Origin of the sequence: Dactylosporangium sp. NPDC049742 (assembly GCF_040674675.1) — a bacterium.
GTDB lineage: Bacteria > Actinomycetota > Actinomycetes > Mycobacteriales > Micromonosporaceae > Dactylosporangium > Dactylosporangium maewongense.
Window position 1 is genome coordinate 23,709 of record NZ_JBFANF010000068.1, and the last position, 43,876, is coordinate 67,584.

Here is a 43,876-nt window from a genome sequence, read left to right on the forward strand (position 1 = left end):
CGTGCTGGGCGTGCTGGGCGTGCTGGGCGTGCTGGGCGTGCTGGGCGTGCTGGGCGTGCTGGGCGTGCTGGGCGTGCTGGGCGTGCTGGGCGTGCTGGGCGTGCTCGGGGGCTTGGGGTGCTTGAGGGCTTGGGGTGCTTGAGGGGCTTGGGGGCTCCTGCCCGCTTCCGGCCGCAAGCTGGGCGACTGGATCGTGCGGCGCGGGTGGGCCCGCACCTGAAGGCCGACCTGACCCGTTCCTGACCGCTCCCCGGCTGTGCGCGGGAGCTCTCGGGTGGCGGCGCCGGCGTTCCAGTCGCTGTCTGTCGGTGTTGGCCTGACCCGTCCCGCGCCAGCCTGGGCCCTGGGCTGTCGGCCGCTCGCCTGGCGATCGCGTCGGCTTAGGGGTCAGTTCAGAATGAGCTGGCGGAGGCAGATGACTGAGCAGGCCAGGCTGACGAGTGCTCGGTGGATGTCAGCGCGGCGTTCGGTTCGCGGTCTGAGCTTCTTGAACGCGTGCAGCCAGGCGATGGTGCGTTCGACGGGCCGGCGGTGTGTGCCGAGGTCGGAGCCGTGGGCGGTGTCGGGGCGGGCGATGTGCGGGGTCACGCCGTGGGCGCGCAGCAGCCGGCGGTACGTCAGACCAGACCGCGCACGGGTGAGACGGCGTCCAGCAGTGGCAGGAGCTGGGTGATGTTGTTGCGGTTGCCGCCGGTCAGGATCACCGCCAAGGGGATACCGGCGGCGTCGGTGATCACGTGGCGTTTGCTGCCCGGCTTGCCCCGGTCTACCGGGCTGGGACCGGTGAAGTCCCCCTTTGAGTGCCCGCAGATGCGACGAGTCGACGATCGCCGCGGAACGATCCAGGCTGCCGGCAGCACGCAGCTCGGCCAGGATCAGCTCGTGCAACTGTTGCCAGACCGCGCACGGCCGGGATACCGGAACCGCCGCTGCCGCACCGGGATCAGCGGCTCCAACCGCGACCACAGCCCATCCGTGAGCACCGCGTCAGACACGGCCCGAGCATCGATCACCTTGCCCGCTCAGGCAATCCGACATACCAGCTCATTCTGAACTGATCTCTTAGGCGGGTTCCGGGAGCGTCCGAGTCGGGGCATCCGTCGTGGCACTGCTGCCGGCCGCTCTCGGGTCCTCGGACTCCGGTCCGGCCGCCTGGGGCGTTGTCGTTGGCTGGCCGGCGCTGATCCTGGCTGGGGTCCGGGTCGGCGGGGGAAGCGGCGTTGCTGCGCTGGACTCGGCCGGGCTGCGGCGACCAAAGCCCTTACCGGTCGGCTCGGGGTTCCGCTTCCACGGCGGTGTCGAGGTGGCCGCAGCATGATCCCGGATGGTTGTGGTTCTGGCTGCCGGGATCGTTTGGGAGCAGGGGGAGTCAGCGGGTGGGGGTGTTGAGCTGGTCGTGGGCGAAGGCCTGGGGATCGGTGTCGGGGTCGCGGTCGAGTTGTTCGTCGACGGGGACCCACTGGTCCTCGACGACGGGTTCGGGGACGCCGACGCGCAGGGCCTCCAGCTGGGCGCCGAAGGCGATCCCCAGGAACAGGGCGATCCCCGTCAGGTTCGCCCACAGGAGTAGGGCCATGATGCCGGTGAGGGCGCCGTAGGTGGCGCCGAAGGCGTCGCTGCTGCTGACGTAGAACGCCAGGAGGGCGCTGATGAGCCACCAGAAGGCGGTGGAGAGGGCGGCGCCGAAGAGGAGCCAGGAGAAGGCGGGCTGGCGGCGGCGTGGGGTGAAGCGGAAGATGGCGGCGACCGCGGTGACGACGAGGGCGACGCTGAAGGGCCAGCGCAGGAACTGCCAGACGGCGTCGACGGGGGCGCCCCAGGAGGGGTAGTGGGCGCGGACGGAGCGGCCGAGGTCGCCGCCGGCCACCAGCATGAGGAAGCCGGCCAGGGCGGGGATGCCGGCGCCGGCGGCGAGCAGGACCGCGCGGCCGTACTTGAGGTGGGCGGGGCGGTCGCGTTCGACGCCGTAGATGCGGTTGGCACCGCGTTCGATCTGGGCCATCGCGGTGGTGAGGGCGACCATCCCGGTGAGCAGACCGGCGGTGAGGGCGAACTCGCCGATGGACTCGGCGCGCTCGGAGTCGGCGAGCAGGTCGTGGACGAGCTGGTCGCTGGCGCCGGGGGTGAGGGCGAGCACGGTGTCCGCGACGACCTCGCCGCCCTCGGCGACGCCGAGCTTGCTGACCAGACCGGTGAGGGCGATCAGGAACGGCACGATCGCGAGGCAGAGCTGCAGCCCGAGGGCGCGCGCGTGGCTGAAGCCGTCGCCGTACCGGAAGCGCAGGAAGGCGTCGCGCAGCAGGCACCAGCCGCCGTGTCGCCGCAGCGTGTGCCAGGCGTCGTCGGCGGAGAGGTCGTCGCGGGACATCAGGCGCGTTTCGGGGACCTGCCGGGTGCTGCTCACGCGGGTTGATTTCCCGTCGCGGCGGAACCGAAAACTTGCTTATGATCAATGGGCACGGCGATGAGGCGGACGCATCCGCGCCTGACGAACGCATGGTGGTGCTGCCGCTGAGCCGTTGCATCAAGGTCACGGCGGCATGCCGTGGCGAAGGTGTGGTGGCACCGCGACCGGCCCCATCGCCCACACCTCCGGGGAGCGGAGTCTCTCGGGAGGTGTCATGCATCGCATCCTGTCCAGCCAGCTTCCTCAGTACATCGGCGAAACGGTGAACGTCGCCGGCTGGGTCCATCGGCGGCGGCTGCTCGCCAAGGTCGCGTTCGTGGTCCTGCGCGACCGCGAAGGCCTGCTGCAGATCGTGTGCAAGGAGTCGGCGGTGCCGGCGGAGGAGCAGGTCGTCGCGGTGACGGGGCGGGTCGTCGCCAACGAGGCGGCGCCCGGCGGGGTGGAGCTGGTCGAGCCGGTGTTCACCGTGCTGGGGGAGGCTGAGCCGCCGCCCGTGGAGCTGTTCCGGCCGGAGCTCAACGCGTCGCTGCCGATGCTGCTGGACCACGCCGCCGTGACGTTGCGGCACCCGCAGCGCAAGAAGGTGTTCGCGGCGTCGGCGAAGGCGGTCGGCGCGTTCCGCCGGGCGCTGGACGAGCGGGGCTTCACCGAGGTGTTCACGCCGAAGATCGTCGGCAGCGCCACGGAGAGCGGCGCCAACGTGTTCGAGATCGACTACTTCGGCGCGAAGGCGTACCTGGCGCAGTCGCCGCAGTTCTACAAGCAGACCATGGTCGGCGTCTTCGAGCGGGTGTACGAGGTCGGCCCCGTCTTCCGGGCCGAGCCGCACGACACGTCCCGCCACCTGGCGACGTACACGTCCCTCGACGCCGAGCTGGGGTTCATCGAGAGCCACCGCGACGTCATGGCCGTGCTCACCGAGGTGATCCGGGCGATGGTCGGCGCCGTGCAGGAGTTCGGGTTCCAGGCGGCGGTGCCGGCGCAGATCCCGGTGCTGCACTTCGCGGAGGCGCTCAAGATCGCGGGCGCGCCGGAGGACGAGCCCGACCTCGCCCCGGAGCACGAGCGCGCGCTGGGGGAGTGGGCCGCGCGGGAGCACGGTTCGGACTTCCTCTACGTGGAGGGGTACCCGATGCGCAAGCGGCCCTTCTACACCCATCCGCAGCCGGGTGAGCCGCGCTGGTCCAACTCCTTCGACCTGCTGTTCCGGGGGCTCGAGCTGGTCACGGGCGGGCAGCGGCTGCACCGGCACGAGGACTACCTGGCGGCCCTGGACCACAACACGGGGCCGCTGGAGACGTACCTCGAGGCGTTCCGGCACGGCATGCCGCCGCACGGCGGGTTCGCGATCGGGCTGGAGCGGTTCATGGCCCGTCTGACCGGCGCTTCGAACGTCCGCGAGACCACGCTCTTCCCGCGTGACCTGCACCGCGTGGCCCCGTAATTCGATTGCCCGGTGGCAAGTGATGATCTATAATTGGTACATGTGTACTAACGGGGATGGCATCTGGGATTCACCGCGATGACGGTCGGTCGCGGGGGCGCACCACTGTGTGCCCCCGCGGCATCGGCACCCGGTCGGCCACCTCGGCACGTGCACGCCTGAGACAATGGACGGGTGATCCCCCGCGAGATCGTCCTGCTGGGCTCGACCGGCTCGATCGGCACCCAAGCGATCGACATCGTCCGTCGTAATCCCGACAAATTCCGAGTGGTCGCGATCGGCGCCGGCGGTGGCAACGTCCGCCTGCTCGCCGAGCAGGCGCTGGAGCTCGGTGTCGACGCGGTCGGCGTGGCGAAGGCCACCGCCGCGCAGGACCTGCAGCTCGCGTTCTACAGCGAGGCCGCCCGCCGCGGCTGGGCGACCGGCGACTTCCGGCTGCCGAAGATCGTCGCCGGGCCCGACGCGATGACCGAGCTGGCGCAGTGGCCGTGCGACATGGTCCTCAACGGGGTCGTCGGCTCGCTGGGCCTGGCCCCGACGCTCGCCGCACTGCGGGCCGGCCGCATCCTGGCCCTGGCCAACAAGGAGTCCCTGGTCGCCGGTGGTCCGCTCGTACGAGCCGCCGCCCGGCCGGGCCAGATCGTCCCGGTCGACTCGGAGCACTCGGCCCTCGCGCAGGGGCTGCGGGGCGGCACGGCCAAGGAGGTCAGGCGCCTGATCCTGACCGCGTCGGGCGGCGCGTTCCGCGGCCGGACCCGCGAGCAGCTCGTCGGGGTCACCCCGCAGGAGGCGCTCGCCCATCCGACCTGGGACATGGGCCCGGTCGTCACGATCAACAGCGCCACGCTCGTCAACAAGGGTCTCGAGGTGATCGAGACGCACGAGCTGTTCGGGGTGCCGTACCGCGACATCCACGTCATGGTCCACCCGCAGTCGGTGATCCACTCGCTGGTCGAGTTCCACGACGGCTCGACGCTCGCCCAGTGCAGCCCGCCCGACATGCGCCTGCCGATCGCGCTCGCCCTCGGCTGGCCCGACCGGGTCGCCGACGCCGCGCCCGGCGTGGACTGGACCAGCGCACACACGTGGGAGCTGCGCCCGCTCGACGAGGAGGCGTTCCCCGCGGTCGCGCTGGCGAAGGCGGCCGGGGAGGCGGGCCGGTGCCGGCCGGCGATCTACAACGCCGCCAACGAGGAGTGTGTGGCCGCGTTCACAGCGGGTGAGCTTCCATTCCTCGGAATTGTGGAGACTTTGGAGCAGACCCTTACGGACGCACCGGACTTTGCCGAACCAGGTACCGTCGATGACGTGCTCGCCGCCGAATCCTGGGCGCGGGCCTATGCGCGCGAGCGGATCGCGGGCGGGAAAGGGGCCTGATGGCGTTCACGGTGGGGATCGTCCTCTTCGCGGTGGGGATCCTGTTCGCGGTGTGTCTGCACGAAGCGGGGCACATGCTGACCGCCAAATGGTTCGGCATGCGGGTGACCAAGTACTTCGCCGGGTTCGGCCCGACGATCTGGTCGTTCAAGCGCGGCGAGACCGAGTACGGCATCAAGGCGCTGCCGTTCGGCGGCTTCGTGAAGATCGTCGGGATGACCCCTCAGGAGGACGACGTCGACCCGGTGACCGGTGTCTCCGGCGCCGACGACCCGCGGGCCATGTGGCGCTTCCCGGTGTGGAAGCGGACGATCGTGATGAGCGCGGGCTCCATCACCCACTTCGCGATCACCCTCATCACGCTGTGGGTGCTCTTCTCGTTCGTCGGCATCCCCGACCCGGAGACCAAGCAGGACTCCTGGCCGGTCCGCGTCGGCCCGGTCACCGAGTGCATCGCCACCAAGTGGGAGTACGACGCGAGCACCAAGCTGCCGAAGGCCTGCGACCCGGCCAAGGACCCGAAGAGCCCGGCGGCCCAGCTCGGCCTCAAGTCCGGCGACCTGATCACGTCGGTCGACGGGGTCGCCACGCCCAGCTCGGCCGTGCTGCGCGAGGAGCTCAAGAAGGCGACCAACAAGACCGTCACGGTGACGTGGACCCGCGACGGCAAGGAGCTCAGCGGCACCGCCAGCATCCCCGAGGCGCAGCGGCTCAAGCCCGACGTGGACAAGTCCAAGACCTACGACAAGATCACCGCGGCCGACCTGGAGCAGGGCGGCCTGCTGGGCATCAGCATCGCCCCGCGGACCTCGGACATCCCGCACGTCTCGTACGGCCCGGTCGAGGGCGTCGACAAGACGTTCACCATCACCTGGTCGCTGATCGACCGCACGTTCGCCTCGTTCAAGGACATCCCGGAGAAGGTGCCCAACCTGTTCAAGGCGATCTTCGGCGAGAAGCGCGACCCGGAGACCCCGGTCAGCGTCGTCGGCGCCAGCCGGATCGGCGGCGAGCTGTTCGAGCTCGGCGACTGGGCCTCGCTGCTGCTGCTCTTCGCCAGCCTGAACCTGTTCTTCGGCATCTTCAACCTGTTCCCGCTGCTGCCGATGGACGGCGGTCACATCGCGATCGCCTGGTTCGAGCGCGTGCGGTCCTGGTTCGCGGCCAAGCTGGGCAAACCCGACCCAGGTCGGGTGGACTACTACAAGCTGGCGCCCATCACGCTGGGCGTGATAGGCATCCTCGGCGTCTTCGTCCTGCTGACGGTGACCGCCGACTTCGTGAACCCGATCAGCCTCAAGTAGACGATCACAAGACCTGAAACAGGTGGCGCATTCCATGACCGCTGTCAGCCTCGGCCTGCCGGCCGTCCCCCCGCCGGCGCTCGCACCGCGCCGCAAGTCACGCCAGATCATGGTCGGCTCCGTGCCGGTCGGTGGCGGCGCGCCGGTGTCCGTGCAGTCCATGGCGACCACGCTCACCGCCGACGTCAACAGCACGCTCCAGCAGATCGCCGAGCTCACCGCCTCGGGCTGCCAGATCGTGCGGGTCGCCGTGCCCAGCCAGGACGACGTCGAGGCGCTGCCGGCGATCGCGAAGAAGTCGCAGATCCCGGTCATCGCCGACATCCACTTCCAGCCGAAGTACGTGTTCGCGGCGATCGACGCCGGCTGCGCGGCCGTCCGGGTCAACCCGGGCAACATCCGCCAGTTCGACGACAAGGTCAAGGAGATCGCCAAGGCGGCCTCCGACGCGGGCATCCCGATCCGCATCGGCGTCAACGCCGGCTCCCTCGACAAGCGCCTGCTGGAGAAGTACGGCAAGGCGACCGCCGAGGCGCTGGTCGAGTCGGCGCTGTGGGAGTGCTCGCTGTTCGAGGAGCACGGCTTCCGCGACATCAAGATCTCGGTCAAGCACAACGACCCCGTCGTGATGATCCGCGCGTACCGGCAGCTCGCCGAGCAGTGCGACTACCCGCTGCACCTGGGCGTCACCGAGGCCGGCCCGGCGTTCCAGGGCACGATCAAGTCGTCCGTCGCGTTCGGCGCGCTGCTCGCCGAGGGCATCGGCGACACGATCCGCGTCTCCCTGTCGGCGCCGCCGGTCGAGGAGATCAAGGTCGGCAACGCGATCCTCGAGGCGCTCGGCCTGCGCGAGCGCGGCCTGGAGATCGTCTCGTGCCCGTCCTGCGGCCGCGCCCAGGTCGACGTCTACACCCTGGCCGAGCAGGTCACCGCCGCGCTCGACGGGTTCCCGGCGCCGCTGCGGGTCGCGGTCATGGGCTGCGTCGTCAACGGTCCGGGTGAGGCGCGTGAGGCGGACCTCGGCGTCGCGTCCGGCAACGGCAAGGGGCAGATCTTCGTCCAGGGCAAGGTCATCAAGACGGTGCCCGAGTCGCAGATCGTGGAGACCCTGGTCGAGGAGGCGCTGCGCCTCGCCGAGGAGATGGGTGTCGATCTGCCCGAGGAGCTGCGCGGCCTCGGACCCTCCGTCACGGTCCACTAGTGCCTGACACGGGGACGGCGGCGGCGGGTATGTGCGGCTGTCCCCGGGTGCATCTGGCAGGCTTGTACGCATGCTAACGGTGGCGGCGAGGCTCCTCGGCGACGCCGAGCGCGGCGCGGTCGAGCGGCTGCTCGACGGCGACCCGTTCGGCGGCGCCCAGGTCGCGGAGCGGATCTCGATGGCCGGGCTGGCGTGGTGGCGACAGGACGCCCGGATCTTCGGTTACGGGTCGCGCCGCCACCTGGAGTCGCTGTGCTGGCTCGGCGCCAACCTGATCCCCGTCAACGCCTCGGCGCCGGCCGTCGCGGCGTTCGCCGACATGGTCGCGGGTGAGCCGCGCGGCTGCTCGTCGATCGTCGGGTCCGCCGACGCGGTCCTCGGCCTGTGGAGCCGGCTGGCACCCTCCTGGGGGCCGGCGCGTGACGTACGGCCGAACCAGCCGCTGATGGCGACCTCGTCGCCGGCGCCGGTGCCCGCGGACCCCGGGGTGCGCCTCGTCCGGCCCGACGAGATCGACCTGCTCTTCCCAGCGGCGGTCGCGATGTACACCGAGGAGGTCGGCGTCTCACCGACCGCCGACGGCGGCGAGCGCTCCTACCGGGAGCGGGTCGGCGAGCTCGTCCGGGCCCGCCGGGCCTACGCGCGGGTGATCAACGGCAAGGTCGTGTTCAAGGCCGAGCTGGCGGTGGTCACCAAGCACACCGCGCAGATCCAGGGCGTCTGGACCGCGCCGGAGTGGCGCGGCCGGGGGCTGGCCCGGGGCGGGATCGCCGCGATCGTGCGCGACGCCCTGCGGCGCGTGGCGCCATCGGTCAGCCTGTATGTCAACGACTACAACACGCCGGCCCGCGCGGTGTACGAACGGTGCGGGTTCCAGCAGGTGGGCACCTTCGCGACCGTACTGTTCTAAACCGCCATTTCCCGGCAAACTGCCCCCGTGTGCAGGATGATCAAGAGGCCACCCGGCTGAACAAGGGAAGCTTCGCATGGGCCACATCATCCGGCAGCTGACGCCCAACACCACGCGTTACTACTGGTACCCGGGGGACAAGAAGGAGTGGCTGCGCGCCCTCGTCGCCTGCGGGGCCGGCGGGGCGGTGTTCGGGCTGACGGTCCTGCTGACCAGGAGCGTCGTCGCCGCGACGGTGCTCGGTGTCTCCACGAGCGTCGGGTGTGCCTGCTTCAACCTCGGCCGCCGCGACACCAGGGCGCTCGACGGCCTCGACACCGCCACGATCACCCGCCGCGAGGCGGTCGCCGCCTCGGGCCGGGGCGCCTGGCGCGGCATGGTCGAGGGGGTCGCGGTCGCGCTCGCCGTGCTGCTCGTCGCGTACCTGCCGGCCCGCGGCCTCCTGGCCGACTGGCTGCTGCCGCTGGTGCCGGCGCTCGCCGCGGGGATCGCCCGCCAGGGCGGCCTGCTCAGCGCCCGCCTCACCCACGAGTCGGCGAAGGCCTCGACCCTGGGCCCCGGCTTCCGCAACCAGATCGCCCAGGCCGCCCGCCACTGACGGCGGTTCAGCCGGCGTACGCGGGGCGCTGGCGCAGCGAGCACAGCACCCACGCGCTGTGCGAGCCCGCCTCGGCCGTGTAGAAGATCACCTTCTGGCCGGCGTCGGCGATGTCGAGGACCTCGCAGTCGAAGACCAGCTCGCCGTGGACGGGGTGGTCGAGGCGCTTCGTCGTGGTGCGGCGGGCGCAGACCTGGTGCTCGTCCCAGCGGCGGGTGAAGTCCGGGCTGGCCGAGCGCAGCCGCGCGATGAGCGACTGGATGCCGGGGTCACCGGGGTACCGGACGGACGCCGCCCGCAGGTCCGCCACGCACTCGTCGGCGAACTGCGACGTCTCCGGCGCCGTCAGATCGGCGGGGCCGGTGAACAGGTTCCAGATCATGTTGCGCGAGCCGGGCATGACGGCGGCGGGGTCACCCATCAGGGCGACGGCCATCGGGTTCCAGGCGAGCAGCTCGTACTTCGCGTCGATCACGAACGCCGGGGTGTCGTCGAGGCGGTCCAGCAGGTGCAGGATGCCCGCCGACACGTGCGGCGACGGCCCGGCGGGGAGGGCGGGCTGCTCGCCGGAGACCTGGAAGAGGTAGGTGCGCTCGTCGTCCTGCAGGCGCAGCGCCCGGCCGAGCGCGCCGAGCACCTGCCGCGACGGGCGGGGGCCGCGGGCCTGCTCCAGGCGGGCGTAGTAGTCGACCGAGATGCCCGCGAGCCGGGCCACCTCCTCGCGGCGCAGGCCGGGGGTGCGCCGGCGGGCGCCGCCGTCGATGCCGACGTCGGCCGGGAGGACCTTCGCCCGGCGGCTGCGGAGAAACGCGGCGAGCTGTTCCCGGTCCATGCGTTCCATGCTGCCGGACCGCGCGGCAACCGGCCAGGCGCCAACCAGGGACCGCCGATCCGATGTTCGGCACGGCTCTGCCGCGATCGCCGCCCGGCGGGCAGCGTGGCGGGCATGGACGAACCACGCGTCGCCCTCGTCACGGGCGCGAACAAAGGCATCGGATTCGAGATCGCGAAGCTGCTCGGCACCAGGCACGGCATGAAGGTCCTGGTCGGCGCGCGGGACGCGGTGCGCGGCAAGGAGGCGGCCGCGGCGCTCGGCCCGTTCGCGACGGCGATCACCCTGGACGTGACCGACGAGGACAGCGTCGGCCGGCTGGCGGCCCTGGAGCGGCTCGACGTGCTGGTCAACAACGCCGGCGTGCTGCTGGAGCGGGGCGCGCCGCCCAGCGGGACCCCGGTCGACCTGCTGCGGAACACGTTCGCGACGAACGTGTTCGGCGTCGTCGCGGTCACCAACGCGGCGCTGCCCGCGCTGCGGCGCTCCGACGCGGGGCGGATCGTCAACCTCAGCAGCGGGCTGGGGTCCCTCGCGTTCACCACGGAGCCGTCGCACGTGTACGCGCAGAACCCGCTCCTGGCGTACAACGCGTCCAAGAGCGCGCTGAACGCGGTCACCGTCTCGTACGCCAACGAGCTGCGCGCGACGGCGATCAAGGTCAACGCCGCCGACCCCGGCTACTGCGCGACCGACATGAACGGCCACGCCGGCCCGCGGACCCCGGCGCAGGGTGCGATCGCGGCGGTCCGCCTGGCCACCCTTCCGGCGGACGGCCCGACCGGGGGCTTCTACGACGAGGACGGTCCGGTGCCCTGGTAGTCAGGCACCGTGATCAGGCACCGTGGGACGGGAAGCGGGCGAGGAACGCCGCGGCGGCGGCCGATCGGGGGCCGGTGCGGCGCCACGCGAGGCCGAGCCGGCCGCTCAGCGCGGGGCGCGTGATCCGCAGCGCGTGCAGCCCGTCGAAGCCGCGGGCGATCGACGCCGGCAGGATCGCCACGCCCAGCCCGCGCGCGGCCAGCCGGGCCACCACCTGCGGCGTCCCCGCCTCGAACGCCACCCGGGGCGCGAACCCGGCGGCCGCGCACGCCGACTCGAGGATGCCGCGGATGCCGGTGCCGCCGGGGAGGCAGACGAGGGGCCGGTCGCGCAGGTCCGCGATCCGCACCGCCGACCGCCGGGCCCAGGCGTGACCGGTGGCGACCGCGGCGTCGATCGCCTCGTCGGTGAGCATGCGCACGCCGAGGTCGGGCGGCGGGGTGTCGTACGCGATGACCGCCGCGTCCAGACGCCCGGAGAGCAGCCCCTCGACGAGCCGGTCGGTGGTGTCCTCGGTGAGGGTGATCTCGACCCCCGGGTGCGCGGCGTGGAAGTCGGCGAGCACCCCGGGCAGGTCGACGTCGTGCGAGGTCACGGTGCCGATCGCGAGCCGGCCGCGGGCCAGCCCGGCGAGCTCCGCGGCGGTCTGCCGGGCACCCTCGACGGCCGCGAGGGCCGCCCGGGCGTAGGGCAGGACCGCCGCGCCGGCCGCGGTCAGCCGGACCTCCCGGCCGGACCGGTCCAGCAGCTCCTGCCCCAGCTCCCGCTCCAGCTTCCTGACCTGCGCGCTCACCCCCGGCTGCGCCACCCGCAGCCGGGCCGCCGCGCGGGTGAAGCTCGCCTCCTCGGCGACGGCCACCAGGTACACCAGCTGATGCAGCTCCATAAGCACCGATGCTAGAAGTCAGCAGGAACCGGTCTTGGAGTTATACGTCGAACGGGCGCACGGTGGAGGCATGACTGCGACAGCGAAGACACCCGAGGACCTGACCCGCCTGTTCGTGGAGCGCGCCAACGCCGGCGACGCCGAGGGGCTCGCCGCGCTGTACGAGCCGGACGCCGTCCTCGCCTACCCGCCGGGCGAGACCACCGTCGGCCGCGACGCCATCCGGAAGGTCTGCGAGGCGATGATCGAGCACGTGCCGCACTTCGCGCTGGAGCCGCTCACGCCGACCGTCCTCAACGGCGACCTGGCACTGACCGGGACCCGGTCCGCCGACGGCAAGGGCGGCCGCGTCCAGGTCGTGCGCCGCCAGCCCGACGGCTCCTGGCTGCGCGTCATCGACAGGCCCGAGCAGCCCTGACCGGGCGGGCGGCGGGGCGGGCTCAGCGAAGCAGCCGCCGGACGCGGTCCGCGTCGGGTGACTCCAGCGTCGCGTAGATGCCCAGCGCGTCCGTCAGGTGCCGGCGGGCCGCCCCCGGATCGGCGCCCAGCTCCTCGGCGAGGTGCCGGCGGTGCCGCTCGAACTGCGCCAGCGCCTCCGTGGAGCGGCCGGCATCGCTGAGCGCGCGGATGAGCGCACCGGCGATCGGGTCGGCGAGCGGGTACCGCTCGGCGAGCCGGCTCAGCGGTGCGATCAGCTGATGGCTCATGCCGCTCGCCGACATGGCGTCCGCCCACTGCGTCACCACGTCGACGTGCTCCTGTGCGAGCGTCTCCCGCACCCGCGCGGCCCAGTCCCCGGGGACGCCGGTGAGCGGCTCGCCGCGCCACAGGTCGACCGCCGCTTGGAGGGTGGCGGCCCGGTTCTGCCCGGTGGCGGAGAGCAGCCGCCGGGACCGGAACACGTCGATCTGCTCGGCCTCCAGGCGCAGCACGTAGCCGCCGGCGGTCCGGGCGATCGGGTCCCCGGCGCCGCTGAGCGCCTGGCGGGCCGCCCACACGTAGGTGTGCAGCGTCCGGCGGGCGCCGGCCGGCGGCGCCTGGCCCCACAGGCGGTCGACCAGCGTGTCGACGGTGACCACCCGGCCGGCGTCCAGCGCGAGCGCGGCCAGCAGGCACCGCTGCATCGGCGTGCTGGCATCCCGTGGCTCCCCGGCGACGGTCACCTCGACCGGACCGAGCAGGCCGATCTGTGCGACTGCCCCGAGTGCCGGATGTTCCATCGAGGTGCATCGTAGCGACGGTTGAGGTCGCGTTGACATTGCCTTGACAGCGGGCGGTCAGGGTTTACGCAGACGGGCCGGCAGTATCGTGGCGACACGATCGGGGGGTGCGATACCGCCGGCCGCCCGGCTCCGCCGCTAGGCGCGCACCCGGAGCATCTTCGGGTCGTAGAGGGGCTCGGCGCGCACGACGGCGGGGGACCAGCGGTCGAAGACGGAGATCTCGACGGGGGTGCCGACCGGCGTCGTCGCCGGCAGGTACGCGTAGGCGATCGACGCCCCGACCCGGTAGCCGAACCCGCCGGACGTGACCCGCCCGCACGGCACGCCGTCGACGCGGACCGGCTCGCCGCCGAGGCAGACGGTGGCGGGGTCGTCCAGCACGAGGCAGCGCAGCACCCGGTCCGGAGCGTCGGGAAGGGCGTCCCGGCCGATGAAGTCCTTGGACCGCGCGACGAACGGGCCGAGGCCGGCGGAGATCGGGTCGGTGTCGGTGGTGAGGTCGGCGCCCCAGACGCGGTACCCCTTCTCCAGGCGCATCGAGTCGATCGCCCGGTAGCCGCCCGGTCGCAGCCCGAGCGGGGCGCCGGTCTCCAGCAGCAGGTCCCACAGCGTCAGCGTGTACTCGGCCGGTGCGTACAGCTCCCAGCCGAGCTCGCCGACGAAGGTGACCCGCTGGGCGAGGACCGGCACCGGGCCGACCGTCAGCCGTGCGGCCCGCATGAACGGGAAGTCCGCGTTGGCCAGCGACGCGTCGGTGAGCGGCTGGAGGATGTCGCGGGCCGCCGGCCCCCACAGGCACAGGCAGCCGTGCGCCGACGTGACGTCGTCCACCAGCACGTCCGGCCCCGCGAACCGGCGGATCCAGGCCGCGTCCCGCACCCCGCTGGCCGTACTGGTGACGATCCGGAAGTGCGCCTCGCCGAGTCGCGCGACGGTCAGGTCCGCCTCGACCCCTCCGCGGGCGTTGAGCATCGAGGTGTACGTGAGCCCGCCCGCCGGACGGTCGACGTCGTTGGCGCACAGCCGTTGCAGCAGCCGCAGCGCGCCCGGGCCGCGCACGTCGAGCTTCGCGAACGACGACTGGTCGAACAGCCCGGCGGCGGTGGCGGTCGCGGCGGCCTCGGCGGCGATCGCCGGCGACCAGTGCCGCCCGGCCCACCCGCGCGGCGCGGTGACGCCGGGCACGGCGAGCGCCGCGTTGACGCCGAACCAGTTCGCCCGCTCCCACCCGGCCTTCTCGCCGAGCGCGGCGTCGAGCGGGGCCAGGCGCGGCCACACGGGGGAGCGCCGCAGCGGGCGGCCGGCGGTCCACTCCTGCCCGGGGTACACCACGTCGTAGTAGCGGGAGTAGCCGTCGAGCGCCTTCGCCGCCGCCCAGCTGCGGCTCGCCGCGTGGGCGCCGAAGCGGCGGACGTCCATCGTGGACACGTCCCACTCCGGGGCGCCGCCGACGATCCACTCGGAGATCACCTTGCCGACGCCGCCGGCCGCGGCGAGCCCGTGCACGCAGAATCCGGCGGCGACCCAGAAGCCGGCCACCGAGGTCTCGCCGAGCAGGAACTCCCCGTCCGGGGTGAACGCCTCCGGCCCGTGCACGACCCGGTCCATGCCGACCGTGCGCAGCGCCGGGACGCGGTGCCGCGCGTTGCCCCACGACTCGGCGAACGTGTCCAGGTCGGGCTCGAACAGGGTCCGCGCCGCCGACAGCGGGTCGGGGTCGTCCCACAGCGCCGGGTGCCGCACATAGCCGCCGACGAGCAGGCCGCCGACCGGCGCGGGGGCGCCGCGGAAGTACACGATCCGGTCGGGGTCCCGGACCGTCGGGATGTCCACTGTGGAGTCGGCGCCGTCCAGCGCGCCGGTGACGACGTACTGGTGCTTGATCGGCACGATCGGGATGTCGACGCCGGCGAGCCGCCCGACGCGCCCCGCGGCGGCGCCGGCGGCGTTGACGACGACCTCGGTGGCGATCCGGCCGGCGCTGGTCGTGACCGCGGCGACCCGGCCGGAGACCGTCTCGACGCCGGTGACGCGGACCCCCGTGACGATCCGGACGCCGAGCGCGGTCGCGCCCGCGGCGAGCGCGGCGGCCAGCTGCGCGGGCTCCAGCCAGCCGTCGCCGGGCAGCCAGCCGGCGGCGAGGACGTCGCCGACGTCGAGCAGCGGCAGCCGCTCCTTCGCCTGCGCGGCGGTCAGCAGGTCGAGCTCCAGGCCGTACGTGGTCGCCGAGCTGACCTGCCGGCGCAGCTCCTCGACGCGTGCGGGGGTGGTCGCCAGGCGCAGCCCGCCGACGCCCCGCCAGCCGGGGTCCAGCCCGGTGAGGGTGCGCAGCTCCGCGTACAGGCCGGACGAATACATGATCATCCGGGTCTGGCTGATCGTGGAGCGCAGCTGCCCCACGAAGCCGGCCGAGTGCCAGGTCGTGCCGTCGGTGAGCTCGTGCTGTTCGAGCAGCACGACGTCGGTCCAGCCGAGTCGCGCCAGGTGATACGCCACGCTGCAACCGGCGACGCCGCCGCCGACGACCACCGCGCGGGCGGCTGCTGGAAGGTCCGACATTGCATGATTGTGATCCCGCGTGCCGGGCTTGTAAAAGGTCTGAAGCGATACCGGTAAACGCGAAGATCCCTCTTGACGACCGGCCGTGGCAGGCGTTAACTGTGCCCCACTATGACGTCGGTCACTACAGTCCCCGGGGTGTAAAAGGTCTGTAACCGGCGTGGACCGCGCGGCGAAGGGGCCGGGTGCCATGACTGCGGTGCCGTCCATCGCGGACCTGCTGGAGCGGGTCCCGTCGTGGGTGGGCCGCGCGGTCGAATGGCAGCGGCTGCAGGGCGGGCTGTCCCATCACATCTACCGGGTCGACGTCGACGGGGTGTCCTACGTGCTGCGGGTGCTGGAGCCCGCGGTGTCCGCCGCCGGCCTCGGCGTCCCGCCGGAGCAGGAGATCGCCAACACCGTGCTCGCGGCGCGGACCGTCGGCGCGCAGGTCTACGAGGTCCTGCCGGACGTCCCGGCGGTCGTCATCGAGTACCTCCCGGGCCGGACCCTCGGCGCCGCCGAGGTGCGCCGTCCCGAGATCATCCCGTCCATCGCGACCGCCTGCCGCCGGCTGCACGCCGGCCCGGCGTTCGGCAACGACTTCGACATCTTCGCCAAGCGGACCGAGTTGCTCGGCGTCTGCGCGCGGCACGACCTGCCGCTGCCGGACGGCTACCTGGACCGCTCGTCCACAGTGGACGCGCTGGAGAGTGCGCTGGCGGCGCGGCCGCTGCCGCGCGTGCCGTGCCACAACGACCTGCTCGCCGAGAACTTCATCGCCACCGGCGACGGTGTGCGGATCATCGACTACCAGCTGTCCGGCAACAACGACCCCGCATTCGAGCTCGGCGACATCGCCGCGGAGGCCGACTACGACCCGGATCTGGTCGGCCTGCTGGCGGGGGAGTACTTCGCCGACGCCGACGAGGCCCTCCGCGCGAGGGTCCGTCTGTATCAAGTCGCGTCCAACGTCACCTGGACGCTGTGGTTCACCGTCCACCATGGACTGTTCAAGTCCGCCGCGTTCGACTACGCGGCGGAGGCGGCCGAGAAGTGGGGTCAGGCCAAGGATGCCTTGGACGACGACCCCGGCCTCGGCAGGCTCCTGGCGGCGGCCAACGGAAGGAACCCCCACCCCTAAAATCCGAGGAGGTGCCCATGGCATCACCGACCGTCGACGCAGACGAACAGCGGCTCGCCGAGCTGGGCTACAAGCAGGAGCTGCGCCGCAAGTGGAGCGGCTTCTCCAACTTCGCCATCTCGTTCTCCATCATCTCGATCCTCGCGGGCTGCTTCACCACGTTCGGCCAGGCGTGGATGAACGGCGGCCCGGTCGCCATCTCCTGGGGCTGGCCGCTCATCTCGGTCTTCATCCTGATCATCGGCTTCTGCATGTCGGAGCTGGTGTCGGCGTACCCGACGGCCGGCGGCATCTACTGGTGGGCCGCCAAGATGGGCAAGCCGATCCACGGCTGGTTCACCGGCTGGCTCAACCTGATCGGCCTGATCGCCGTGACGGCGTCGGTCGACTACGGCTGCGCGACGTTCCTGAGCCTGGTGCTCGACGCGTACACCTCGTGGGACAGCGGCAACCTGTACCTGACGTTCCTGCTGTTCGTGGTGATCCTCGTGCTGCACGCGGCGATCAACATCTTCGGCCACAACATCATCGACGTGCTGCAGAACGTCTCGGTGTGGTGGCACGTGTTCGGTGCCGCCGCGGTCGTGCTGATCCTGGTGTTCGTGCCGGAGAAGCACCAGAGCCTGCAGTTCGTCTTCACCGAGCGCTTCAACAACTCCGGCTACTCCGACGGGCTGTACTGGTTCCTGGTGCTGCCGTTCGGCTTCCTGCTCACCCAGTACACGATCACCGGCTTCGACGCGTGCGCGCACGTGTCGGAGGAGACGAAGGGCGCGTCCACGGCCGCCGCGAAGGGCCTGTGGCAGTCCATCTTCTACTCGGCGATCGGCGGCTGGATCCTGCTGCTGTCGTTCCTGTTCGCGGCGACCGACGTCGACGCGATCACCGAGGCGGCCGGCTTCTCCGGCGCGATCTTCGAGACGTCGCTGAGCTCCGGCTTCTTCAAGGCGGTCATCCTCATCTCCACCATCGGGCAGTTCTTCTGCGGCATGAGCTGCGTGACGAGCATGTCCCGGATGACCTACGCGTTCAGTCGTGACCGGGCCGTGCCGGGCTGGCAGCTGTGGTCCAAGGTGGACCGCAACGGCACCCCGGTGAACGCGATCCTGGGTGCTTCCGCGGCCGGGCTCGTGCTCACCCTGCCCGCGCTGTACAAGAGCCCGACGGGCGCGCCCACCGCCTTCTACGCGGTGGTCTCGGTCGCGGTCATCGGCCTGTACCTGGCCTTCCTGATCCCGATCTACCTGCGCCTGCGGATGGGCGACAGGTTCGTGCCCGGCCCGTGGACGCTCGGCTCGAAGTACAAGGTGCTGGGCTGGATCGCGGTCATCGAGATCGCCGTCATCTCGGTCTACTTCGTGCTGCCGCTGTCGCCGGCCGCGATCCCCGGGAACAAGGACTTCTCCTGGCTCAACGTCAACTACGCGCCGCTGGCGATCCTGCTGGTCATCGGCGGCGCCGCGCTGTGGTGGACGCTGTCGGCGAAGCACTGGTTCAAGGGCCCGATCCGCACGATCGACGAGGCGATCGCGGAGGACACCGCGGCGTCCGTCGACTAGGGAATGATGTGGTCCGGGCGGCGCGCGAACGCCGTCCGGACCCATCGAGGCGAGGAGGGCGGATGCCGGTGGCCACTGAGCCCCTGTCGGGTGTGCCGATGTGGCGGCCGGTCCGGGGCGGCAACGCCTTCGAGATCACCGTGGCACGCCTGGCCCAGGCGATCCGGCTGGGTCTCGTGCCGGTCGGCGAACGTCTCCCGCCGGAGCGCGAGCTGGCGGAGCGCCTCCAGGTGAGCCGGGTGACGCTGCGCGAGGCGATCGCCGCTCTGCGGGAGGCCGGCTTCCTCGAGTCGCGGCGCGGGCGCTCCGGCGGCACGTTCGTGGTGCGCTCCACCGGCGACTCGCACCCCGACGCCGCCGAGCAGGACGCCGCCGCCCTCGCCCGCGAGATGGGCGACGCGCTGCACGACGCGCTGGACTTCCGGCGGGTCCTGGAGCCGGGCGCGGCCGCGCTCGCCGCGACGAGGTCGCTGTCCGCCGCGGACCGGGCGCACCTGGTCGCCTGCCTGGCCGCGGCCCGCACCCGCGACCCGCGGACCCGGCGGGTCAACGACTCCCGGCTGCACCTCGCGATCGCCTCGGCGAGCGGCTCCACGTCGGTGGCCGCCTCCATCGCCGACGTGCAGCTGCGCCTGGACCGGCTGCTCGCCGCGATCCCGGTGCTGCGCCGCAACCTCGACCACTCCGACGCCCAGCACGAGCGGGTCGTCGAGGCGATCCTCGGCGGCGATCCGGTCGTCGCCCGCACCGAGATGGAAGAGCACTGCGACGCGACCGCCGCCCTGTTGCGCGGTCTGCTCGGTTGAGTTTATGGTTTGTTTCTAGACCTTTAGGGGATGGGCGATGCTGACGATCGAGCAGCTGCGCGTTGCGGTGAGCGAGGGTGAGATCGACACGGTCGTCGTGGCGGTCACCGACATGCAGGGCCGGTTGCAGGGCAAGCGGTTCTACGCCCAGCACTTCCTCGACGAGGTCGTCGCCCACGGCACCGAGGGCTGCAACTACCTGCTCGCGGTCGACGTCGACATGAACACCGTCGACGGCTACGCGATGTCGTCCTGGTCCTCCGGCTACGGCGACTTCGCGATGATCCCCGACTTCGCCACCCTGCGCCGCATCCCGTGGCAGCCCGGCACCGCCCTGGTCCTCGCCGACCTGCGCTGGCTCGACGGTGAGTCGCCGGTCGCCGCCTCGCCCCGGCAGATCCTGCACGCGCAGCTCGCCGGGCTCGCCGACGCCGGCCTCACCGCCTACACCGGCACGGAGCTGGAGTTCATCGCCTACCGGGACACCTACGAGGAGGCGTACGCCAAGGGGTACCGCGACCTCACCCCGGCCAACGTCTTCAACGCCGACTACTCGCTGCTGCAGACCGCCCGGATCGAGCCGCTGCTGCGCCGCATCCGCAACGACATGGCGGGCGCCGGCCTGGTCCCGGAGAGCGCCAAGGGCGAGTGCAACCTCGGCCAGCACGAGATCGCGTTCCGCTACGACGAGGCGCTGCGCAACGCCGACGGGCACGTGCTCTACAAGAACGGCGCCAAGGAGATCGCGGCCCAGGAGGGCGTGTCGATCACCTTCATGGCCAAGCCCAACGCGCGCGAGGGCAACTCCTGCCACATCCACTTCTCCCTGAGAAGAGGCGGGCAGCGGGTCGACGAGCCGACCTTCCACCACGCCATGGCCGGCCTGCTCGCCACCATGCGCGAGTTCACCCTCATGTACGCGCCGAACATCAACTCCTACAAGCGCTACCAGGCGGGCTCGTTCGCGCCGACCGCGGTGCGCTGGGGCAACGACAACCGCACCTGCGCGCTGCGCGTCGTCGGCCACGGCCCGTCGCTGCGGGTCGAGAACCGGGTGCCCGGCGCCGACGTCAACCCCTACCTGGCGATCGCCGCGATGGCCGCCGGCGCGCTGCACGGCATCCGCAACGAGCTGCCCCTCGAAGACATCTACACCGGCAACGCGTACCAGGACGACACCGCGCCCCGGGTGCCCGCGACGCTGCGCGAGGCGCTCACCCTGTGGGAGGGCAGCGACCTGGCCCGCGCGGCATTCGGTGAGGACGTCGTCGCCCATTACGCCAACAACGCCCGGGTCGAGCTGGCAGCGTTTGACGCGGCGGTCACCGACTGGGAACTCCAGCGCGGCTTCGAAAGGCTCTGAACACGCATGCATGACGTCATTTCGCCGGTGACCGAGGAAGTGGTCGCCACGGTGCCATCCCTGGGCGTCGAGGAGACCGACGCCGCGATCGAGAAGGCCCACCAGGCGTTCCAGGCCTGGCGGGCCGTGGCGCCGGGCGACCGGGCCCGGCTGCTGCGCCGCTTCGCCGCGCTCGTCGACGAGCACAACGAGGAGCTCGCGCAGCTGGAGGTCCGCAACTCCGGGCACACCATCGGCAACGCCCGCTGGGAGGCCGGCAACGTCCGGGACGTGCTCAACTACTACGCCGGGGCGCCCGAGCGGCTGAGCGGGCGGCAGATCCCGGTCGCCGGCGGCATGGACGTCACGTTCTACGAGCCCCTGGGCGTCGTCGGGGTCATCGTGCCGTGGAACTTCCCGATGCCGATCGCGGGCTGGGGCTTCGCCCCCGCGCTCGCCGCCGGCAACACCGTCGTGCTCAAGCCCGCCGAGCTCACCCCGCTGACCGCCCTTCGCCTGGGCGAGCTGGCCCTGGCGGCCGGCCTGCCCGAGGGCGTGTTCACGGTGCTGCCGGGCAAGGGCTCGGTCGTCGGGGAGCGGTTCGTCACCCACCCGCTCGTGCGCAAGGTCTGCTTCACCGGCTCCACCGAGGTCGGCAAGCGCATCATGGCCGGCTGCGCGCAGCAGGTGAAGCGGGTGACTCTGGAGCTGGGCGGCAAGAGCGCCAACATCGTCTTCGCCGACGCGGACCTCGCGAAGGCGGCCGCCGGCGCGCCGGGCGCGGTCTTCGACAACGCGGGCCAGGACTGCTGCGCCCGGTCCCGCCTGCTCGTCCAGGCCAGCGTGTACGACGAGTTCATGGGCCTGCTGGAGCAGTCGGTGACGGCGTTCCGGTGCGAGGACCCCGCCCTGGAGACCGCGCAGATGGGGCCGCTGATCTCCGCGGGGCAGCTGGCATCGGTGCGGTCCTATGTGGACGGCGCCCTGATCACGGGCACCGCGCCCGGCGGACCCGGCTACTGGATGGCGCCGACCGTGCTCGCCGCGGAGTCGACGCAGGACCGGCACTGGCGCGAGGAGATCTTCGGCCCCGTCCTGTCGGTGCTGCGCTTCGACGACGAGGCCGACGCGATCCGCCTCGCCAACGACACCGAGTACGGCCTGTCCGGCTCCATCTGGACCGGCGACCTGGGCCGCGGGATCCGTGTCGCCCGCGGCGTCGAGGCCGGCAACCTCAGCGTCAACTCCAACTCCTCGGTGCGGTACTGGACGCCGTTCGGCGGCGTGAAGCAGTCCGGCCTCGGCCGTGAGCTCGGCCCGGACGCGGTCGCCGCGTTCAGCGAAGTCAAGAACGTCTTCTTCAGCACGGAGGTCTAAGTGCAGGCTCGTCTCCAGGACCGGGTCGCGGTCATCACCGGCGCCGGCAGCGGCATCGGGCTCGCCACGGCGCGGCGGTTCGCGTCCGAGGGCGCCAAGGTCGTCGTCGTGGACCTCAACCCGGACGCCGGCAAGGCCGCCGCCGAGGAGGTGGGCGGCGAGTTCGTCGCCGCCGACGTCTCCGACGAGGAGCAGGTCAAGGCGCTCTTCGACGGCGTCGCCGAGCGGCACGGGCGGCTCGACATCGCGTTCAACAACGCCGGCATCTCCCCGCCGGACGACGACTCGATCCTCGACACCGGCCTCGAGGCGTGGGAGCGGGTGCTGAAGGTCAACACCACCAGCGTCTACTTCTGCTGCAAGTACGCCATCCCGCACATGCGCGCCCAGGGCAAGGGCTCGATCATCAACACCGCGAGCTTCGTCGCGCTGCTCGGCGCCGCCACCTCGCAGATCGCCTACACCGCGAGCAAGGGCGCGGTGCTGTCGATGACCCGCGAGCTCGGCGTGCAGTTCGCCCGCGAGGGCATCCGGGTGAACGCGCTGTGCCCCGGGCCGATCGCCACCCCGCTGCTCATGGAGCTCTTCGCCAAGGACCCCGAGCGGGCCGCGCGGCGCCTCGTGCACGTGCCGATGGGCCGCTTCGGCGCCCCGGAGGAGATCGCCGGCGCGGTCGCGTTCCTCGCCAGCGACGACGCGTCGTTCATCACCGCCTCCACGTTCCTCGTCGACGGCGGCATCACCGGCGCGTACGTGACGCCGCTGTGACCGCACTGGTCGGCATCACCGCGTACGTCGAGCCGGCCCGCTGGGGGGTGTGGGACACGCGGGCGGTGCTCGTCCCCGAGGGGTACGTGCGGATGGTGCGGGCGGCCGGCGCCCGGCCGGTCATCCTGCCCCCGTCCGCGGACGACGCCGCCGACCTGGTCCGCCGCCTCGACGGTCTCGTCCTGGCCGGCGGCGCCGACATCGAGCCGGCGCACTACGGCGCGCCGGCCCACCCGGCGACGAAGACCCGCCCGGACCGCGACAGCGGCGAGCTGGCCGTGCTCGCCGCGGCGCTGGACGCCGACCTGCCGGTGCTGGGGGTCTGCCGCGGCATGGAGCTGCTCGCCGTCGCCTGCGGCGGCACGCTCACCCAGCACCTGCCCGACGTCCTGGGCAACGAGCGGCACCAGCCGAGCCCCGGCGTCTACGGGGCGCACCCGGCCCGCTTCGCGCCCGGCTCCCGGGCCGAGGCGATCTTCGGCGGGACGGCGGAGGTCAACTCGTACCACCACCAGGCCGTCGACGACCCGGGCGAGCTCACCGTCACCGGATGGGCCGACGACGACGTGATCGAGGCCGTGGAGCACCCGGAGCGCCGCTTCGTCCTCGGTGTCCAGTGGCACCCCGAGGAGGCCCTGGACGTCCGCCCGTTTGCCGCCCTCGTGCGGGCGATTCCTGGGTAGGTTGGGAGCCATGCGCATCGGGTGCGGACTGCCGGTGTCCGGGTCGTGGGCCACGCCGGAGATCCTCGCGGAGATCGCCACCGAGGCGGAGCGGCTCGGCTACGACTCGCTGTGGACCTTCCAGCGGCTGCTGTCGGCGGACGGTCCCATGTACCGCAGCGTCCTCGACCCGATCGTCGCGCTGGCCTTCGCCGCCGCCCGGACCAGCCGGATCCGTCTCGGCGTGGCCGTGATCAACCTGCCGTTCGTGTCGCCGGTCGTGCTCGCCAAGCAGGTCGCCACCCTCGACGTGCTCAGCGGCGGCCGGGTCGACCTCGGGCTCGGCGCCGGCTGGTCGTCCGACGAGTTCACCGCGACCGGCGCCTCGATGGCGCGGCGGGCGGCCCGGACCCGCGAATACGTCGCGGTGCTGCGGGCGCTGTGGTCGGGTGCCGCCGCGTTCGACGGCGAGTTCTACACCGTGCCGGACGGCCGCATGGAGCCCCGTCCGGTGCAGCGCCCCGGGGTGCCGATCCTCCTCGGCGGCGCCGTCGAGGCCGCGATCCGCCGGGCGGGCGAGATCGGCGACGGCTGGGTCAGCCGCTCCGCCACCGACCTGTCCGACATCGCGTCGGATGTCGCTCTTGTACTGGAGGGCGCCAGGTCCTCCGGCCGCGCTTCGCCGAGGATCGTCTGCCGCGGTGTGGTCAAGCTCACCGAGACCGAGCTGGACTCCGCCGGCCGGCCGCCGCTGTCAGGCACCTACGAGCAGGTCCGCGAGGGTGCCGCGTGGCTCGGCACGCAGGGCGTCACCGAGGTCTTCTACGACCTGAACTGGGACCCGCTCATCACCCTCGCCCCGGAGGCCGCCCGGGACAGGGCGCTCGAGATCCTCCACAACCTCGCCCCGGTGGGATTAAGTTGATGGGCATGTCGCGACCGGTGATCGGACTGACCACCTACGCCGAGGAGACCCGCTTCGGGCTCAACGACACCTTCTCGGCCGTGCTTCCGCTGTCCTACGTGCACGCGGTGCACTCCTCCGGCGGCCGGGCGGTCCTCGTGACCCCCGACGACCCCGACATCGACGTCCTGGACGGCCTCGACGGGATCATGTTCACCGGCGGCTCCGACGTGAACCCGGACCTCTACGGCGAGCCGCCCCACGCCACCACGAAGGTCAAGCCCGAGCGCGACACCGCCGAGCTGCTGCTCATGCGCGCCGCGCTCGCCATCGACCTGCCGCTGCTGGGCATCTGCCGCGGCATGCAGCTGATGTGCGTCGCGTATGGCGGCCGCCTCCACCAGCACCTGCCCGACGTCCTGGGCCACAACGACCACCGCCCCGTCAGCGGCCCCAAGTTCGGCGAGCACCCCGTCGTCCTGACCGGTGGCACCCTCGCCGCCAAGATCCTGGGCGAATCGGTGCTGGTCAACTCGTTCCACCACCAGGGCTGCGCCGACCCCGGCACGCTGACCCCGACCGGCTGGTGCCCCGACGACAACCTCATCGAGGTCGTCGAGGACCCGTCGAAGCCCTTCGCCGTCGGCGTCCAGTGGCACCCCGAGGACACCACCGACTTCCGCATCTTCGCCGCGTTCATCGAAGCCGCCCGCGCCCACCGCGCCTCGGCGTACGCGCGGCCGTGAGCCGCCGCGGCTACCCGCCGGTGGCGGCGGCCTCGTCCCCGGTGGCGGCGGCCTCGTCCGAGGTGCGGTGGTCGATGCGCAGGTCGGGGGCGGTCTCGCGGTAGTGCTCGCGGTCCTCGGAGTCGGCGAGCAGGGCCTCGGCCTGGGCCTTCGGGTCGTCGCTGCCGGCGGCGAGCTCTTCGGGCAGGAGGTCCTCGGCGCGCTGGGAGACGCGGTCGTCGTCGATCATGCTCGGGGGGTTACCCAGACCATGTCGTGTTGATGCGCGTTAGGCTTTTCGGCATGACCGTCCGCGCACCGCTCGCCCCCGGCACGCAAACACCCTGGCGTCAGGTCCCGGCCTCGATCGCGCGCCCCGAGTATGTGGGGAAGCGCGGGCCGAGCAAGCAGCGCGGGTCGGACGTGCAGACCCCGGAGATCATCGAGCGGATGCGGGTGGCGAGCCGGCTCGCCGCGCAGGCGACGGTGCTGGCGGGGGAGCACGCCAAGCCGGGGGTGACGACCGACGAGATCGACCGGGTGGTGCACGAGTTCCTGTGCGACCACGGGGCGTATCCGTCGACGCTGGGCTACAAGGGGTTCCCGAAGTCGTGCTGCACCTCGCTCAACGAGGTGATCTGCCACGGCATCCCCGACTCGACGGTGATCGAGGACGGCGACATCCTCAACGTGGACGTGACGGCGTTCATCGGCGGCGTGCACGGCGACACCAACCAGACGTTCTGCGTCGGTGACGCCACCGAGGAGGCCCGGCTGCTGGTCGAGCGGACCCGCGAGGCGATGATGCGGGGCATCCGGGCCGTCGCGCCCGGGCGGCCGATCAACGCGATCGGGCGGGTCATCGAGGCGTATGCGAAGCGCTTCGGCTACGGCGTGGTGCGCGACTTCACCGGCCACGGCATCAACGAGGTGTTCCACACGGGCCTCTACGTGCCGCACTACGACAACCCGCGGCTCACCACGGTGATGGAGCCCGGGATGACGTTCACGATCGAGCCGATGATCACGCTCGGCACGCACGACTACAACATCTGGAAGGACGGCTGGACGGTCGTCACCAAGGACCGCAGGTGGACCGCCCAGTTCGAGCACACCATCGTGGTGACGGACGACGGCTACGAGATCCTTACCCTCCCGTGACGGGCCCTGCTGGGCACCCCGCGGGGCATCCGGCGGCGCTGGACGCGCATCACCATGCCGACGTCTCGGGCGGGTGGTTGCGGGCCGCGGTGTTCGGGGCGATGGACGGGCTGGTCACCAACATCGCGCTGATCGCCGGGGTCGGCGGTGGCGGGATCGCGCCGCGGACGATCGTGCTGACCGGCGCGGCGGGCCTGGTCGCCGGGGCGATCTCGATGGGACTGGGGGAGTTCACCAGCGTCCGCGCGCAGAACGAGCAGGTCGCCGCGGAGGTCGCGAAGGAGCGGCGGGAGCTGACCCGCTTCCCCAAGGAGGAGGCCGAGGAGCTCGCCAGGATCTGGGAGCGCCGGGGGCTGCCGCCGGACCTGGCGCTGGAGGTCGCCTCGACGCTGGGGCGGGACATCGACGAAGCGGTCCGGGTCCACGCGCAGGAGGAGCTCGGGGTCGACCCGGACGATGCACCCAGCCCGTGGGTGGCCGCCGGGTCGTCGTTCGTGTGCTTCTCGATCGGCGCGCTGGTGCCGCTGCTGCCGTATCTGCTCGGCGCCACCAGCCTGTGGCCGGCGCTGGCCGCGGGCGGTGGCGGGCTGTTCGTCGCCGGGGCGTTGATCTCCCGGTACACCCGCCGGCGCTGGTGGGCCTCGGGTGTCCGGCAGCTGCTGCTCGGTGCGGCGGCGGCCGGTGCGACGTATCTGGTCGGGAAGGTCATCGGAGTGTGAGACCTGATCGTCCGGGAAGGCGCAGGTGGTGCTCTTCCCGGACGGCAGGGCTCACGAGACGGTGTGATTAACGACGCGGCTGCATCGTCGGACCGGCCCAAGCGGTGCGGCGCATGTCGGTCTCCTCTCGTTCGGACGCTCGTGGCGTGATGCAACGATCGTCGCGGAGCGGACACGCCCATGGGGTCCTGCGCCCTTGCGATGGCACGCTTTCGGGAGTACCGGAGGTTTCAGATCTCGCGAGGCCGGATCGCCCTGTTTGTCGGGTTTCTAGACCTTGCCGGGGAACGCGCTGGTCAGTGGCGTCGTGCCGGCCGCCTGGCGCAGGGCGGCGCCCCGCATGGCGCAGTCGACGAGCGCGTCGACGGCGAGCTTGCGCACCTCGCCGGACGTCGGCGGCAGCGCCAGCCGCCACTGTGCGGCCGTGCGGTCCTCCACCATGGCGAGGAGCTTCAACGCCGACGCGCGGTCGGTGACCGGGAACGGCAGCGCGTACGCGGGCGCCGCGGGCGGTGCCGTGACCCCGGCGCCGGACAGCCGGACCACGAGGTCGTCGCGGCGGGCGCGGTGGGCCGCCTCGGCGTTGCGGGCCAGGCCCACCGCCCCGCTGTCGAGCTTGGCGCCGGCGGTGCCGTAGGCGTAGATGGCGGCGTGCTCGGCCTGCAGCGCCGCCACGAGCCGCTCGTCGGCGGGCGTCGTCATGTCAGGATCTCCACGTGTGCGGCGCGGCAGGCGGCGATGGAGCCGAGCAGGGCCGCCCGGTATGACGGAGCGGCCAGGCAGGCGCCGGTCGCGTCGTCCTGGCCGGTCTTCTCCAGCCCGACGAGCTCCTTGATCGCGGCCGCCTGGTCCTGCACGACCGGCCCGGCGGACGTGCTCGCCGCCGGCATCGGGCCGTGCTCGTCGATGCCGATCTCGCGGGCGAGCGCGACGACGTGCGCGGCGTGGTCGTCCTTGAGCGGGCCGAGCCGGTCCTGCAGGGCGGGGAAGGCGGTGAGCACCTCGGCGTAGCGGTCCCGCAGCGCCACCGTGCGGGTGAGCAGCGGCAACAGCACGTCGGGCGCCGGGTGCCAGTTCGCCGCGGACCGCTTCGGGACGTCGCAGGCGGCGAGGGTCGCCACCACCCCGGCTGCGGCGGCGAGGACGGCTCTGCGGGAGGACACGCGCACAGTGAACACCATTCAGCGCGATTTAGGGGAACAAGACCCGCGGTCGTGGCCTCCGGCGCGGTCCGGGTGGGGACACGGGTGGGGGCCCGGGTGGAGACACCGTGGGGACTCGGTAGGGACACGGTGGGGACCCGGGTGGGGACACGGTGGGAGCGCCGCCGGAACGCCGGAGGTCACGTCGCGTTACGCTCTGCGGGGAGCCGCCCGTGGGTATCGACGCGGGCGGCGTGAGGCCGTGCCAGCTGCCGGATGGGCGTGACGCGCCCATGGCGGTGCAGAGAGAGGGTGTCGATCATGGCTCAGCAGCGGGATCGCCGCAGCGGCGGTTCGCGGGATGCTGGGGCCCGTGACGCCGGCGCGCACCGCGAGCGTCTGCGGAAGGTCGTCGAGCCGGTCATCGTGGCGGCGGGCTTCGACCTGGAGGAGCTCGAGGTCAGTCGGGTCGGGCGGCGGCACCTGCTGAGGGTCGCGGTCGACAGCGACCGGGGCGTCGACCTGGACGCCGTCGCCGAGGTGTCGCGGGCGGTGTCGGCCGCGCTGGACGAGGCCGAGGCGGGCGGCGACGAGCTGATCGCCGGGGAGTACGAGCTGGAGGTCGGCTCCCGCGGGGTCGACCGGCCGCTGACCGAGCCGCGGCACTGGCGGCGCAACCGGACCCGCCTGGTGCAGGTCGACGCGGCCGGCGTGCCGGTCACCGGCCGGGTGACGGCGGTGAGCGACACCGGGGTGACCCTGGACGTGGAGGGCGCCGCGCGGACGGTCGCCTTCGAGGACCTCGGACCCGGCCGGGTCCAGGTCGAGATGAAGCGCCTGGCCGAGCTGCCAGAGGACGAAGAAGACGACTTCGCGGACGACGAAGACGATGACGACGACGAGGAAGGGGAGGACGAGGCGTGAACATCGACCTGGCGGCGCTCCGCGCGCTGGAGCGTGAGCGGGAGATCCCGTTCGAGACCATCCTCGCGGCGATCGAGACCGCGCTGCTGACCGCGTACCGGCACACCGAGGGGGCCAACCCGCACGCCCGCGTCGAGATCGACCGCAGGAGCGGCGCGGCGTCGGTGCTGGCGCAGGACCTCGACGAGGACGGCACGATCGTCCGCGAGTACGAGGACACCCCGCACGACTTCGGCCGGATCGCGGCGATGACCGCCAAGCAGGTCATCCTGCAGCGGCTGCGCGAGGCGACCGACGAGGCGCACTTCGGCGAGTACGTCGGCCGCGACGGCGACCTGGTCACCGGCGTGATCCAGGCGCACGACGCGCGCGCCGAGAAGGGCATCGTCTCCATCGACCTCGGCAAGATCGAGGGGCTGCTGCCCGCCGCGGAGCAGGTGCCGGGTGAGCGGTACGAGCACGGCCAGCGCATCAAGTGCATCGTGGTCCACGTGGTGAAGGGCTTCCGCGGGCCGCAGGTGACGCTGTCGCGGTCCCACCCCAACCTGGTGAAGCGGCTTTTCGCCCTGGAGGTCCCGGAGATCGCCGACGGGACCGTCGAGATCGCCGCGATCGCACGTGAGGCAGGTCACCGCACGAAGATCGCGGTGCGCACGACGGTCGCCGGGGTCAACGCCAAGGGTGCCTGCATCGGCCCGATGGGTCAGCGGGTCCGGGCCGTCATGAGCGAGCTGCACGGCGAGAAGATCGATATCATCGACTGGTCGGACGACCCGGCCCAGTTCGTCGGCAACGCGCTGTCGCCGGCCAAGGCGCTCAACGTGGAGGTCGTCGACCCGGGCAACCGGGCCGCCCGGGTGACCGTCCCGGACTTCCAGCTTTCCCTGGCCATCGGCCGTGAGGGCCAGAACGCGCGGCTCGCCGCGAGGCTCACCGGCTGGCGCATCGACATCCGCCCGGACAATGCCACGGACGGTGCCTCCGACAACGGCTCGGCCGGCAACGTCGATCACGTCACGGGACCGGGCGCGGCACAAGCCGAAAGCGCAGGGTAGACTTCTTGACGGTTCGTCGCACGCCCCCGGTCCGCACCTGTGTTGGTTGCCGGTTGCGTGCGTCATCCTCCGAGTTACTGCGGTTTGTCGCGATCGAGTCCGGCCCTGACCAGTTCAAGGCCGTCCCCGATCCGGCCCGCAGACGGCCGGGTCGGGGAGCGCACCTGCATCCTGATCCGGCTTGCCTGGCGCTAGCGGAGCGTCGGCGCGCCTTCGGGCGGGCCTTGCGTATCGCCGGAGTCCTGGACACCGGCCCGCTGGCCGAAGCCGTCGCCCTGGCGGCAGCGGAGCAATCGCAGTGATCGGAACCGCCGATGGTGGGCGCGAGATGCCCCACCCGGACACGCAAGGTAGGACGACGGACATGAGCACACGATGAAGTCCCTGAGATGACCAGGCTTCAAGTGCACGAGTGAGGTCGGCGCGGACCCATGCCGCCCGGCCTCGAGGTGAGGAGTGTAGTGGCAGGCAAGGCCCGCGTACACGAGCTGGCAAAAGAGCTCGGGGTCGAGAGCAAGACCGTGCTCGCGAAGCTGCAGGAGCTTGGCGAATACGTGAAGTCCGCATCCAGCACGGTCGAGGCGCCAGTGGCGCGCCGGCTGCGAGCGAGCTTCGAATCCGGAGGGGCCGCACCGGCACCCTCGGCTCCTCCTGCGCCGGCATCGTCGGCTCCCTCGGCCGCGCCAGTGCCTACGGCACCGCGTCCGGGCCCGGCAGTCCCGGCAGCCAAGCCCTTCGCGCCCCCGAAGCGGCCGCAGCCGCCCGCGGGCGGTGGACCCGGTGGCGGGCGTGGCCCGATCCCCGGCCCGCCGCGCCCCGCGGCTCCCGCGGTCAAGCCGACGAGCGCGCACGACATCGAGGTGGCGGCCGCCGAGCAGCGTGCCGCCGCGCTGAAGGCGGACCAGGACGCGGCTCTGAAGGCCGCGAAGGAGGCCCGCCAGCGGGAGACCACCAGGCGTGAGAGCACGCCGCCGCCCAGCGGTGGTGCGCCGACGCCGGGCCCGCGTCCCGGTCCGGCGACGCCGGCACCCCAGCCGGGTGCCGCGCCGACCCCGGGTGCCCCACGTCCAGGCCAGGGGCCTCGTCCCGGCGGCGCTCGTCCGCCGGCGCGCTCCCCGGGCAACAACCCGTTCGGTGTCTCCGGCGGCGCTCCGGCGCGGCCGACGCCGGGCGGCGGCAACATCCCGCGGCCCAACCCGGCCGCGATGCCTCCGCGGCCCAACCCCGCCTCGATGGGCGGCCCCCGGCCCAACCCGTCGCAGATGCCGAGCCAGCGTCCGGGTCGCCCGGGCGGTGGCCCCGGTGACCGTCCCGGTCGTCCGGGTGGCGGTCCCGGCGGTGGCGGCGGTGGCTTCCGTTCCGGTGGTGGCGGCGGTCGTCCCGGCGGTCCCGGTGGTGGCGGCGGCGGTGGCTTCCGCCCCGGTGGTGGCGGCGCCGGTGGCGGTTTCCGTCCCGGTGGCGGCGGCGGTGCCGGAGCCGGTGGCGGCTACCGTCCCGGTGGTGGCGGCGGCGCGCCCGGCGCGGGCGTCGGCGGTGCCGGTCGTCCCGGTGGCGGCGGTGCCGGTGGCCGTGGTCGCGGCGGCGGTGCCGCGGGTGCCTTCGGGCGTCCCGGTGGCCGGCCCACCCGTGGCCGCAAGTCCAAGAAGCAGCGCAGACAAGAGTTCGACAACCTGTCCGCGCCGACGATGGGTTCGGGCGCTCCCCGGGGTCAGGGTCAGTCGATCCGGCTCCCGCAGGGTGCCTCCCTGTCCGACTTCGCGGACCGGATCAACGCCAACCCGGGCTCGCTCGTCCAGGAGATGTTCAACCTGGGTGAGATGGTGACGGCGACCCAGTCGTGCACCAACGAGACGCTGCTGCTGCTCGGTGAGCACCTGGGCTTCAACGTCGAGATCGTCAGCCCCGAGGACGAGGACCGCGAGCTGCTCGCGCGCTTCGACATCGACATCGATGCCGACGTCGACGAGGAGCGCCTGGTCATCCGGCCGCCGGTCGTGACCGTCATGGGTCACGTCGACCACGGTAAGACGAAGCTGCTCGACGCGATCCGCTCCACCAACGTCGTGGCCGGCGAGGCCGGTGGCATCACCCAGCACATCGGTGCCTACCAGGTGCACGTGCCGCACGGCGAGGACGGCGAGGACCGCGCGATCACCTTCATCGACACCCCGGGTCACGAGGCGTTCACCGCCATGCGTGCCCGTGGTGCGCAGGCCACGGACATCGTGGTCCTGGTGGTCGCGGCCGACGACGGCGTCATGCCCCAGACGATCGAGGCGTTGAACCACGCCCAGGCGGCCGAGGTGCCGATCGTGGTCGCGGTCAACAAGATCGACAAGGAGAACGCCAACCCGGCCAAGGTGCGTCAGGAGCTGACGCAGTACGGCCTGGTCGCCGAGGAGTACGGCGGCGAGACCATGTTCGTCGACATCTCCGCGAAGAGCCGCATCAACATCGAGGGTCTCCTCGAGGCCGTGCTGCTGACCGCCGACGCTGCGCTCGACCTGCGCGCGCCGATCGACGGTCCGGCGCAGGGCATCGCGATCGAGTCGCACCTCGACCGTGGCCGTGGTCCCGTCGCCACCGTGCTGGTGGAGAAGGGCACGCTCAACGTCGGTGACTCGATCGTCGCCGGCCGTGCCTACGGGCGCGTCCGGGCGATGCTCGACGAGAACGGCACGCCCGTGCCGTCGGCCGGGCCGGCCCGTCCGGTCCTGGTGCTCGGTCTGACCTCGGTGCCCGGCGCCGGTGACACGTTCCTTGCCACCGACGACGACCGCACCGCGCGCCAGATCGCCGAGCAGCGGCAGGCTCGCCGCCGCGCGGCCGAGATGGCCTCGCGCACCGGCCGGGTCACCCTGGAGAACCTGTTCGACCAGCTCAAGGAGGGCGAGAAGACCACGCTCAACCTCATCCTCAAGGGTGACGGTTCGGGTTCGGTCGAGGCGCTCGAGGACGCACTGGTCAAGATCGTCGTCGCCGACGAGGTCCAGCTCCGGATCATCCACCGGGGCGTGGGCGCCGTCACCCAGGACGACGTCAACCTGGCGAGCGCGTCCGACGCGATCGTCATCGGGTTCAACGTGCGGGCCGAGGGTCGCATCCGCGAGCTGGCCGACCGCGAGGGCGTGGAGATCCGGTACTACACGGTCATCTACCAGGCCATCGAGGAGATCGAGACCGCGCTCAAGGGCATGCTCAAGCCCATCTACGAGGAGGTCGAGCTCGGCACGGCGGAGATCCGCGAGGTCTTCCGCTCGTCGCGCTTCGGCAACATCGCGGGCTGCATCGTCCGCACCGGGCTCATCCGGCGCAACAGCAAGGCGCGCCTGCTCCGCGACGGGGCTGTCATCTCCGACAACCTCACCATCGCGGGCCTGCGCCGCTTCAAGGACGACGCCACCGAGGTCCGCGAGGGCTTCGAGTGCGGTATCACGCTCGGCAACTTCAACGACATCCAGCTCGGTGACGTCATCGAGACCTGGGAGCTGCGGGAGAAGCCGCGCGGCTGATGCCGTCCAGCTGAGAGGGGCCGCCGCGGGTTCGCGGCGGCCCTTTCTTTGATGTTGGTTTCGGGCGTACCGTCGATGCGTCATGAACCTCGTCTGGTGGTCGATCGAGGTCCGCGACGGGGATACCCCGGCGCGGCAATGGCGGGACGCCTGGTCGCGGTCGCTGCTCGAGGCCGCTGTGACGCACGGGGCGCATGACTTCATCTGGCAGGCCGAGCCGTTCGGGGTCGTGCTGGAGCTCGGCTTCGCCGGGACCGGCGACTGGGACCGCTTCCGGAGCCTGCCGGGCGTGACCGCCGCCCTCGACGCGGTCGACCCGACGTCGATCTACGTGTACCCGGGCCGCGGCGGCGGCGCCGGCGCCGGGCTGCCCCGGCGCAGCCCGCGCCCGATCGTCGAGGACGCCGCCCCACTCCCGGTCTCACCTGCTCCTTTATTGGTGGCCAGACTTCCGTAGAGTCGTTAGGATCTTGGGCCGTGTATACCGGAACCGCGGTCTTCGACATACTTCTGCCCGGTGACTCCCGTTCACTGAAGGCCAAGCGCGCCTACGTGCGGCCGCTGGTGGCCTACCTGCGCAAGTTCGAGGTGTCGGTCGCCGAGGTCGGCGCCCTCGACCTGCACGGACGCGCCGAGGTCGGCGTCGCGGTGGTCGCCGCGGAGGCCGGGCACGTGCGGGAGGTCCTGGACACCATCGAGCGGGCGGTCGCGGGCCGCCCCGAGATCGAGTTGCTCTCCGTGCGCCGCCGGCTGCACGGTGACGATGACGAGTAAACCCACGCCTGGTCCGGGGCGCTGGACGCGGCCTCCAGGTCGCGGCGCGGGTAGTGTCAGAGCGTTGGTCAGATCGTTTTGGCTGCGGAGGTGTTCGAGATGACGGATCCGGCAAAGGTGCGCCGGCACGCCGAGCGGGTGAAAGAGCTCGTCGCATCGGTGGTGCGGACGCAGGTCAAGGACCCTCGGCTGGGGATGATCACGATCACCGACGCGCGGATCACCGCTGATCTGCGTGAGGCGACCGTGTTCTACACGGTGCTCGGTGACGCGACGGCACAGTCGGGCACGGCGGCGGCGCTGGAGAGCGCCAAGGGGCTGCTGCGTTCGACCGTCGGCAGGGCACTGGGGCTGCGCCACTCGCCGAGCCTCACCTTCGTGCACGACGACGTGACGGAGCACGTGAAGCACATCGACGACCTGCTGGCGACCGCGCGCAACGCCGACGCGGAGGTCCAGCGACGGGCCGCCGGGGCGCACTACGCCGGCGACGCCCAGCCCTACAAGCTCGACGAAGAGGCGGGGGCCGAAGGCGCCGACGACGAGGTCGTCGTCGGCCAGGACCGTCGGTGACCGCACCGCAACCATCGCCCGGGGAGTGGGCCGCAGCGGTCTCAGCGCTGCGCGGTCTGCCCCCGGGCGCTCGCGTGCTGCTCGCCTGCCACGTCAACCCCGACGGCGACGCCCTCGGCAGCATGCTCGGCTTCGCGCTGGGGCTGCGCCGCTTCGCCCCGTCGCTGGTCGTCGAGGCGACCTTCCCCGGCCCGCTGACCGTGCCCGCGCCCTTCGACGAGCTGCCGGGCGTGTCCATGCTGGTCCCGGCGGCCACCGTCACGCCGCCCGCGCCCACGCCCGACGCGATGCTGGTCTTCGACGCCGCCAGCGTCGAGCGGCTCGGCGACCTCGCCGGCGTCCTGGCCGCCGCCCCGGTCGGCATCGTGCTCGACCATCACGCGTCCAACCCCGGCTTCGGGGCGGTCAACCTCATCGACCCGTCCGCCGCCGCGACGTCGGTCGTCGCCGAGGGGCTGCTCGGCCGGCTCGGCGTGGCGCTGGACGCCGAGATCGCAGAGTGCCTGTATGTGGCGCTCGCCACCGACACGGGCTCGTTCAAGCACGCCTCGACCACGCCGGCGGTGCACGAGCTCGCGGCCCGGCTCATCGCCACCGGCATCCCCGTCGGCGACATCTCCCGCCGCCTGTTCGACACCCGGCCCCACAGCGCGGTCCGGCTCTTCGGCGTCGCCCTGGCCCGCACCGCGCTCGAGCCCGCCGGCGGTCTCGGCCTCGCGTGGACCTACGTGACGCTCGCCGACCTCGCCGAGTTCGGCCAGCCCGCGGGCGCGGTGGAGGCGCTCATCGACTCCGTGCGCTGCGTCGCGGAGGCCGACGTCGCCTGCGTGGTGAAGCCCGTCGGGCCGCACGAGTGGTCGGTCTCGCTGCGCAGCAAGGGCGCCGTCGACGTCAGCCGGGTCGCCGTCGGTCTCGGCGGCGGCGGGCACCGCTTCGCGGCCGGGTTCAGCGCGACCGGCACGGTCGACGACGTGATCGCCGCGATCCGCACCGCGCTCACGGAATCGGTCGTCCCGGCAGATCAGGGTTAAACGGGGGCTGACATCGCTGGCACACCGGGTGTCGCGCCGGTGACAATCGATGGATGGACCGACCTGAGCTGGTTGCGGAGGTCGACCGGGGCTGGGCCCGCCCGGTTGTGCTCGCCCCGGTCTTCGCCCTGGTCGCCCTGGTGGGCGGGGCGCTGCCGTCGTTCTCCCTGCGGGCCAACCTGCTCGTCCTCGGCGCCGGGGGAGCGCTGCTGTGGCTCGGCATGTCCGCCACCGTGCCGAAGCGTCCCGCGCCGGCGCGACTGCCCCGGGCGGCGGCGTGGTGGCTGCTGCCGGTCGGGCTCTTCGCGGTCATCGAGGGCGTCACGTTCCTGATCGGGTCGCGGGCCTATCCGACCCTGTCCCGCCTCGCCGACCCCTTGCTGGAGCACTACCTGGCCCGCGCCGCCGCCTACTTCGGCTGGCTGTGGGCCTTCTGGGCGATGGTGCGGCGATGACGGTAGCGCAGGCGGGGATCGCGGCGGCGTTCGTCGTGTCGCTGGGGCTCTTCGCGGTGGTCGAGATCGCCGCCCGGCGGGAGGGCTCGAAGGTGCCGACGCTCGGCGAGGTCTGCGGCGTCGTCATGCGCTACCGGGTCGGCCCGCTGCCGGTCGGCCGGATCGCGATGTTCGGCTTCTGGTGGTGGCTCGGCTGGCACTTCCTGGCGCGCTGACGAGCGCCCCGACGAGTGCCCCGACGAACGCGCTGACGGACTTCCGACAGGTGAACCCGTCGGTAACTGCGTTCCAGATCGCGGGATGACGTCGCACATCGTGGAACTGAACGATAGCTTAGGAATATGCGCATCGTACGAATTCTTCGCTGCCCGTCCCGGGGCTGACCGCTTCCAGCGGAACCCGGCGGCGGGCGTCTCACGGCCCAGGAAACACCACAGCCGCCAAGCGAGGAACAGATGCGCCAGACCCACCGATCCACGTTGCAGGCCGACGCCACCCACAGTCGGTCTCCTCGTCGCGTGTTGGCGTGGCCGCCGGTGACCCCGGCGCCCCTGCGATCGGACCGTCGATACTCCAACCGCGTCACCGAGTCAGGAGACCGTCATGCCTGAGCAGCCGAAGTCCCAGCCCAAGCCGCAGGAGCCCACCACCGAGACGCGTGAGCGCGCCCGTGCCGCCCTGCAGATGTCGATGGACCGCAGGGGCTGATCACCCTGTAAGTAGCGTGTAGGGAGGCTTCTCCTTACGCTGTCGCGGTGACCCCGATGCGTCGTGTCGCCGCCCTCGCCCTGCCTGCGCTCGTGGTGCTCGCCGCCGAGCCGCTCTACGTCCTCGTCGATACGGCGGTCGTCGGGCACCTCGGCCGCGAGGAGCTGGGTTCGCTCGCCATCGGCGGGCAGATCATGGCGCTCGCCGTCTGGCTGGGCAACGTGCTCGCCTACGGCACCACCGGCCGCGCCGCGCGCCGCTTCGGCGCCGGGCAGCGCGGTGCCGCGGTCGCCGAGGGCGTCCAGGCGTCCTGGCTGGCCTTCGCCGGCGGGGTCGTCATCATGGTGGCCCTCGAGGTGTTCGCCGGGCCGCTGACCCGTGCCGTCGCCGGGTCGCCCGGCCCGGTCGCCGACGGCGCCGCCGACTGGCTGCGCATCGCCGCCCTGGGCGCGCCCGGCCTGCTGCTCGGCACCGCGGGCAACGGGTGGATGCGCGGCGTGCAGGACACCCGCCGCCCGCTCTACTACGTGCTCGGCGCCAACGCGCTGTCGGCCGTGCTCTGCCCCCTGCTCGTGCACCCGCTGGGGTTCGGCCTGGCCGGCTCCGCGATCGCGAACGTCGTCGCGCAGACGGCGGGCGGCCTGCTGTTCGTCCGGGCGCTGCTGACCGAGCGGGTCCCGCTGCGGCCGCACCTGGACGTGATCCGCCACCAGCTGGTGCTCGGCCGCGACCTGCTGCTGCGCGGTGCGGCGTTCCAGGCGTGCTTCCTGTCCGCGTCGGCGGTCGCGGCCCGCTTCGGCACCGCCAGCCTCGCCGCGCACCTCATCGCGATCCAGCTGTTCTTCTTCACCGCGCTCGCCCTGGACGCCGTCGCGATCGCCGCGCAGTCCCTCGTCGGCGCCGCGCTCGGCGGCGAACAGGTCGACGAGGCGCGCCTGCTCGCCCGCCGCATCACCGCCGCCGGGCTGGTCTCCGGCGCCGTGTTCGCGGTGCTGGTCGCGGCCGCCCTCGCCACCGTCCGGCCGTGGTTCGGCGCCGATGATCAGGTGTACGCCCAGGCGAAGACCGCCTGGTGGTGGTTCGTCGCGATGATGCCGGCGGCCGGCGTGGTCTTCGCGCTCGACGGGGTCTTCCTCGGCGCCGGCGACGTGCGGTACCTGCGCAACCTCACGTTCGTGTCGGCGCTCGGCGGCTTCCTGCCCGGCATCTGGCTCGCGTACCTGCTCGACGCCGGCCTGCGCGGGGTGTGGGTCGCCCTCTGCCTGTTCATCGCGCTGCGCCTGGGCGGCCTGCTGTGGCGCCTGGCCGGCGACAAATGGGCGGTGGCCGGCGCGGTCCGCTGACATACTGCGCGCCGTGGACGCACAGCTCACGGCCGCGCAACTGGAGGCGCTCGCGCACGTGCGGGCGGCGGCGGGCCCGCGCACCGACCCGGTGGACGCGGTCGTAACGATCAACTTCCATCCGGACCGCATCGACGCCGGCGGCCGCACCGTGATCGCGGGGCTGCTCGCCGACGGCCGGTTCCGCAGCCAGTTCGAGACCGGCATCTCCAACGGCGGCCTCACGGCGCACCCGGGCGGCGACCGCGACCGCTGGGAGGAGCGCATGTTCGGCGGCGCCTACCAGCGGCCCGGCGTCGTGCCCGCCGACCGGCCCAAGTACGGCGCCCTCGACCTGCGCCGCCACCCGGCCGGCGCCGCTCGCCGCTTCGGCTCCGCGCACCTGCGCCTGCGCCCCGAGGTCAACACGCGCGCCACGTTCACCCTGGGGGACAGCTTCAACGAGCCCGGGGAGGCGGGCGTGTTCGACGCGTTGGCGCCGGTACTGGCGGGCCTCGCCGACCACGTCGCCGCGGCCGGACCGCTCGACGACTACGTCGAGGCGCAGGTCCACGGTCCGGTCGACCTCGCCCGGGACGTGGCGGCGCTCGTCCTCGACGACAGCTTCGCCGGCCACCTGCCCGCCGCGGAGACGCTCGCGGACCGGTACGGCGTCAAGCTCGAATGGCGGGCGGGGCCGCGCCTGAGCCCGGACGAGATCGACGACGAGTTCCGGGGTCCCGAGGTGCGTCCCCTGGCGGTGCTGCTGTGCGAGCGCTGGTCGCGGCCCTTCGTCGACGCCGAGCTGATCGGCCGCGGTGCCCGTGCCGCCCGCGCCGATCCCGAGCGGCTGCAGCTGTTGAAGTACCTGTGGCACACCCTCACAGTGCACGGCAGTTAGGCTGACCCGTCGTGGCGCAGAAGGCAGCAACGCAGGGCGGGCTCGTCGTCGTCGACAAGCCCGGCGGGATGACCTCGCACGACGTGGTGTCGCGGATGCGGCGGCTGGCGAAGACCCGCCGGGTCGGGCACGGCGGCACCCTCGACCCGATGGCGACCGGGGTGCTCATCATCGGTGTGGAGAAGGCGACCCGGCTGCTCACGTACGTCATCGGCAGCACCAAGGAGTACCGCGCCACGATCCGGCTCGGGCAGGCGACCGTCACCGACGACGCCGAGGGCGAGATCGTGTCCACTGTGGACGCGAGCGGGGTCACCGACGGCGACGTCCACGCCGGGCTCGCGCCGCTGCGCGGGGAGATCCTGCAGGTGCCCAGCGCCGTGTCGGCGATCAAGGTGAACGGGGTCCGCTCCTACCACCGGGTCCGCTCCGGCGAGGAGGTCGCGCTGCAGCCCCGGCCGGTCACCGTCGCCCGCCTCGACGTCCTGGGGATCCGGCGCGAGCCCGGATGGGTCGACGTCGACGTCGACGTCGCGTGCTCGTCCGGGACGTACATCCGCGCGCTCGCCCGGGACCTCGGCGCGACGCTCGGCGTCGGCGGGCACCTGACCGTGCTGCGCCGCACGGCCGTCGGCGCGTTCACGCTCGCCGAGGCGGCGACCCTGGAGGAGCTGGCCGAGCGGGACGACCCGGTCACGATGCCGCTGCCGGCCGCCGCCGCGCGGTCCTTCCCCCGCCGCGACGCCGACGAGGTCGAGGCGAAGACGCTCTCGCACGGCGGGTCGCTCGCCCCGATCGGGGTCGCCGAGCCGTACGCGGTCTTCGCCCCCGACGGCAGCGTGCTCGCCATCGTCCGGGAGAAGGACGGCCGGGCGCGGCCGGAGATCGTGCTCGTCCCCTGACACCGCGGTACACCCGCCGCGACGGCCACAAGAGCGGCCGCGGCGACCCGTACACCCGCCGCGATCGTGACAAGAGTGGCTGTCGCCACCCGTACACCTGCCACAAACGTCGCAAGAGTTAGGCTCGCAACCATGCAGCGGTGGCGGGGAACGCAGGCGGCGCCGGGTGGATGGGGGCGCGCGGTCACCACGATCGGCGTCTTCGACGGCGTGCACCGGGGGCACCAGCAGGTGATCGGGCACGTCGTGAAGCGGGCCGGCGAGCTGGGCGTGCGGTCGGTCGTGCTGACGTTCGACCCCCACCCGTCGGAGGTGGTCCGGCCCGGGTCGCACCCGGCGGTGCTGAGCGAGCCGTCCCGCAAGGCGGAGCTGATCGAGGCGCTCGGCGTCGATGTGCTGTGCGTCATCCCGTTCACGGTCGAGTATTCGCACCTGTCGCCGGAGGCGTTCGTCCACGACGCGCTGGTCGAGCACCTGCACACCGCGCTGGTCGTGGTGGGGGAGAACTTCCGGTTCGGCCACAAGGCCGCCGGTGACCTGCAGCTGCTGCACCGGCTCGGGCGCACGTTCGGCTTCGGGGTGGAGGGCGCGCCGCTGGTGGCCGACGAGGGCACCGTGTTCTCCTCGACCTACATCCGGGCCTGCGTCGACGCGGGTGACGTGGTCGCCGCCGCCCGCGCGCTGGGCCGGCCGCACCGCGTCGAGGGCGTCGTCGTGCGCGGCGACCAGCGCGGCCGTGAGCTGGGCTTTCCCACGGCCAACCTGTTGACCGCGCCGAACACCGCGGTCCCCGCCGACGGCATCTACGCCGCCTGGGTGACCCGCGACCGGGACGGCGAGCCGCACCGCGCGGCGGTCTCCATCGGCACCAACCCGACGTTCTCCGGCAAGGAGCGGCGGGTCGAGTCCTTCCTGCTCGACTTCGCCGGCGACCTCTACGGCGAGCGGATCGCCGTCGACTTCGTCGAACGCCTCCGTGAGCAGCGGGTGTACACCGGCGTCGAGCCGCTGGTCGAGCAGATCCACGACGACGTCGCACAGGCCAGACGAGTGCTGGACCGCCCCGTCTGTTAGCCTTGTGTCGACGCCGGGTGACCGGCGGGGGCCAGGCTGCCTGCACGACGCCGCGGGACCGGCCTCTTCTGTACGCACACCCAGTTCAAAGGGAGATCATGGCGCTCGACTCTGCGCAGAAGACCGAGATCATGGGCAAGTACGCGACCGGCGAAGGGGACACCGGCTCGCCGGAGGTCCAGGTCGCGATGCTGACCAAGCGGATCGCGGACCTCACCGAACACCTCAAGAAGCACAAGCACGACCACCACAGCCGGCGCGGCCTGCTGCTGCTGGTCGGCCGTCGCCGCCGCCTGCTCAACTACCTGCAGCGCAGCGACATCGCCCGCTACCGCTCGTTGATCGAGCGGCTCGGCCTGCGGCGATAACGACTCGCACGGTGGGGAGCGGCGTCCATGCGTCGCTCCCCTTCGTGTAGTGACACACTGGTATGGACAGTCGCCCCGCCGAGCGTGTCGGCGCACCGGTCCTCGGTAGTGGCTTCCGGGCAGATCAGCCCCGTGAGCTTCGATCGAAGACCGGCCGCAGACAGCTCCGCCTGGGCGCACCACAACCCGAAGGAGCACCACAACACATGACCGAGCAGAGCACTCTCGGTACGCACTCCAGCACCGCGGTCATCGACAACGGCGCGCTCGGCACCCGGGAGATCACGTTCTCCACGGGCCGCCTCGCCCGTCAGGCCGCCGGTTCCGCGCTCGCCCAGCTGGGTGAGACGGTCGTGCTGTCGGCGACGACGGCCGGCAAGTCGCCGAAGGACCAGTTCGACTTCTTCCCGCTGACGGTCGACGTCGAGGAGCGGATGTACGCCGCGGGCCGGATCCCCGGCTCGTTCTTCCGCCGCGAGGGCCGCCCCAGCGAGGACGCGATCCTCACCTGCCGCCTGATCGACCGGCCGCTGCGCCCCAGCTTCGTCAAGGGCCTGCGCAACGAGGTCCAGGTGGTCGAGACGATCCTCGCCCTCGACCCGGCCCACCCCTACGACGTCGTGGCGATCAACGCCGCCTCGATGTCCACCAAGCTGTCCGGCCTGCCGTTCTCCGGCCCGATCGGCGCCACCCGCATGGCCCACGTCGACGGCCAGTGGATCGCGTTCCCGACGCTCGAGGAGCTCGGCCGCGCCACGTTCGACATGGTCGTCGCCGGCCGCACCCTGCCCGACGGCGACGTCGCGATCATGATGGTCGAGGCCGAGGCGACGGAGCACACCGTGGCCCTCGTCGCCGGCGGCGCGCCCGCGCCGACCGAGGAGGTCGTGGCCGGTGGCCTCGAGGCCGCCAAGCCCGCCATCCGCGAGCTGTGCCGGGCCCAGTCCGAGCTGGCGGCCGTCGCCGCGAAGCCGGTCCAGGAGTTCCCGACCTTCCTCGACTACCAGCCCGACGCCTACGAGGCCGTCGCCGGCGCGGTCAAGGACGAGGTCTCCGAGGCGCTGCGCATCTCCTCCAAGGCGGAGCGCGAGGAGGCCCTCGACCGGATCAAGGAGGCCGCCTTCCAGCGCCTCGCCGAGGGCTTCGAGGGTCGTGAGAAGGAGATCGGCGCCGCCCTGCGGTCGCTGACCAAGAACGAGGTCCGCGCCCGCGTCCTGCGCGAGCAGGTCCGCATCGACGGCCGCGGCCCGCGCGACATCCGTCCGCTGACCGCCGAGGTCCAGGTGCTCCCGCGGGTGCACGGCTCGGCCCTCTTCGAGCGTGGCGAGACCCAGATCCTGGGCGTCACCACGCTCAACATGCTGCGCATGGAGCAGACGCTGGACACCCTGGCGCCGGAGAAGTCCAAGCGCTACATGCACAACTACAACTTCCCGCCGTACTCGACCGGTGAGACCGGCCGGGTGGGCTCGCCGAAGCGGCGCGAGATCGGCCACGGCGCGCTCGCCGAGCGGGCCCTGATCCCGGTCCTGCCGGCCCGCGAGGAGTTCCCCTACGCGATCCGCCAGGTCTCCGAGGCGCTCGGCTCCAACGGCTCCACCTCGATGGGCTCCGTCTGCGCCTCGACGATGGCGCTGCTGTCCGCCGGTGTGCCGTTGAAGGCGCCGGTCGCGGGCATCGCGATGGGCCTCATCTCCGACGAGGTCGACGGCAAGACCGAGTACGTCACGCTCACCGACATCCTCGGTGCCGAGGACGCCTTCGGCGACATGGACTTCAAGGTCGCCGGCACCCGTGACTTCGTGACGGCCCTGCAGCTGGACACGAAGCTCGACGGCATCCCGTCGGACGTCCTCGCGGGCGCCCTGCAGCAGGCCCACGACGCGCGGCACGTCATCCTCGACGTGATGGCCGAGGCGATCGAGTCGCCGGCCGGCATGAGCCAGTACGCGCCCCGCGTGACCACGGTCAAGATCCCCGTCGACAAGATCGGCATGGTGATCGGGCCCAAGGGCCAGACCATCAACGCGATCCAGGACGAGACCGGCGCCGAGATCAGCATCGAGGACGACGGCACGATCTACGTCGGCGCGACCAACGGCCCGTCGGCCGAGGCCGCGGTCGAGCGGATCAACGCCATCGCCAACCCGACGATGCCGAAGGTCGGCGACAAGTTCCTCGGCACCGTGGTGAAGACGGCCGCGTTCGGCGCGTTCATCTCGCTGCTGCCGGGGCGCGACGGCCTGCTGCACATCTCGAAGGTGGGCAACGGCAAGCGCGTCGACCGGGTCGAGGACTTCCTCAACGTCGGCGACAAGGTCGAGGTGCAGATCGCGGACATCGACAACCGCGGCAAGATCTACCTGGACAAGGTGCTGTCCGAGGCGGAGGCCGCCGCGGCGGCCGAGGCCCCGTCCCGCCAGCGG

The 43,876-nt window shown here is 72.3% G+C and carries 43 protein-coding genes and 1 pseudogene; 35 read left to right on the forward strand and 9 right to left on the reverse strand.

The window, feature by feature from the left end; translation table 11 throughout:
• Positions 1–387: 387 nt before the first annotated feature.
• Positions 388–995, reverse strand: a pseudogene (locus AB0J72_RS48450) (transposase).
• A 374-nt stretch (positions 996–1,369) separates the two neighbouring features.
• Positions 1,370–2,404, reverse strand: coding sequence for a YihY/virulence factor BrkB family protein (locus AB0J72_RS48455; RefSeq protein ID WP_363412700.1), 1,035 nt, complete (start codon positions 2,402–2,404; stop codon positions 1,370–1,372).
• A 217-nt stretch (positions 2,405–2,621) separates the two neighbouring features.
• On the opposite strand from AB0J72_RS48455, the gene aspS reads away from it, so the two are divergent.
• From aspS to AB0J72_RS48485, 6 genes are all read left to right on the forward strand, one after another.
• Entirely contained in the window at positions 2,622–3,851 is a 1,230-nt protein-coding gene (aspS, locus tag AB0J72_RS48460; RefSeq protein ID WP_363412701.1) for an aspartate--tRNA(Asn) ligase, read from the forward strand.
• A gap of 189 nt (positions 3,852–4,040) precedes the next feature.
• The gene (gene dxr, locus AB0J72_RS48465; protein ID WP_363412767.1) at positions 4,041–5,228 is read left to right on the forward strand and encodes a 1-deoxy-D-xylulose-5-phosphate reductoisomerase; all 1,188 of its coding nucleotides are present in this window, start codon (positions 4,041–4,043) and stop codon (positions 5,226–5,228) included.
• Positions 5,228–6,532, forward strand: a complete 1,305-nt coding sequence (locus tag AB0J72_RS48470) for a site-2 protease family protein (RefSeq protein WP_363412703.1) — start codon at positions 5,228–5,230, stop codon at positions 6,530–6,532. The genes dxr and AB0J72_RS48470 overlap by 1 nt, the downstream gene beginning before the upstream one ends.
• A 34-nt stretch (positions 6,533–6,566) precedes the next feature.
• Entirely contained in the window at positions 6,567–7,733 is a 1,167-nt protein-coding gene (ispG, locus tag AB0J72_RS48475; RefSeq protein WP_344507898.1) for a flavodoxin-dependent (E)-4-hydroxy-3-methylbut-2-enyl-diphosphate synthase, read from the forward strand.
• A gap of 70 nt (positions 7,734–7,803) precedes the next feature.
• Complete coding sequence (locus AB0J72_RS48480) at positions 7,804–8,643, forward strand: GNAT family N-acetyltransferase (RefSeq protein ID WP_344507896.1); 840 nt, start codon at positions 7,804–7,806, stop codon at positions 8,641–8,643.
• Between the two features lie 76 nt (positions 8,644–8,719).
• Positions 8,720–9,241, forward strand: coding sequence for a hypothetical protein (locus tag AB0J72_RS48485; RefSeq protein ID WP_344507895.1), 522 nt, complete (start codon positions 8,720–8,722; stop codon positions 9,239–9,241).
• 7 nt (positions 9,242–9,248) lie between these two features.
• Here the strand turns inward: AB0J72_RS48485 and AB0J72_RS48490 are convergent, their stop codons facing one another.
• Positions 9,249–10,073 (reverse strand): helix-turn-helix transcriptional regulator, encoded by an 825-nt coding sequence (locus AB0J72_RS48490; protein WP_363412705.1) that lies wholly within the window; start codon positions 10,071–10,073, stop codon positions 9,249–9,251.
• 114 nt (positions 10,074–10,187) lie between these two features.
• On the opposite strand from AB0J72_RS48490, the gene AB0J72_RS48495 reads away from it, so the two are divergent.
• On the forward strand, positions 10,188–10,895 hold the full coding sequence (locus tag AB0J72_RS48495) for an SDR family oxidoreductase (protein ID WP_344507891.1): 708 nt from the start codon (positions 10,188–10,190) through the stop codon (positions 10,893–10,895).
• A gap of 13 nt (positions 10,896–10,908) precedes the next feature.
• Here AB0J72_RS48495 and AB0J72_RS48500 read toward each other — a convergent pair whose 3' ends face one another.
• Entirely contained in the window at positions 10,909–11,781 is an 873-nt protein-coding gene (locus tag AB0J72_RS48500) for a LysR substrate-binding domain-containing protein (RefSeq protein ID WP_363412707.1), read from the reverse strand.
• Between the two features lie 70 nt (positions 11,782–11,851).
• Between AB0J72_RS48500 and AB0J72_RS48505 the strand changes: the two genes are divergently transcribed.
• A complete protein-coding gene (locus AB0J72_RS48505; RefSeq protein ID WP_344507887.1) occupies positions 11,852–12,199 on the forward strand; it encodes a nuclear transport factor 2 family protein in 348 nt (115 codons plus the stop codon).
• Positions 12,200–12,221: 22 nt separating this feature from the next.
• Here AB0J72_RS48505 and AB0J72_RS48510 read toward each other — a convergent pair whose 3' ends face one another.
• Both AB0J72_RS48510 and AB0J72_RS48515 read right to left on the reverse strand, forming a co-directional pair.
• Positions 12,222–13,001 (reverse strand): BTAD domain-containing putative transcriptional regulator, encoded by a 780-nt coding sequence (locus AB0J72_RS48510; protein ID WP_363412709.1) that lies wholly within the window; start codon positions 12,999–13,001, stop codon positions 12,222–12,224.
• Positions 13,002–13,139: 138 nt separating this feature from the next.
• A complete protein-coding gene (locus AB0J72_RS48515; RefSeq protein ID WP_363412711.1) occupies positions 13,140–15,563 on the reverse strand; it encodes an FAD-dependent oxidoreductase in 2,424 nt (807 codons plus the stop codon).
• A gap of 190 nt (positions 15,564–15,753) precedes the next feature.
• Here AB0J72_RS48515 and AB0J72_RS48520 point away from each other — a divergent pair, with 190 nt between their 5' ends.
• From AB0J72_RS48520 to AB0J72_RS48560, 9 genes are all read left to right on the forward strand, one after another.
• Positions 15,754–16,686 carry a choline/ethanolamine kinase family protein gene (locus AB0J72_RS48520; protein ID WP_363412713.1) on the forward strand — a complete coding sequence of 311 codons (933 nt, stop codon included), beginning with the start codon at positions 15,754–15,756 and terminating at the stop codon, positions 16,684–16,686.
• Positions 16,687–16,703: 17 nt separating this feature from the next.
• Complete coding sequence (locus tag AB0J72_RS48525; RefSeq protein WP_363412715.1) at positions 16,704–18,245, forward strand: amino acid permease; 1,542 nt, start codon at positions 16,704–16,706, stop codon at positions 18,243–18,245.
• Between the two features lie 62 nt (positions 18,246–18,307).
• The gene (locus tag AB0J72_RS48530; RefSeq protein ID WP_344507879.1) at positions 18,308–19,051 is read left to right on the forward strand and encodes an FCD domain-containing protein; all 744 of its coding nucleotides are present in this window, start codon (positions 18,308–18,310) and stop codon (positions 19,049–19,051) included.
• Between the two features lie 37 nt (positions 19,052–19,088).
• Positions 19,089–20,414 carry a glutamine synthetase family protein gene (locus tag AB0J72_RS48535; RefSeq protein ID WP_363412717.1) on the forward strand — a complete coding sequence of 442 codons (1,326 nt, stop codon included), beginning with the start codon at positions 19,089–19,091 and terminating at the stop codon, positions 20,412–20,414.
• A 6-nt stretch (positions 20,415–20,420) separates the two neighbouring features.
• Entirely contained in the window at positions 20,421–21,770 is a 1,350-nt protein-coding gene (locus AB0J72_RS48540) for an aldehyde dehydrogenase family protein (protein WP_363412719.1), read from the forward strand.
• Positions 21,771–22,538 (forward strand): 3-oxoacyl-ACP reductase, encoded by a 768-nt coding sequence (locus tag AB0J72_RS48545; RefSeq protein WP_363412721.1) that lies wholly within the window; start codon positions 21,771–21,773, stop codon positions 22,536–22,538.
• A complete protein-coding gene (locus AB0J72_RS48550) occupies positions 22,535–23,221 on the forward strand; it encodes a gamma-glutamyl-gamma-aminobutyrate hydrolase family protein (RefSeq protein ID WP_360559659.1) in 687 nt (228 codons plus the stop codon). The genes AB0J72_RS48545 and AB0J72_RS48550 overlap by 4 nt, the downstream gene beginning before the upstream one ends.
• 10 nt (positions 23,222–23,231) lie before the next feature.
• Positions 23,232–24,125: an LLM class flavin-dependent oxidoreductase gene (locus AB0J72_RS48555; RefSeq protein ID WP_363412723.1), complete on the forward strand. Its 894-nt coding sequence runs from the start codon at positions 23,232–23,234 to the stop codon at positions 24,123–24,125.
• A 5-nt stretch (positions 24,126–24,130) separates the two neighbouring features.
• Entirely contained in the window at positions 24,131–24,850 is a 720-nt protein-coding gene (locus tag AB0J72_RS48560; protein WP_363412725.1) for a gamma-glutamyl-gamma-aminobutyrate hydrolase family protein, read from the forward strand.
• A gap of 10 nt (positions 24,851–24,860) precedes the next feature.
• On the opposite strand, the gene AB0J72_RS48565 is transcribed toward AB0J72_RS48560, so the two are convergent.
• Positions 24,861–25,079 (reverse strand): hypothetical protein, encoded by a 219-nt coding sequence (locus AB0J72_RS48565; protein WP_363412727.1) that lies wholly within the window; start codon positions 25,077–25,079, stop codon positions 24,861–24,863.
• 53 nt (positions 25,080–25,132) lie between these two features.
• On the opposite strand from AB0J72_RS48565, the gene map reads away from it, so the two are divergent.
• A complete protein-coding gene (gene map / locus AB0J72_RS48570) occupies positions 25,133–25,990 on the forward strand; it encodes a type I methionyl aminopeptidase (protein WP_363412729.1) in 858 nt (285 codons plus the stop codon).
• Positions 25,987–26,709, forward strand: a complete 723-nt coding sequence (locus AB0J72_RS48575; protein ID WP_363412731.1) for a VIT1/CCC1 transporter family protein — start codon at positions 25,987–25,989, stop codon at positions 26,707–26,709. The genes map and AB0J72_RS48575 overlap by 4 nt, the downstream gene beginning before the upstream one ends.
• A 270-nt stretch (positions 26,710–26,979) precedes the next feature.
• Here the strand turns inward: AB0J72_RS48575 and AB0J72_RS48580 are convergent, their stop codons facing one another.
• Positions 26,980–27,411: a ferritin-like domain-containing protein gene (locus tag AB0J72_RS48580; RefSeq protein ID WP_363412733.1), complete on the reverse strand. Its 432-nt coding sequence runs from the start codon at positions 27,409–27,411 to the stop codon at positions 26,980–26,982.
• A complete protein-coding gene (locus AB0J72_RS48585) occupies positions 27,408–27,872 on the reverse strand; it encodes a hypothetical protein (RefSeq protein WP_363412735.1) in 465 nt (154 codons plus the stop codon). Before AB0J72_RS48585 ends, AB0J72_RS48580 begins: the two co-directional genes overlap by 4 nt.
• 300 nt (positions 27,873–28,172) lie before the next feature.
• Here AB0J72_RS48585 and rimP point away from each other — a divergent pair, with 300 nt between their 5' ends.
• From rimP to AB0J72_RS48665, 16 genes are all read left to right on the forward strand, one after another.
• Positions 28,173–28,775 (forward strand): ribosome maturation factor RimP, encoded by a 603-nt coding sequence (gene rimP / locus AB0J72_RS48590; RefSeq protein ID WP_363412737.1) that lies wholly within the window; start codon positions 28,173–28,175, stop codon positions 28,773–28,775.
• The gene (gene nusA / locus AB0J72_RS48595) at positions 28,772–29,830 is read left to right on the forward strand and encodes a transcription termination factor NusA (RefSeq protein WP_363412739.1); all 1,059 of its coding nucleotides are present in this window, start codon (positions 28,772–28,774) and stop codon (positions 29,828–29,830) included. The genes rimP and nusA overlap by 4 nt, the downstream gene beginning before the upstream one ends.
• Before the next feature lie 5 nt (positions 29,831–29,835).
• On the forward strand, positions 29,836–30,132 hold the full coding sequence (locus AB0J72_RS48600; protein ID WP_363412741.1) for a YlxR family protein: 297 nt from the start codon (positions 29,836–29,838) through the stop codon (positions 30,130–30,132).
• A 159-nt stretch (positions 30,133–30,291) separates the two neighbouring features.
• Positions 30,292–33,342, forward strand: a complete 3,051-nt coding sequence (gene infB / locus AB0J72_RS48605; RefSeq protein WP_363412743.1) for a translation initiation factor IF-2 — start codon at positions 30,292–30,294, stop codon at positions 33,340–33,342.
• An 82-nt stretch (positions 33,343–33,424) separates the two neighbouring features.
• Positions 33,425–33,799, forward strand: coding sequence for a hypothetical protein (locus AB0J72_RS48610; protein WP_363412745.1), 375 nt, complete (start codon positions 33,425–33,427; stop codon positions 33,797–33,799).
• Positions 33,800–33,819: 20 nt separating this feature from the next.
• A complete protein-coding gene (locus AB0J72_RS48615) occupies positions 33,820–34,116 on the forward strand; it encodes a DUF503 domain-containing protein (RefSeq protein ID WP_363412747.1) in 297 nt (98 codons plus the stop codon).
• Between the two features lie 99 nt (positions 34,117–34,215).
• Positions 34,216–34,689, forward strand: coding sequence for a 30S ribosome-binding factor RbfA (gene rbfA / locus AB0J72_RS48620; protein ID WP_363412749.1), 474 nt, complete (start codon positions 34,216–34,218; stop codon positions 34,687–34,689).
• Positions 34,686–35,720, forward strand: coding sequence for a bifunctional oligoribonuclease/PAP phosphatase NrnA (locus tag AB0J72_RS48625; RefSeq protein ID WP_363412751.1), 1,035 nt, complete (start codon positions 34,686–34,688; stop codon positions 35,718–35,720). Before rbfA ends, AB0J72_RS48625 begins: the two co-directional genes overlap by 4 nt.
• A 53-nt stretch (positions 35,721–35,773) precedes the next feature.
• On the forward strand, positions 35,774–36,175 hold the full coding sequence (locus AB0J72_RS48630) for a hypothetical protein (protein WP_360559673.1): 402 nt from the start codon (positions 35,774–35,776) through the stop codon (positions 36,173–36,175).
• Positions 36,172–36,390: a DUF6186 family protein gene (locus AB0J72_RS48635; RefSeq protein WP_363412753.1), complete on the forward strand. Its 219-nt coding sequence runs from the start codon at positions 36,172–36,174 to the stop codon at positions 36,388–36,390. The genes AB0J72_RS48630 and AB0J72_RS48635 overlap by 4 nt, the downstream gene beginning before the upstream one ends.
• Before the next feature lie 549 nt (positions 36,391–36,939).
• Positions 36,940–38,226, forward strand: a complete 1,287-nt coding sequence (locus tag AB0J72_RS48640) for an MATE family efflux transporter (RefSeq protein WP_363412769.1) — start codon at positions 36,940–36,942, stop codon at positions 38,224–38,226.
• Positions 38,227–38,239: 13 nt separating this feature from the next.
• Positions 38,240–39,106 carry a DUF3626 domain-containing protein gene (locus AB0J72_RS48645; RefSeq protein ID WP_363412755.1) on the forward strand — a complete coding sequence of 289 codons (867 nt, stop codon included), beginning with the start codon at positions 38,240–38,242 and terminating at the stop codon, positions 39,104–39,106.
• An 11-nt stretch (positions 39,107–39,117) separates the two neighbouring features.
• On the forward strand, positions 39,118–40,008 hold the full coding sequence (gene truB, locus AB0J72_RS48650) for a tRNA pseudouridine(55) synthase TruB (protein ID WP_363412757.1): 891 nt from the start codon (positions 39,118–39,120) through the stop codon (positions 40,006–40,008).
• A gap of 132 nt (positions 40,009–40,140) precedes the next feature.
• A complete protein-coding gene (locus AB0J72_RS48655; protein ID WP_363412759.1) occupies positions 40,141–41,082 on the forward strand; it encodes a bifunctional riboflavin kinase/FAD synthetase in 942 nt (313 codons plus the stop codon).
• 98 nt (positions 41,083–41,180) lie between these two features.
• Complete coding sequence (gene rpsO, locus AB0J72_RS48660; RefSeq protein ID WP_344507829.1) at positions 41,181–41,450, forward strand: 30S ribosomal protein S15; 270 nt, start codon at positions 41,181–41,183, stop codon at positions 41,448–41,450.
• A gap of 206 nt (positions 41,451–41,656) precedes the next feature.
• Positions 41,657–43,876: polyribonucleotide nucleotidyltransferase (locus AB0J72_RS48665; protein WP_363412761.1), on the forward strand; the 2,220-nt coding region annotated here is incomplete at its 3' end.

Coding starts and splice junctions, on each gene's coding strand:
- aspS (WP_363412701.1), top strand. CDS start 2,622: ATGCATCGCATCCTGTCCAGCCAGCTTCCTCAGTACATCGGCGAAACG.
- AB0J72_RS48470 (WP_363412703.1), top strand. CDS start 5,228: ATGGCGTTCACGGTGGGGATCGTCCTCTTCGCGGTGGGGATCCTGTTC.
- ispG (WP_344507898.1), top strand. CDS start 6,567: ATGACCGCTGTCAGCCTCGGCCTGCCGGCCGTCCCCCCGCCGGCGCTC.
- AB0J72_RS48480 (WP_344507896.1), top strand. CDS start 7,804: ATGCTAACGGTGGCGGCGAGGCTCCTCGGCGACGCCGAGCGCGGCGCG.
- AB0J72_RS48485 (WP_344507895.1), top strand. CDS start 8,720: ATGGGCCACATCATCCGGCAGCTGACGCCCAACACCACGCGTTACTAC.
- AB0J72_RS48490 (WP_363412705.1), bottom strand. CDS start 10,073: ATGGACCGGGAACAGCTCGCCGCGTTTCTCCGCAGCCGCCGGGCGAAG.
- AB0J72_RS48495 (WP_344507891.1), top strand. CDS start 10,188: ATGGACGAACCACGCGTCGCCCTCGTCACGGGCGCGAACAAAGGCATC.
- AB0J72_RS48500 (WP_363412707.1), bottom strand. CDS start 11,781: ATGGAGCTGCATCAGCTGGTGTACCTGGTGGCCGTCGCCGAGGAGGCG.
- AB0J72_RS48505 (WP_344507887.1), top strand. CDS start 11,852: ATGACTGCGACAGCGAAGACACCCGAGGACCTGACCCGCCTGTTCGTG.
- AB0J72_RS48510 (WP_363412709.1), bottom strand. CDS start 13,001: ATGGAACATCCGGCACTCGGGGCAGTCGCACAGATCGGCCTGCTCGGT.
- AB0J72_RS48515 (WP_363412711.1), bottom strand. CDS start 15,563: ATGTCGGACCTTCCAGCAGCCGCCCGCGCGGTGGTCGTCGGCGGCGGC.
- AB0J72_RS48520 (WP_363412713.1), top strand. CDS start 15,754: ATGACTGCGGTGCCGTCCATCGCGGACCTGCTGGAGCGGGTCCCGTCG.
- AB0J72_RS48525 (WP_363412715.1), top strand. CDS start 16,704: ATGGCATCACCGACCGTCGACGCAGACGAACAGCGGCTCGCCGAGCTG.
- AB0J72_RS48530 (WP_344507879.1), top strand. CDS start 18,308: ATGCCGGTGGCCACTGAGCCCCTGTCGGGTGTGCCGATGTGGCGGCCG.
- AB0J72_RS48535 (WP_363412717.1), top strand. CDS start 19,089: ATGCTGACGATCGAGCAGCTGCGCGTTGCGGTGAGCGAGGGTGAGATC.
- AB0J72_RS48540 (WP_363412719.1), top strand. CDS start 20,421: ATGCATGACGTCATTTCGCCGGTGACCGAGGAAGTGGTCGCCACGGTG.
- AB0J72_RS48555 (WP_363412723.1), top strand. CDS start 23,232: ATGCGCATCGGGTGCGGACTGCCGGTGTCCGGGTCGTGGGCCACGCCG.
- AB0J72_RS48560 (WP_363412725.1), top strand. CDS start 24,131: ATGTCGCGACCGGTGATCGGACTGACCACCTACGCCGAGGAGACCCGC.
- AB0J72_RS48565 (WP_363412727.1), bottom strand. CDS start 25,079: ATGATCGACGACGACCGCGTCTCCCAGCGCGCCGAGGACCTCCTGCCC.
- map (WP_363412729.1), top strand. CDS start 25,133: ATGACCGTCCGCGCACCGCTCGCCCCCGGCACGCAAACACCCTGGCGT.
- AB0J72_RS48580 (WP_363412733.1), bottom strand. CDS start 27,411: ATGACGACGCCCGCCGACGAGCGGCTCGTGGCGGCGCTGCAGGCCGAG.
- rimP (WP_363412737.1), top strand. CDS start 28,173: ATGGCTCAGCAGCGGGATCGCCGCAGCGGCGGTTCGCGGGATGCTGGG.
- AB0J72_RS48610 (WP_363412745.1), top strand. CDS start 33,425: ATGAACCTCGTCTGGTGGTCGATCGAGGTCCGCGACGGGGATACCCCG.
- rbfA (WP_363412749.1), top strand. CDS start 34,216: ATGACGGATCCGGCAAAGGTGCGCCGGCACGCCGAGCGGGTGAAAGAG.
- AB0J72_RS48630 (WP_360559673.1), top strand. CDS start 35,774: ATGGACCGACCTGAGCTGGTTGCGGAGGTCGACCGGGGCTGGGCCCGC.
- AB0J72_RS48635 (WP_363412753.1), top strand. CDS start 36,172: ATGACGGTAGCGCAGGCGGGGATCGCGGCGGCGTTCGTCGTGTCGCTG.
- AB0J72_RS48640 (WP_363412769.1), top strand. CDS start 36,940: ATGCGTCGTGTCGCCGCCCTCGCCCTGCCTGCGCTCGTGGTGCTCGCC.
- AB0J72_RS48655 (WP_363412759.1), top strand. CDS start 40,141: ATGCAGCGGTGGCGGGGAACGCAGGCGGCGCCGGGTGGATGGGGGCGC.
- rpsO (WP_344507829.1), top strand. CDS start 41,181: ATGGCGCTCGACTCTGCGCAGAAGACCGAGATCATGGGCAAGTACGCG.